We start from the raw sequence: 57,671 nt of genomic DNA on the forward strand, positions 1-57,671 counted from the left end.
GCCTGATCCACAAGACCGGCCCCGCCACCTACGCCCTCGCCTGCTGACCCGACACGCTCGACACCGACCAGAAGATCCTTAACTTCCCGGCCTTGCGGCAAAGATCATCGAGACGCTGCGCCAACTTTGACCTTGATCCGCATCGGCCGGACCGGTCCTGCTCGTGAAGTGTCTCGGGGCGTTTGACGGTTCTGCTCGCGTCTTGTCGGTGACAGGTGGCTTGTTCTTCGAGCTCAGGGCTGTCCGGGTCCTGGGCTCGTCAGTTTCCAGTGCGCGGGCTGGACAGGCAGGCTCGGGCGGAGTTTCTGCGGCGGCCCCGGACCAGCGTGAGCCTACCGGGCGTGCCCTCTCACTCGCATTTTCACAACGTCGGACCGGCGTATGTGCCGTCCGTCAGGCGGCGCACTCGGAGGAATGTCTTGAAAGCAATTTCGATCAAGGAACCCGGTGGGCCGGAAGTCCTGCAGTGGATCGATGTGGAGGACCCCGTCCCCGCGAGGGGTGAAGTGGTCATCGACGTCGTTGCCAGCGCCGTCAATCGGGCCGATGTGGCACAGCGGCTGGGGCTGTACCCGGTTCCGGAGGGAGCGTCACCTTACCCGGGCCTGGAGGTCTCCGGACGGATCAGCGCTCTCGGCGAGGGTGTGACGCGTTGGCAGCCCGGCGACGAGGTGTGCGCACTGCTGACCGGAGGCGGATACGCGCAGAAGGTCGCTGTCCCTGAAGGGCAGCTGCTCACGGTGCCCAAGGGCGTCAGCCTGGTCCAGGCGGCAGCGTTGCCGGAAGCCACCGCAACGGTGTGGTCCAACGTCTTCATGACCGGTGGGCTGAAGCCAGGCGAGACCTTCCTCATGCACGGCGGAGCCGGCGGCATCGGCACGACAGCCATTCAGATCGCCAAGGCCCACGGTGCCCGCGTCGTCACCACCGTCGGCGGGCCCGAGCAGGCTGCCAGGGTCCGAGAACTCGGCGCCGACCTCGCGATCAACTACCGCACCGAGGACTTCGCCGAGCACGGTCCCTACGACGTGATCCTCGACGTCATCGGCGGCGACTACCTTCCGCGCAACATCCACTCCCTGGCCCTCGACGGGCGCTTGGTCGTCATCGGGCTGCAGAACGGCCTGACGGCCGAACTCAACCTCGTCGAACTCCTCGCCAGGCGTGCATCCGTGCACGGCACCACCCTGCGCTCCCGCCAAGCCGGGCAGAGGGCAGCCATCGTGGCCGAAGTCCAGGAACATGTATGGCCATTGATCGAGAACGGAACGGTGCAGGTCGTCATCGACCGGACCCTGCCCATGGACCAAACCGCAGAAGCCCATCGCATCCTGGACGCCCACCACATCGGCAAAATCGTCCTACTCAACCCCGACGCGGCATGACTCCAAGAGTCGGCCGACCGACCCCGAACCGGTGCACGAGGCGATCGCACCGCGCCAAGCGGGAGGTTTGGACGGAGCGGGGACCGGCACACGGGACTGGAACAACAGGGACTCCACTCGAGTGGCGGCGCGACCCCGAGCTTCCCAGGAGGCTCTGTTCTCGTGCCAGCCACCCGGCCGAGATCACCCGACCTGGGCCGTTGTTCGATCCCAATTGTCCTGATGACCGATAGAGATACGGCTTCTTAGTGGGTGTTCAGTGAGCCTTCGCGCGGGTTCACCTTGCCGGTCGGGGCATCGTGAACAGGCCGGGTTCGGTGAGGATGCCGCGGCTCACGAGGCGTTTGAGCTTGGCCCGGGCGCCTTCGACGTGGCGGTTCTCGGTGCCGGTTCCCAGGGCTTCGCAGATGTCCTTGGCTCGTAGGCCGTGCTGGTCGTCCTCGAACAGGGCGAGGATCTGGCGGTAGGCGGACGGCAGCGGTTCCAAGCCGCCGGGGTCGCTGTCCTCGGCGATCTCCAGGACGGTCTCCCGGGTGATTTCCAGCCGCTCCAGCCGGCGCTCCACGGCGGTGAGTTGCTCGCTGAGCTGGGCGATCTGCTCGCGCAGGCGGGCTGCTTCCTCGCGGCCGGCGGCCTGTCGTTCGTCGATCTGGGCCAGGAGCTCACGCATGCGCCGCCTCGCGGGTCGGGGCCCTGGCGCCGATCGGCGGCGGATCGCGCCAGGTCAGCGCGGTGTGGCCGGTGAGCCGGCGGGTCATGACGTCGGTCATCGACCAGCGGATCCACGAGGCCGCACTGGCCGGCAGGGTCTCGTAGTCGCGGGCCAGGCGGCGGTGCAGCAGGAGCGTGCCGAAGGTCTGCTCCACGATCCACCGCTTCGGCGCCGGTGCGAAGCCCTTCGTGTGCGGATCGCGCTGCACCACCTCGATGTCGATGCCCAGGGCGGCGCCGTGGTCGATGACCGCGTTCTTGAACCCGGCGTCCACCCAGCCTTTGGTCACGGACGGGTTGTCCGCGGCGACCTGGTCCAGCAGTGTGATGCCGATGGCGTTGTCGTGCACGCTCGCCGCAACCACGATCACCGCGATGAGCAGGCCCAGGATGTCGGTGGCGATGCCCCGCTTGCGGCCTCGGCTCTTCTTGCCCGGATCCAGCCCCGTCGTGGCCTTGGGCGCGTTGACGGAGGCGTGCACGGTCTGGGTGTCCATCACGATCGCGGACGGGTCCTCACGGCGGCCGCGGCTCTCGCGCACCTGCCAGCGCAGCAGGTCGTGGATCACCTGGTCGGTGCCGTCGTCGCGCCACTTGCCGAAGTAGTAGTACACCGCGGTGTAGGGCGGGAAGTCGTGTGGCAGGTAGCGCCATTGGCAGCCCACCCGGGCCTGGTAGAGGATCGCGTCGACGATCTCCCGCATCTCGTACCGGCCCTCATGACCGCTGACCGAGCGGTGCCGTCCCTTCCAGGACGTGATGACCGGCCGGATCAGCTCCCACGCCTCGTCCGACAGATCACTCGGGTACGGCTGCCGCCCGCCCATGCCTACCAGCAGACCGCAGGCCCGGCCGACCGCAAGCCCTCAAACCGGACAACACCACCGGCGACTCACACAACGCCCACTTAGATTGCTGGGCGCTTGGTTTGTCCGTGACCTCTTTGCCACGGCCCCATCGCGGTGTGCCAGTTCCTATGTTCTTGGTGGTGCCAATCAGAGGCCATCGCGGCTGCCGCGGTGGACTGCTGCGCTGTCCGCGGCCTGCTCGGCTGCGGCCCTATCGCAGGCTGTTGTCGGCACCAGCGGATGTGGCTTGCGGACGGGTTCTCGCCCGCCGGGCCGCGCCTTAGACTCCGACCGCTCCGAAATCTGGCGATCTTTTGGAGGGTGCGCAGGATGAACCAAACTCTCATGACCGCATTGGCGGCAGCAGCGTTGGCCGTGTCCGGGGTCAGCACCACCGCCTCCGCTTCCGATGCCCCGCCGCGCACCACGCACGGTCCTTGCCAGTACACCCAGACCCCGGACGAGCCGGCGGCGCGGCCGGTTCCCCTGCCGCCCGACCCGCGACGCACCCCCAGTCACGGCACGGTCGATATGGCTGTCCCGACCAGCCAGGGCCCGCTCCCGCTGCGTCTTGACCGGGCCAAGGCGCCCTGCACGGTCCAGAGTTTCGTGCACCTGGTGCGGCACCGGTTCTACGACCGTACGGTGTGCCATCGGCTGACGGCGTACCCGACGCTGAAGGTCTTGCAGTGTGGTGACCCGACCGGCACCGGCGAAGGAGGGCCGGGGTACAAGTACAAGGACGAGCTGCCGGTGGACCTGCCGCCGGCACCGAGCGATCCGACCGGCGTCCGTCGCCTTTACGGGCGCGGCTTGCTGGCGATGGCCAACGCCGGTCCGGACACGAACGGTTCGCAGTTCTTCGTCGTCTACGGCGACTCCGCGCTGCGGCCGAACTACACGGTGTTCGGTACGGTCGGTGCCGCCGGCCTGGAGACGCTCGACAAGATCGCTGCTGGCGGTATCGAGTCAACTGCGCAGGACCCGGCGCCTGTCGACGGCACGCCCGTGCTGCGGACCGAGCTGCTCAGCGTCCGGCCGTCCTGCCGGCCCTGACGAACTGCGGTGCTCGATCAGGCGGCATTCGGTCTGGGCGTGCTTGCCGAAGCGCACGTCATCGGGGCGGCTGCCGTCCTCGCACACCAGGGTGGCGACGATGTGAGGTAATCATCGGCCTGGCGTACGGCGGCCCAGCGGCGGCCGGATCGGCCGTCCCCGGGGGCGACGCGGATTGTGGTCACGATCCGGTGGGCGATCTCGAGGGGCCTGCTCACTTTCGGCGCCGCTGGTTCGTGTACCACTTCCGGCGGGGCTGGGAACGGTCGGCCGCGATCCGGGACGTTGGCTACAGTCTGTGAGATCTGCTGGTCGCCCAGACGGCCTCCCTGATGCTGCGCCGATCCCGCGAATGCTGCCCCACCCAGCACCGTTGCGTACCCGTGCTGGTTCCGTGCTGACTTCGAGGCCCCTTAGGTGGCAAAACCGCAGGTCCTAGCCCCGATCGAATGAGTTGTCGTACCACTCGATGGTGGTGCCTATGAGGCTGGCGGCGACGATCCTGGGGAGCTTGGTGGGGGTCGGTGGAGCGGTTGCTGCGGAGGTCATGTGCGCCACTTCCTCGTGTGCGGTGGGGACGGGTACGTGTTCGCACACCGTAGGAACGTGCAGGTCAGGGGCACATGTGGTGGGACGACATAGTTCGGGGCGCGGCTATGCGTCGGACCACCATGACGGCTCATGGAGCGGCGGCTGAAAGCCTTGGCGAGGGGGCGAAAGAAGTGCTGTCCGGGAAGCGTAGTTGGGGCCGATTTGACGGTGCGGTGCTGACTCCCGTGCTGGTTTGGTGCTGACTAAAAGCCCACGTCATCACCCGTCCTCACCTCTCCCGTGCTGACTTGGTGCTGACTACGCTCCGTTGAACTCGGACATCTGGGGTTGATCGGCTCAGTCTCGTTGCGTGGTAGGTGAGCGGACTGAAAGACGGAGCCTGACCTCGCGGCTCAGCCTCCGCGGGCATGAGTAAGGTGCTGCGCCCGAACCGCAGCCAGCCGCTGCGCGGTCGGACGTCCCGTTCCGCTGCCAAGGTCCAGCACCTTCGCCCGCCGTGGCAGACGGGCGATCAACCAGTCCAGAGAGGAGAGGAGTTCGGGGATCCGCCCGTGCGTCTCCTCATAAGTGCCGCCCAGCACATCGAACGTGCGGGCCGCGGCGTCGCCGGCCTCTGCGGGCCCTGCAACCATCGTCACGAAGTTCTCCCATCAGATGACTCGGTGCGGTGCCGCCGGGCGTGGCGGCACCGCACGGAACTGCACGTCGTGAATGTCCGGACAGCCAGGTCCGGTCGAGGCTCTACGCTGCACGGCTGTCCGTGCCGTGATCGGCCCCGGGGCCGTCACGCGTCGCGGAGCACGCAGGCGCGGCCGTGTGCGATCAGCCGTCCAGGCGGTAGAGGTGGAAGTCCATGTTGGCTCCGTACGGCAGTTGAGGCGGCGGCGTCACGGTCGCCAGATGCTCGGCACCGGCGAAGGAATGTGCCAGGGAGTCGTGGGCGATCTGGTCGTTGGTCTTGATCGCGACATGGCAGGAAAGGCCGCCGCGGGAGCGCCGGATGTCCTGGAGGATCTCCGGTACGGGGGGCGACGTACGAGTCAGGTCCAGACCGGAGGCGGTGAAGGCCGGGCCCCAGGGCGGCTCGACGACCGTTCTGCCTCCCTCATTGGTAACACGTTGAATCACCAGGTCGTGATCAAGGAACATACCGGCCATAGGGCATTTGCGCCTTTAGTAAAGGTGCGTCATGCGAGCGCATCAGCAAAGCGTATGAGGGCGACGAAGACGGTGTCATCCGTCACGGCGAGGACACCGCAGAGTTGGCCGAACAGCGCTGAATCGCCCTCCAGGGGCGCCGCTTCCGGGACAACGGCAAGTCGGCCACCCACGGCAAGCACCGCACCCAGTACGAGCTCCTCATGGCTGCCGTACAGCGCGGCGAAGTCGACGTCATCATCGTCTGCATGCTCGGCCAGCTCTGGTGGAACCGGCGCGAACGGGCCGAGGGAATCGAGATCCTCCACAAGCACGAGGTGTCCGTGCTGTGCGTCAAGGGCCCCGAGTTGGCCCTCGCGACGGCCGCTGGCCGCCTCCTCGGCGAGGCCGATACGTTATGACAAGGCTGGCGATCGCCGAGTAGCGCAGTTCGTCCTGCCAGGTGGCGCTGTCGAGGGTGTTGCTGGTGAAGGTGGTGACCACGAGGGAGCCGATGACCGGGCCCATCGTCCAGTACCCCATCGCGGTGGCCCGGCCGAGCTGAGAGGAGAAGTCCCTGATCAGCGCCGGGGTTGCGACCAGCACGATGCCTTCGATGAAGCTGACGAGCGCGAAGAGCACCAGGTAGGTGGTCTTGTCCGCCGCGTTCGGCAGTCCGAAGAGGACCAGCAGCGCGGCGATCAGCAGCCCGTAAACCACCAGATTCGCCCGGCCCCAGCGGTCCGCCAGACCGGCCACGAGCGAGGCGAAGGCCCCGATCGCGTTGCCGATCAACGAGACCCAGACGAAGTAGCGGTACGTCATGTCGAAGTGCGTGATGAGCATCTGCCCGGCCGGAGCTCTGTGCGGGAGTTGTCGCCGTTGCGTTCGGCGACTAGCCAGTGGTCCTCCCCATGGCCACCCTGATCTGCGAGCTTGTCGCGACTCGCTGCGCTAGGAGCGTCCGTCAATGAGCAGTGTGCATCGTGAAAACTGCAGGTCGAGCGGGCTGGTGTGCGCGGGGTCGGGGGTGCTCGGGCTGGTCAGCGGCAGGTGTCCATGGTGAAGATCGTCTGACCGGTCGGCTGGGAGGGTTCTCTGGTTCTGCTGCGCCTGCGTGAGCGGGCCGCCTACGACCCGTCACCATGTCGGTACGCCGGGGATCGTGAGGAGGGTGCGGGGATGTCCGATCTGGAGCGGAACACGGCTCGCCGTAGCGAACTGGACGCGCTCGCCGAGGAATTGGCCAAGAGGCTTCAGGAAGTCGAGGCCGAGCGGGAGGAGCTGGGGATCGTCGAGCGGGTCCTGCGCCACCTGGCCGAACAGGACCGGGCCGATACGGAAACCGCTGAGGCGGGAGCCTGCTGCGGTTGGTGGTCTCCGCCTCGGACCCGATCCGGGTGCCGGGCGTACATGGTCCGCGCCGGTCGAAGGTGGTGCTCGTACTGGAAGGAGACCATGGAGCCGACGCCGCAGGGTGAAGATTTGCACGACATCCGGTCGCTTATGGCCCAGTACAGCCGCGACTCGGCTGCGGCGGGCCGATGCTCGTAGTCGCGCACCAGCCTGCGGTGCGGCATCAAGATCCCGTCCAGCACCACCACTGTGATCACCAGACCGAACGTCAACGGCCATGCCGCGCTTGCGGCCCGGCACCCTTCGTGCCCGTGTACCGCCCGTGGTGTCCGCGGGCACCACGGCGGCGGCGTGCAGGCTCTGGGTGTCGAGCACCACCAGGCTGGGGTCGGCCGTCCGCCCGTCATCTCGCGGACCTGCCATCGCAGCAGGTCGTGGATGGTCTGGTCAGTGCCTTCGTCGCGCCACTTGTAGACGTAGTACTTCACCGTGCCAGCAGGGGGCAGGTCGTGGGGGAGGTAGTCCCGCTGGCAGCCGGTGCGGGGCTGGTAGGACAATGTGCCGCGCGGTGCTGAGCCGGGAGGCGGATGGCCCGGCCCGGCTCACGCTTGCAGGGTTTCCTGCGGGCTGGTTTTCCGGAGGAGGGGCAGCAGTCCGGCCGCCACGAGCGCGGAGGCGAGGCCGAGGGCGCCGACGGCCGTCGTGAGGTGGCCGGTGGCGGACTTGAGGGCGAGCAGGGCGGGCGGGCAGAGGAACTGCCCGAGGAAGAACGACGCGATCCACAGTCCGGTGCCCCGGCCTCGGTTGCGGTGTTCCCGCTTTGACATGGCCCAGGTGAGCAGCGTGGGCAGCAGAAAGCCGGTGCCGATGCAGTTCAGGAAGGTGCCGAAGATCAGAATCGCCACGTTGTGGGCCAGGCTGATCAGCACGAACCCTGCTGCGCACAGGGCGAAGATCGCGGCCAGTCTGCGCTCCGGCCGGCCGATCATCGAGGCGAAGATGACGGAGCCGATGATCGTGGCTGTGCTGGCGATCGCGGTGATCATGCCGATGAGGGCGCTGGACCCTATGCCCAGGCCGTTCATCAGGTAGGCCATTTCGACCGGGACGGCGTAGAAGACGATGCCACCGAACACCGAGAGCAGGCAGATGCCGGCCAGCCGGCCGGCCGAGGAGGGCCGATGCCCGACGGTGAGCGCCTCGTCCACGGGGGCGCTCGGCCCGGGCTTGGACAGGAATGCGGCCATCGCGGGGGCGAGGAGCAGCCCGACGGCGTAGAGCTGGAACGGGGCGCGCCAGTCCGAGGCGCTCATTGCCCCGCCGAGTATGAAGAAGACGGTGGCGGAAATGGTGGCGCACACCGTCTGCAGGGCCAGGTAGCGGTCGCGTGCCCGGCCGGCGTAATAGTCGCCGATCAGCGTCGTGCAGGAGGTCAAGACGAAGGCCTCGGCGACACCGAGGAGGGCACGGCTGGCCACGATGGCACCGAGCGAGTCCAGCCACAGCGGAGCGGTGCCGAACAGCGCGTACAGGACGGTCGCGACAACCAGCGGAATCCTGCGTCCCAGGCGGTCGATCAGGACACCTGCGAGGGGGGAGACCAGAGCGAGCGTGAGCGCGGGAATCGTGAGGATCAACGGGACCAGTACGTCCGCGTCCGGCACCGTGCTGAACAGCTCCTGCAGCTTCGGCAACACGGGAGCGAGTAGCACCGCGCCGAGGACCGGCAGACAACTCCCGCTCATCAGGAGCGTCAAGCGCAGACTGCCCCCGGATTCCGGCACGCGCTCGGTGCTCCGGACGGCGAAATCCTCGGTGGGAACGGATGAGGAGGTGAAACCGGGCACGCAAGGCCTCCACGTGGGCGGTGACAGGGCACGCGGCAAGCTGTCGCGTGGCTGTGCCACACCGCGGAGCGCCAGTGCACCGAAGGGAAACGCCCGGAGGAATTAGGGGGCGTCTGGACTTGCACGACTATCGGGCAAGTTGCTCCCTGTCGCCTACCCCCTACGCCATTCAACTGGTGGATCCCGCCTATCAGTCTTCTGGATGGTTCCCGGTACCGATCTCCCGCCGAAGATCGGTTCAGGGTGTCGGCCGGCGGCAACGCTGCAACACCCACACCCTCCTGCCGCTCGCACCCGTCTCCAGACCGCCCTGGCATGAACCTCCGCGGCAACCCGCACACCCCTGCCCAGGTCCGCTGGCGGGCCAGCATCGACAAACGCCAGCGAGCCCTGACCGCACTCGCCACCCTGGAACAGCAGGGCAAAAAAAGATGGGTGCAGATCTTGTGGGGGTGCCTCGTTGGGGTGATTTCGCGGGGTTTTGCGGTGTGGCTGCCTGGGCTGGCTTCTACCGTCGTCGGCGTTGAGTCCGCCGTGGGCGCGGGCACCGTTGCGGGGTGGTGGTGTGGTGCCGTCGTTGATCGAGGCGCTTGAGGCCAGGGAAGGGGCGGCTCGTGGCCGGGCCGATCGGCTGCGCGAGCGGATCGCCGGGCTTTCCGAGGAGTTGTCGCAGGTGGAGGCGGAGCTGTCGCGACTTTGGATCACGCGGGAGACCGTGGACGAGGTGCTGTCCGACGGCCCGGCGGCGGCCGCGGCCCCGGTGGGGGACGTGGAGGCCGCGGTGGCGCCGTTGACGGATCTGGCGGCGGTGATGCTCGCTGCGGAGGCGTCCGGGGACGCCACGGTGACCTCGCCGGCCTACCGGCGGATCCTGGTGGCGTTCGCCGAGGCTGAGGGGCCGTTGCGGTGCAAGGAGGTGTGCACCGCCGTGGGGTTGGGGAGGCAGGCCAACCACGTCGAAGGCATGCGGTCGAAGCTGAAGCGGCTGGTCGAACGGCGGATCCCGTCGAGGCCGAGTCGGGGCTGTTCGCGCTGGCGTGCCGGTCCGGTGCGCGGTGAGCGGCGGGGGCGGGGCGGATCTGGCCGTGGCCGAGGCCGCGTTCGCGGCCTCCCGTCGCCTGTTCGAGTCCGTCGCCGACGAACTGGGGTCCACCGCCGCGGCCTCCTTGACGCACTCGCAGTTGGAGGACTTGCTGGGCTCGCGGATGCGGGAAGTGACCCGGCAGCTGTTCCAGGACCGCGGCTGCGAGAGCTGACCGAGCAGCGCCTGGCCGAAGTGGTGGACGCGAGCGGTGTGGAGCGCACGAGGATCGAACGGGGCCGTTCCCGGACCCTGGCCACGGTGTTCGGGAAGGTGATGGTGACCCGGATCGCCTACCGCGGCGGCTCGGTGGCCGATCTGCACCCGGCCGACGCGGTGCTGAACCTGCCGGCGGGGATGCACAGCCACGGGCTGGCCAAGCTCGCGGCGATCGAGGCGTCGAGGGGCTCGTTCGCCGAGGCGTACGAGCGGATCAACGGGGTGACCGGCGCCGGGATCGGCCACCGGCAGGTCCAGGAACTCGCGGTGGGCGCCGCCGCCGACATCGACGACTTCTACGACGCCATCGTGCCCGCCCCGTGCACCGACGCGACCACGCTGGTGATCTCGGTCGACGGCAAGGGCGTGGTCATAAGGCCGGAGGCGCTGCGCGAGGCCACCGCCAAAGCCGCCTCCGCCAAGGGCGGCAACACGATGAAGTCCCGCCGACACCGCGCTTGGCGGGCTCGGCATCGTAGACCGCTGCCAGGGTAGCCATGCGCTTGCGGCCGTGCTTCCCGCTGTCCAGCGCACGGGTCGCCCTGGTCGTCGGCGACGTGGTCGGGCACGGCATTCAGGCGGCGGCCACCATGGGACAGCTGCGCACTGCCGTGCGCACTCTTGCCACGTCGACCTGTAGCCGGACGAACTGCTCATCCACTTGGACGATCTGGTCGTCCGGCTGGCGGCAGACGCAGACACGGGCGGCGCGTCGCCGGCCGACCAGGTCACCGAGGCCGCCGGGGGGCTGGGCGCCACCTGTCTGTACGCCGTGTACGACCCGGTCTCACAAGCGTGCACACTGGCCAGCGCCGGTCATCCCATGCCCGCCCCGCTCACCCCCGAAGGCACCGCGGACGTCCTGGACGCGCCCGTCGGCCCCCCGCTGGGTCTGGGGGGCCTGCCGTTCGAGGCCGCCAAGGTCGCGCTTCCTGAGGGGAGCATCCTCGCCCTCTACACCGACGGCTTGATCGGGTCCCGCAACCTGGACATCGACGAGGGGCTGGCGCGGCTACGCACAGCACTCGCCCGGCCCGCCGTCGGCCTGGACAACCTCTGCGACACAGTGATCGGCGCGCTCCCGCCCGAGGTCCGCTCGGACGACATCGCCCTGCTCATCGCCCGCACCCACACCCTCGACGCCCGGCATGTCGCCTCCTGGGACCTGCCCGCCGACCCAGCGATCGTGGCCCAGGCCCGCAAGCTCGTCGCCGCCCAGCTCATGGCCTGGGATCTGAAGGAGGCATCCTTCGTCACCGAATTGATCATCAGCGAACTGGTCACCAACGCCATCCGCCATGCCGCCCCGCCCATCCAGCTACGGCTGATCCACGACCGTCACCTCATATGCGAGGTCTCCGACGCCAGCAACACCGCCCCCCACCTGCGCCGGGCCCACACCTACGACGAGGGCGGCCGTGGTTTGCTGCTGGTGGCCCAGCTGACCCGCGGCTGGGGCCCCCGCTACGCCGACACCGGTAAAACCATCTGGGCAGAACAGGCCCTCGACGCAACCCAGCCCGGCGTGTGAAGTCCCACCGGACCTGCTCAGGAACTCGTTCCGTTACGCCGCCCGTCAGGCCGGGAAGTCGAGCATCGCCAAGGAGCGCCTCCCGATCCTGGACGACACGTACTTCTACGTGCCGGTGGACGCCTTCCACGCCGTGCGGACAACACCACGGGGCCTCGCCCCCGACCAGCTCCAGAGCGTGCTCAAGCACACCTGGATGCGCTTCCACCGGGCAGGCGCGGGGATGGCCGCCAGCGGCAACAACATCGTGATGGACCATGTCCTGAGCGAACAATGGCGTTTGCTCGACGCATCATGTGGGGGGCGTGGCGGCGATTCTGGAACCCGCCGGAAGAGGCTCCTGACCTGCCGTTTTCCGTTTTCCTGTGATCGACTCGACCTTTTGCGCGGCCGGGGATGGATCCCCTGCGGACCAGAACGGGGCGACGGACGGGGATGAGCGGCCGACCAAGGTGCGGCCCGGATGTCGGTGGCCCAGGCTCTGTTCCGCGTAGCTTTTGGGACACCCTCGTGTCACTCGAACTCGCGTGCGCCGGGGACTTCCCGGGCACGGAGCCGGCAGCTGGCTTCGCGGCCTACTTGATGACCACGGCGTTGGGCGGTGAGGCGATGCCGCCCGGCGCGTTGAGGGGTGCGCTGACCAGGAAGCCCTCGTGGACATTGTCGGCCGCGCAGTCGTCGGCCAGCGCGTCCAGCCACCACAACTCGCCCAGTGCCATGCCGAAGGAGCCGATGAGCGTCTGGTGCAGGAAGCCGAAAGGCTCGGCCTGCGTGCTGAAGTCCGCCGGCCAGGCTTCGACCGCGAAGGTGTCCGTGGCCAGCGCCGCCGCATGTGTGTTCCACAGGTAGCGGGCGACCTCCTCGGACTGCTCGACGCCCGGCGCCCGCAGATGCTTGGGCACATCCCGGCGCACCTGCGCCGGCTGATCGGTGTACCAGCCGGCGAAGCCGGTACGCAGCAGCAGCACGTCGCCCGTGGCGAACTCGACTCCGGCGTGCCGACGCGCGGTCTCCAGATCCTCGACGCCGAAGGCGGTGCTGCTGTACGGCTTGTAGGGTCGGCCTGCCGCGGCCAGCGCCCGCTCCATGTCGAGCAGTACCGCCCGCCCGGCGATGCCGTGCCGCGCCCAGTGGTCGATGGTGTTGCGGCGGCCCGAGAGGATGTCTTCGGCGGTGGCGCCGTTGTAATAGACCTTCCGCGAGTACCCGATGTGGGCGAGCGAGTCCCACTGGCTCGACGCCTGCGGATAGAGGTTGTCGTAGACGTCGTCGAAGCCGATGCCGCCGGGCTGGTGGATCACCTGGTGACGCGGGGTGCCCCGGGCGGGGTTGAGCGGCGGCGAGAACACGCCGAGCGGAGCGTCCAGCGGGAACAGGGCACCGCGCCGCACGAGTCGTGCGGCGGCCGCGACCCGCTGCGGAGTGAGCAGGTTGATCAGACCGACGTTGTCGTCCTGTCCGAACATGCCCCAGCCACTGCGTCCGCCGCCGGGCGCGGGCGGAAGATCGTCGTAGTCGGGCAGATCGTGGTGCTGTGGCAGGTCGTTCATTTCGCGCTCGCATAAGTGTCGGTGACCACCAGCAGCGTGGCCGTCCGGGTGCCGTCGTTGCGTATGGAGCGGACCTCGCCCGCCTTCAGATGGACCGAGTCATGCATGCACAGGCACTCGGTTCGCTCCTCCGCCTCCAGGGTGAATTCGCCGTCCAGCACGACGTACACACACGAGGCGGGTACCGGCGCCGGCCCGGCGCCGGCGCCGGGCGGATAGCTGGAAACGGCCACCGCGAACTTTTCGGGTCCGCCGGCCTGCAGACCCTGCAGCCTCCAGGCCGCCACGTCCTGGTGACCGGGTGGTGTGTAGCCGGGCGCTTCGGCCCTGCGGACGATATGCATGGTCTGTCTGTCCTTTGCTGCTGCCGGAGTCACCCGGGCGGTTCAACGGACGGGTGAGGCTGGAAACCGCCTTGCTCGGCCACGGCATCGACCGGATGCGCCGCCGGTTGCATTCCGTCGGCAGCACTTGGCGCACGTGCCGCCGTCGCGGTCTGCCAGGTGCGCCGGTGGGCGTTCACCGTGTCGGGCATGACGATGAGGTAGTCCTCCATCAGGACGTCGGCTCCGCACGGGAATTCGCCCGATCCCATGGTCAGCAGGGTCCCGCCCTGACCGGGAACCGATCCGTGGAGTGCCCTTTCCCGCATGCCAAAATGGGGAAATTGATACTGCTGGTTTGCGACAGAGCTTCCCCGGCGCCGCCTACCATGTCAAGGGCCTAACGGTTAGGATGTTTACATGACCGTTGACAAGCCCGGTACCCGGGCCGAGACGCTGGTCGCGTCCATCGAGGCCCAGATAGAGCAGCAGCACCTTTCTCCTGGCGCATGGCTGGGAACCAAAGAGGACCTGCGAACTCGCAGTGGCTTCGCCCGGGCGACCGTCAATGAGGCCGTACGGCTGCTGGAGAGCCGGGGCCGGGTCGTGATCAAACCGGGTCGCGGAGGTGGTCTGTACGTCGCCGCCACCAGCCCGATCGTGCGGCTTCGCCACACGCTGCTCACGGTCGACGACGCTGCGTCCGTCGCCGATGCCATTGCCATGCGTGACGCTCTCGAGCTGCTGGTGGCCACCGACGCAGCCCGCCACTGCACCCGGCAGGACGTCGCCGACCTGCGTAAGCAACTCACGGTCATGCGGCGGGCGACGGACAGCACCGACGCCTTCATGCGGGCCAACTGGGCACTGCACGAGCGGATCGTGCGCGTCAGTCCCAACCAGATGCTCCAGGGTGTCTACCTCGGCCTCACCCGGTGCATCGCGGAGCGCGCCATCACCGCGGAGAGCGACGATCCCGGCCATCGCGCCGAGCATCTGGCCGACCGGCTCGAAGTCCACATCGCGTTGGTCGACGCCATCGCCTCCGGTGACCTGGCACGCACGAGGGTCGCTGTGGAACGCCACGCGGATGGTACGGCCCAAGCCGGATCCATGAGCTGAGGTGCAGTGCGCAGATGCCGGGCACGGCGCCCCGCTGCGGCGAACCGCCCGCCTGATTCGGGCGGCGCCTTCACTCGTGGGTCCCTGCACTATGAGCGGCCGATGGGGTCGCGTGGTCCGGTGCTGGGGGCACACGCCTTCGGGCTGCGGGGAAGCATCGCGAGGCGCCGGAGAGCCTTTGTAGCGGAGCTACCAGGGCTTTTCGACAGCGCGGCGAGGCGCGGTGCCAGACCGCGTGCCCCGGGCGGGCTTAGGGCAAGGACCCTTGGTGTCCATGCCGAGCTACCTGCGGCGACCTCGTCGTCGCATGCCGCCGTCAGCCGTAACCTGCACCGTTCCAGGTCAAGGCCCATGCGGTGCAGGTCGTCTCGACGAAGGCGGTCCCGCCCGGCAAGCAGCCGGTTCGCGGGGACGACCACGCGACCCGCGGACATGACAGGCCAGGCGAGGCGCGCGCATTTCCGAGCGACGAACCGGGCGAGCCGCTGCGGCCGGTGCGAGCGAGCCGCCGAGGCATACGCACCGTGCAGCCGCTGCGGAGCTCGCTGCGGCGCGACCCCGGCCATGCGTGGGCAGGAACCCAGCGCCCTATAAAAGAGCATAACCGTTGGACTATTGACATGGGTCCGGGGCGGGCGGGAGAGTCCATCTCAACAGGCATAACCGTTTGTGGGTTTCAGTGACCTGCTCCGTCCCGTGCGTGGGGCCTTTCCCTCTCGCGTCACCGAACCACCTGGAAGGGAAGGGCCCTCACCATGGGCGAAGTCGTCACTTTGCCTCCTCACCAGGCAGAGGGTCGCACGGCATCCCCCGCCGCCTCCTGCGGCGGCCCTGCAGGGTGAGGCCAGCCCCCGGGGCCGTCTGAAGGATTCTCCGCGGCGTCGCGACGCCCGGCACGCCCTGTCCCACTGCCCAAGGGAGTGGGGCCCCAGCCGCACGGCGATCGAACGCACCCGACGGCGCTCCTTCTCCCATGTAGATCCATCAGAAGGGTGGCACCACGCCCAATGACCGCACTACCGCCCAGAATCCCCGAGTTCCCTACGGCACTGCAGGTCGTGTCAGCCGGTCACGGCGCTCCCGCCGCTCTCGCCGGCGTTCGCGTCCTCGACCTGTCCCGCATCCTCTCTGGCCCGGTGGCCACCATGGTCCTTGCCGACCTCGGCGCCGAAGTCATCAAGGTGGAGGACACCAAGGACGGCGACGACACCCGGCAGTGGGCGCCGCCGTACCAGGGTGACGAGTCCGCCTACTTCCTCGCCGCCAACCGCAACAAGCGCGGTATCGGTGTCGACCTCAAGTCCGAGCAGGGCCGGGAGTTCGTACTGCGCCTGGCCGACCGGGCCGACGTCGTGGTGGAGAACTTCCGGCCCGGCACGGCCGACCGGCTCGGCCTCGGTTACGGCGACCTGTCCGCCCGCAACCCCGGGCTCGTGTACGCGTCCATCTCCGGGTACGGGCAGACCGGCCCCTGGGCGTCCCGGCCCGGTTACGACGCCATCGCCCAGGCCCAGAGCGGGATGATGAGCATCACAGGCGAGGTCGGCGGCCCGCCGCTGCGGCCCGGCGTTGCCACCGCTGACATCGGCGCCGGCATGTGGGCCACGATCGGCATCCTCGCCGCCCTCTACTCCCGCAAGTCGACCGGCCGGGGCCAGCACGTGGACGTCTCCCTGCTCGACGGGCAACTGGCTTGGCTCACCTATGTGGCCGGCGGATACTTCGCCACCGGGAAGACACCCGGCCCGCACGGCTCCGCCCACCCCACCATCGTCCCCTACCAGGCGCTGCCCACCGCAGACGGTCACCTGATGATCGCCGCCGGCAACGACAAGCTCTTCGGCCGCCTCACCGAGGTCCTCGGCGTGCCGGACCTGGCCGTCGACCCCCGCTTCGCCGGGAACCCCGACCGGGTACGGCATCGCCGAACGCTGATTCCGTTGCTGGAGGCCGCGCTGGCCCGGCACGGCAGCGCGGAGTGGGCGGAGCTCCTGGACGCCGCCGGGGTGCCGTGCGCCCCCATCGCCACCGTCGCGGATGCCCTGAGCAGCCCGCAAGCCGAGGCCCGAGGGATGGTCGTGGAGCTGGACCATCCGACCGTGGGGCAACTGCACGCCGTCGGCTCCCCGCTCAAGCTCAGCCACACGCCGGCCCGCATCCGCAGCGCACCCCCGCTGCTCGGGCAGCACACCGACGAGGTGCTGGCGGAAACGGGCTACGGCCCGGAGGAGATAGCCGAGCTGCACGCGACGGGTGCGGTCAGATGACCGGCCGGCCCGTAGCACATCCCCGTGGCGAACCCCAAAACGGCGCGCGACGGCAGGCCCCGCCCAGCGCCGGGCAGGCCGAGGCGGTCGGGCCGGCCGAGCCGCCGGGTGGCTGCCGCGAGGACACCCACCAGGACGGGGCTGCCCGCGCTCAGCCTGGTGGCGCGGTCAATGTCCGCCGCGACGGCGCGGTGGCCACCGTGCTGGTCGGCAACGGGCGCCGCGCCAACGCCCTCGCCACGCGCGACTGGCTGGCCCTGGCCGCCCTGTGCGACAAGCTGGCCGAGGACCCGTCGCTCGGAGCTGTCGTCCTCGTCGGCCGCGGCTCGGCCACCTTCAGCGCCGGGTCCGACATGCGGGAATGGCTCACCGCCGACCCCGCGGAGGTCGACGCCAGCTTCGCGGCCATGGAAGTTGCGCTCAGCGCGGTGGAACGCATCCCAGTCCCCGTCGTCGCACAGATCCGCGGCTCGGCTGTCGGGGCAGGCTGCCAGCTTGCCTGCGCCTGCGATCTGCGGATCGTCGCCGAGGATGCGCGCATGGGGATGCCCATCGCCCGCTGGGGCATCCTCGTGCCGCCCGCCTTCGCCGCCCGGCTTGCACTGCTCGCGGGCCCGGCGACCGCCCGCGACCTGCTCCTGTCCGGACGGCTGGTCGAGGGAACGGAAGCCGTCCGCCTGGGCCTGGCCACCGCCTGCGTCCCTGCCGAGGACCTCGACACTGCCACCGCCGAGCTGGTCGTCTCGATCACCAGGCACCCTCCTGCAGCGATCCGGGCCGCCAAGCATGCCGTGGACACGGTGCTCGCCCCCATCCGCGACCGCCTTCACCGGGTTCCGGTCGGCCCGGCCGCCGACTACGACAGCATGCGGTCCAGCCTGGGCTCTTTCCTCGCCGGAGTCACCGGCACCGACTGATCGCCCGCCCCGGCGGCGACACCGCGGACGAGGGCGCCGGTCGGACTCGCCTGCCATGCACACGACTCCTGTCCTCCCCAGTTCTGCCATATGCAGAAAGTTGTGAAATTCGCTGCTACCAGACCTTGACGCCGTATCGCAGTGACTATCACGCTTTACCACCCTAATGGTTCATATCTTATGAACCTTTTGCGCCCGCTCGGTCCTGCCGCACAGCGGCCTGACATGGAGGAAACGAATGGCAAAGCGCGTCAGCAGGGCCATCGCCGTTGTGGCTGCCCTGCCCCTGCTCGCACTGGCCGCTTGTGGAAGCGGTAACAGCGGTGCCGGTACTTCGAAGTCAGGCGGAACCGCCGAGACGGCAACTGCCAAGCGGATGATCCAGCCGTACCTGGACAAGCCCAGCGCCTTTCCGATCACCCAGTTGCTGAGGAAGTCGCCCGCCGGGAAGAAGATCGCGTACATGGACTGCGGTACGCCGATCTGCGCGCTCTTCTACCAGATCTCCGAGCCCGCGGCGAAGGCGCTCGGGATGACGCTGACCCGCATCGACACCGGCCAGGCCGCCGACACGGTCGGCTCCGCGTTCGACACGGCCGTCTCCGGCGGCTACGACGGAGTGTTCGTGCCCGCCATACCGCCGTCGCTCTGGCAGCGCGGACTCGACGCCCTGCACGCCAAGGGGATCCCCGTGGTGACCACCGGTGTCACGGGCGCAGACGCCTCCAAGATCGCGGTGAGACAGGTGTCGGAGCAGATCGTGAAGCAGACCGGCGAGCTGCTCGCCGCCTACGTGGTCGCCGAGCACGGCGCCAACGTGGACGCGGTGCTGTACAAGACGCCGGAACTGCCGTTCGTCGAGGTCCTCTCCGAGGCGTTCCAGAAAGAGATGAAGGTGCTGTGCGGAAGCTGCAAGGTGCGGACCGCCGACATCCCCGCGGCTTCCCTGGGCAGCAAGGCGCCGAGCATCGTCGTCGACGACCTGCAGGCCCATCCGGACACCAAGACTGTCGTCTTCGGCGTCGGTGAACAGGCCAACGGCCTCGCCGCGGCCATGAAGGCCGCCGGACTCAACGGCGTCGAGATGATCGCGAACTCCCCGACCCCGGAGACACTGCAGCAGATCAAGGACGGCAGCATCAAGGCCGGCCTCGCCCTCGATCTCGCCGTCATCGGCTGGACCGCTGTCGACTCCCTGGCGCGGCTCACGACAGGCCAGAAGGCCGACCCCGGTGCGGTCGCCGACACCCCGCCGATCCAGTTCCTCACCAAGAGCAACCTTCCCGCGGACGTCAGCCACGGCTGGACCGGCTACCCGGACTTCGCCAAGCGCTTCACCACCCTGTGGAAGTCGGCTTCCTGATCTGCGTAACCCCACTAGAGGGAGGGCGGCCACGCTGGGGCCACCCTCCAGGAGACTCCCATGGCTGAACCCCTCCTGAGTGTCCGAGGCATCAGCAAGTCATTCCCCGGAACGCTCGCCCTCGACAATGTGGACCTCACGCTGTACGGCGGGAAGATCACCGCTGTCGTGGGCCACAACGGTTCGGGCAAATCCACCCTGGTGAAGATCCTTGCAGGTATCCACCGGCCCGACAGCGGTGAGATCACCAGCGCGCTCGCCGACGCCGGCGGCCACGGTCTGCACTTCATCCACCAAGACCTCGGCCTGATCAGCACCCTGACCGCGGTGGAGAACCTGAACCTGGACCGCAACGCCGGCTGGAGGGCGCTGTCCTCGCCGAACCGGACCGCCGAGCGCACGGAGGCGCTCCAGCTCCTCGACCGGTTCGGTGTCGACCTCGACGTCCGCACACCGGTCCAGAACCTCAGCGCCTCGCAACGCACCATGATCGCGATCGCCCGCGCCATGTCCCGCTGGGGCAACGAGCAGCAGATTCTCGTCCTCGACGAACCCACCGCCACCCTGCACGACCGCGAGGCCGAAGTCGTCCTCGACGCCACACGTCGCATCGCCGAACGAGGTGCGGCCGTCCTGTTCATCTCCCACCGCCTCGCCGAAGTCTGCGCGATCGCCGACCAGGTGGTCGTCCTGCGCGACGGCCGCCTCGTCGCCAACCGCACCCGTGGCGAGTTCGACGCGCACGACCTCGTCGAACTCATCGCCGGACACGACGTGGCGGACGAACCGGCGCCGGCCGTACAGCAGGGCGTCGACGACACCCAGGCCCGCCTGGAGATCCGCGATCTGCGCGGGCAGCGGCTGCGCGGGATCGACCTGGACGTCCGGGGCGGTGAGATCGTCGGGGTCAGCGGTGTCATCGGGTCCGGCATCGAAGAGCTGCTCGGCGTCGTCTACGGCACGAGGGACCTCCAGGGCGGCGGTGTCGCCGTCGACGGAAACCCGGTCAGGCCGAACAGCCCCCGTGATGCCATCGCCGCCGGTATGGGCATGGTGCCCGCCGACCGCCACCGACACGCCGCGTTCCTCGGATTCACGGGCCGGGAGAACCTCACCCTGCCGAGCTTCCGGGGCCTACGTCGGCCGTGGGGTGCGATCGGCCGTCGGCGCGAACGCACGGAAGTCGAGAGCTGGTTCGACCGAGCCGCCGTACGCCCCGGCCAGCCTGAACGGCTGTTCGCCCAGTTCAGCGGCGGCAACCAGCAGAAGATCGTCCTGGCGCGCTGGATGCGCACCGACCTGAAAGTACTCCTCCTCGAGGAGCCCACCCAGGGGGTCGACGTCGGCGCGCAGTCCGCCATCTACGACCTGCTCCGCCAGACCGCGGCAACCGGAGCCGCCGTGCTCGTCGCGTCCTCGGACACCAAGGAGCTGGTGACGTTGTGCGACCGCGTCGCCGTCCTCGCCGACGGGATCCTCACCACCGTCCTGGCCGGCGAGCAGCTCACCGAGAAGACCCTCATCCGCCACACCCTCGCCACGGGACCCGCCGATACACGCACGCCGAGAGCGGCCAAGGAGAGCCTCACATGAGCCACACCGTCGAAAAGGCGTCGGCCGACGATAACCGGGTCGCCCCTGCCATCGGTGGCGCCGCCACCGCAAACCGCGTGCTGACCGCGCTGTCGTTCCGCAATGTCAGTGCCGTCTACATCCTCGCCGCACTGCTCCTCATCTTCGCGGTGTGGATTCCCGACACCTTCTACACCGAGACGACCATACGGACCCTGTTCGACAGCCAGGCGATCGTCGGGCTCGTCGCCGTGTCCCTGGTGATCCCGCTGGCCGCCGGGGTGTTCAACCTCGCCGTCGGCTACCAGGTCGGCGCCGCCGGCATCATCGTCGGCTACCTGTTGGTCGACCAGGGCAGGGGAGTGCTGTTCTCGATTCTCGCGGCGCTGCTCGCCGGTGTCCTGATCGGCCTGGTCAGCGGGGTGCTCGTGGTGAAGGCCCGCATCGACTCGTTCATCGCGACCCTCGGCGTCAGCTCGCTGCTGGCCGCACTGGTCACCGCCGTCTCCGACGGCTGGCAGATCTTGAACCTTCCCAAGCCTTTCGCGGACCTCGGCACCAACACGCTCCAGGGCGTCACCTACCCGGTCATCGCCCTCGTCCTCGTCGCGCTGATGGTCTGGTACGTCCTGGAGCGCACTCCGCTTGGACGCCGCATCTACGCGACCGGTGGGAACATCGACGCCGCCCGTCTCGCCGGTGTGAAGACGTCGGCCATCATCGTCGGCTCCCTCATGGCGTGCGGTGCGATAGCCTCCCTGGCCGGCGTCCTGGTCACCGCGCGGCTGGCCAACGCCGACCCGACGGTCGGACCGAGCTATCTGCTGCCCGCGTTCACCGCGGCGTTTCTCGGATCCACCCAGTTTCGGGGCGGGCGGTTCAACGTGTGGGGTGCCGTCCTCGCCGTCTACGTCCTCGCTGTCGGTGTCAAGGGTCTCCAGCTTGCCGGTGCCCCGGTATGGATCCCCGACGCCTTCAACGGCGCCTCGCTGCTGCTGGCCGTCGGAATGGCCGCCTACGCCAGCCCGGCGAGGCGCGGCACCAAGCGCACGTTGCTCAGCGCACTGCTCGAGCGCTTGCGCCCGGGAACAGCCGGGGACACCGGTGCTGCCCAGCCCGATTCACCGCCGCATGTCTGAGCACCCGGCCGAACGTCCCGTCGACGATGTACCGCAGCGTGCCGACACAGGTGGTGCCGAGCGACCGGTTCGGGGTGATCGCGGCAATGCGCTTGTGCGGCGCCCGGTCGCGCGGAGCCGGATGCCGGCGTCACCGCCCGCTCGCGCCGGCTGTCTGACGCCGCGGCGCGGGTCGACGATGTCCGCCGAGGTTCGATACCGGGCCGCTTCGACGCCCACCGGAATGCCGTGGTCGCTGAGAGAGGTACCGCCCCGCTCATGGTCGACCGGGCGAAACACGACCCGGCGCGCATGCCGTCCACCGTGCCGAACAGACCACAGGGTGCGACTCAACTGGTCTCATCCGCTCCTCGATCTCGGCGGTCGGCGCTTCCGCCCGCGTCTGGCGAGCGGCGAGCAATCACGCCGCAAAAGCAGCAGACCCGTCCCTTGACTTTGGGATCACATGCCAGCAGGCTGACGCTAAAAGTAATAACCATTATGGCAGTTTGGAGGAGTCATGGCGCGCACTGTGATCCGCGGGGGCACCGTTCTCACCATGGAGCCCGGAGACGCGCCGCAGGTTGCCGACGTCCTGATCGAGGACGACGAGATCGTCGCCGTCGAGACGGATCTCGGTACCGTCGACGCGAACGCCATCGACGCCACCGGCTCCCTCGTCCTGCCCGGCCTGGTGGACACGCACCGCCACGTCTGGCAGTCCGGCATGCGCGGCGTCACCGGCGACTCGGTACTCAAGGACTACTTCCGCAGCATCCGGTTCCAGGCTTCCCCGGCGTACCGGCCGGAGGACATCGCGGTCGGCAATCTCGCCGGAATGCTCGAAGCGATCGACGCGGGGGTCACCACCGTCCTCGACTTCTGTCACGCCGTCGTCACCCCCGACCACGCTCACGCCGCGATCGACGGCACCACCGAGTCCGGCATCCGCAGCCAGTTCGCTCTCGGCTACTCCGACATGCCGGGCCGTCACCCCGATCTGCTCACCGTCGAGGGACTGCTCGGGCTCACCAGGCAGCTGCGCGAGAACCGCCTGCACGCCGACGACGCCCTGGTGACCCTCGGTGTCGCACTGTCGGACCTGCCCGAGGTCGGCGTCGAGCGCATCACGCGGGAGCTCGCCGGAGTCAGGGAAATGGGGTTGCGCAGCACCACCAACGGCCTCGCCATCCTGTTCCACGACCCGGTCGACGACCTCGCCGTGTTCGAAGAAGCGGGGCTGCACGGCCCCGACATCGTGTGGGTCCACCTCAACTACGCCACCCATGAGCAGCTCAGGCGCCTGTTCGACCTCGGCGGGCATGTCGCGGTGTGCACCGAGGCGGAGATGGCACTGGGCATGGGCCGGCCCGTCACCGAACGGGCTATCGCGGCAGGCGGGCACTGCAGCTTCGGCTGCGACGTGACCACTTCGGTGTCCGGCAGTCTGCTCAGTCAGGCCCGCACCGCCATGCAGGTCGGCCGGCTCTTCGGCGCCGACGAGGGGATGCGGGCCGGCCGTGCGCCGGCGTCGGTCCCCCCGAGCGCGGAGACCATGCTGCGGGCCGCGACCCTGTGGGGGGCCGAGGCGCTCGCCATCGACTCACGGACCGGATCGCTGCGCGCCGGCAAGCAGGCCGACATCATCGTCGTGCGCGGGACCGATGTGAACACCGCTCCGGTCAACAACCCGTACGCCACCGTCATCTCCCAGGCCCACCCCGGCAACATCGACACCGTCATGGTGGCGGGACGCGTCCTCAAGCGCGACGGGCGGCTGGTCGCCGACTGGAGCAGCGTGAGCCGTCGCCTGGAGGAGTCGCGCGACTACGTCACCGGTGTCGTGGAGGCCAACGGCGGGTTCTGGCCGACCCCGGCGATCGAGCTCCCGTGGTGACCCGATGACGAGCCACGCCCTGCCGACCTTCCCGACCGCACCCGACGGGCCATCGTTACCGGGCCGTCGCCAACTCCCTGAAACCCCCCAAAACCGGTTCGTCATACCCCTTGACGGTACCGAACATGACTACTCACACTGCCAAAACATTAGAACGGTTCGGCGCTTTAAGAGGTGCTGGACCCGCTGAAGCCAAGGAGAAGGAAGTGGAACCGGTGGATCTTTACGACATCGTGGTCGTGGGTTTCGGTCCCGCTGGGGAGGTCGCCGCCGCGACGCTCGGCATCGGTGGCCATCGGGTGGCCGTCTTCGAGCGGCAGCGCGAACTGTACCCGCTGCCCCGGATGGTCACATTCGACGGAGAGGCATGCCGGACCGTCCAGGCCACCGGCAAGAGCATCGACGAGGCACTGAGCACCGCCGTCGTCCTGGAGTCCTGCGCGTTCGGTGACGCGGACGCCGACCCCCTGCTCACCCTGGACTGGCGAGGCGTCCAGGGCGGCTTCCAGGCGCACTACTCGATCTTCCAGCCCGACGTGGAGCAGACCCTGCGCGACAGGGTCGCCGAACTGCCCAACGTCGAGGTGAACTTCGGCGTCGAGGTCGTGGGACTCGAACAGCACGAGGACCACGTCGAGCTGTCCGTCCGCCCCAAGGGCTCCACGGACGAGGCCGAGCTCCGTACGGTGCGCACCAAGTACCTCATAGGCGCGGACGGCACCAACTCCACGGTCCGACAGGCGGCCGGCATGGAGATGCACGACTACGACATGCACGAGCGCTGGCTGAACTTCGACATGAACGTGCTGCGGCCGCTGCCCGAGAAGTTCAACAAGCTCATCATGATCATGGACCCGAAGCGGCCTCACATGTACATGCCCCTGGGCACCACTCGACAGCGGTTCGAAATGCGGGTGGACGACAGCGAGACCGACGAGCAGATGCACGACCCCGAGGTCGCGTGGACCTTCCTCAAGGACAACCACGGCCTCGACGAGTCCTTTCTGTCGATCTGCCGACAGGTCGTGTACCACTACTACACACGCGTCGCGGCCGACTGGCGCAAGGGCCGGGTCTTCATCGCCGGAGACGCGGCACACACCATGACCCCCTACATGGGCCAGGGCGGTTGCTCGGCGATCCGCGACGGTCGCAACATCGCGTGGAAGCTCGACCTGGTTCTCAGGGGCGTGGCCGACGACTCCCTCCTCGACGAATACCAGACCGAGCGCGAGCCGCACGTCTCCGCACTGGTCTTCACCAGCCACCACCTCGCCGAGGTCGTCAACATCATCGACGCGGAGAAGGCCGCGGAGCGCAACTACGCGATGCGCAACGGGCTCACGCCTCCGCCGCCGCCGTTCCCCAAGCTCGACCACGGTGTCGTACACCAATCGCCCGGTGAGGGCCAGGCCGAGGTCACCGGGTCGCTGGCCCCCCAGGGGCGACTGCGCCGGCTCGGCACCGAAGGCCGTGGGGACGACGTGATCGGGCACGGATTCCAGCTGGTGGTGCGCCGCCGCCCCGACCTCGACGAGGCCCAGCGCAGTGCGCTGGCGGCAATCGGCTGCGCTCTGCTGGTCCTTGAGGACGCGAGCGACCCCGCCTACGCGGAGGACCTCGACGGCGTCTACACGGGCTTCCTCGACAGGCACGGTGTCGACGGGTATCTCATGCGGCCCGACTGGTACGTGTTCGGCGTCGCCGCGCACGAGCGGATCCCGGGTCTGGTCTCCGAGCTCGCGGCACTGCTGCAGCTCACCGAAACCGCCCGGTCGTCGGTGGCGCCGGCCTGAGGGGTCCTTGCACCATGCCCGCCCGGGTCGCGCGGCCGGCACCGTGCCTCGCCGCGTTGCCGTCGCCGTCGAAACCCCGGACCCCGATCCGATGAGGAGCCCCACGCAGTGAGTTACCGAGTAACCACCACCTCCGACCTGAGCTATGGGGAGCACCCCCTCCACAAGCTCGACCTGTACCGCCCGGACATCCCGGGCGAGGTGCCCGTTGTCCTGTATCTGCACGGCGGCGGCTGGCAGGTCGGGGACAAGACCGCCGACTCCAAGGAGCGCCTGGAGCGGTTGGCGAGTCACGGTGTCGCGGTCGCATCGGCGAATTACCGGCTCGTGCCCGACCATCGTTACCCCGCACAGGTCCATGACGCGAAGCGCGCCGTGGCGTGGCTGCGGGAGCGGGGTTCCGCTCTCGGACTGGCGACCGAGCTGGTCGGCGTCTGGGGAGCATCCGCGGGGGGATACCTCGCGACGATGCTCGGCGTCACCAACGACGACGCCGAACTCGTCGGCGGTGTCGACCCGGCCCGCGCCCGGGTCGACGTCGTCGTCGACTGGTTCGGACAGAGCGATCTTCAGTCCAACTCCCAGCGCAGCTGGCTGGAGAAGGAAGTTCTCGCGCCTCCCTTCGAGAAGCAGTTCCTCGACCTGGAGGATCCGTCCGCCGGTGGCGAACTCGTCGCCGCGGCCAGTCCACGCCGCCGTGTCACCGGCAACGAGCCGCCGTTCCTGATCGTTCACGGCGACCGGGATCGCATCACCCCGATCCATGAGAGCGCCACTCTGCACGAAGCGCTGGTGAGGGCCGGGGCGCAGAGCACATTCGTCACCCTCGGCGGTGCCGGACACGAGTCGCACACGTTCGACCGCCCCGACCACATCGCGATGACCGCGGCCTTTCTGCTGCAGCACCTGACGGCACGCTGACTCAGGTGCCGGTCTCGACCTGAGAGGACAACCATGAAGCTCGTCGGACTGACGACGCCAGAGATCACCACCCCCAGCATCGCTCGCGCCGAAGGGGACACGCTGCATGTCCTCACCACCATCGACGAGTTCTGGACAGCACCGGAGAAGTGGCTGTCGAAGAACGCCCGTGCCTCGGTCGCCGCCGGGAGTGCCACCCTCAGGCCCCCTGTCCCCCAGTCCGCCCGCGTGATCTGCGTCGGGCTGAACTACAAGGCGCATGCCGCTGAGGGCGCCCACTCCGTTCCCGAGTACCCGACTCTGTTCGGCCGCTGGACGCCGTCGCTGTCGGTCGGTGACATACCCGCCCCGGTACCCACGGGCGAGGAGGGCCTGGACTGGGAGGCGGAGGTCGCCGCCTACGTGGCACGCCCCCTGCGGGATGCCAGTCCCGAGGAGGCGCGTGCGGCGGTCCTGGGATATTCGACGTTCAATGACCTCACCGCGCGACGTGCGCAGAAGCTCACCGCGCAGTGGACGCTGGGCAAGAACGGTGACTGCAGCGGCCCCATGGGCCCCATCGTCACCGCGGACGAGGTCGGCGACCTGCGCGACGGCCTGCGGGTCCGCACCCGTGTCAACGGCGTCACCGTCCAGGACGGCAACACCAAGGACATGATCTTCGACGTCGCGGACATCCTCGCCCTGATCAGCAAGACGTTCACGCTTCACCCCGGCGACGTCATCGCGACCGGAACCCCGGAAGGGGTCGGGTACGTCCGGAACCCGCCGTGGCTCCTCACCGACGGTGACGTCGTCGAGGTGGAGGTCGACAAGCTCGGCGTACTGCGGACGCCCATCGTCGGAACCAGGGCCGAGTAGCGCCGTTGCGATCGGTTTCTCCCCCCAGCCCCCCAGCCCCCGCGCATCCAGCATCGTTCGAAAGAGTGAGGAATCGCATGAACAGCGACCCAACCGCAGCCGCGGCCGGCGGCGCGCTGGCGCCGGACCTTGTGCAGCACTGGGTGGACGGCGCACTCCGGGCCGGTGTCGGTGGCCGGACCGCACCGGTGACCAATCCGGCCACAGGCCAAGTGTTGCGGCGGGTCGCGCTCGCGGATCAGGAGGACACCGAGGCGGCGATCAGCGCCGCGGACCGGGCGTTTCCCAAGTGGCGCGACCTCTCGCTGACTCGCCGCACCGAGGTGCTGTTCTCGTTCCGGGAGCTGTTGAACAGTCGCAAGCACGAGCTCGCCGCGATCATCACGAGTGAGCACGGCAAGGTGCTCGACGACGCCCTCGGCGAGGTCGCGCGCGGCCAGGAGGTCGTCGAGTTCGCCTGTGGCCTGGCACATCTGCTCAAGGGAGGCTTCTCCGAGAACGCCTCCACTCGCGTCGACGTGCACTCGGTTCGGCAGCCGCTCGGACCGGTCGCCGTCATCAGCCCGTTCAACTTCCCGGCCATGGTGCCGATGTGGTTCTTCCCCATTGCCATCGCCTGCGGCAACACCGTCGTGCTGAAGCCGAGCGAGAAGGACCCCTCGGCCGCGCTGTGGCTGGCCGGGCTGTGGAAGGAAGCCGGACTGCCCGACGGCGTCTTCAACGTCGTCAACGGTGACAGGATCGCGGTGGACACACTGCTCACCGACCCGCGGATCAAGTCGGTCTCCTTCGTCGGGTCGACACCGGTCGCCCAGTACGTGTACGAGACGGGCAGCGCACACGGCAAGAGGGTCCAGGCGCTCGGCGGCGCGAAGAACCACATGATCGTGCTCCCCGATGCCGACCTCGACCTGGCCGCGGACGCCGCGATCAACGCGGGGTTCGGCTCCGCCGGAGAGCGATGCATGGCCATCTCCGCACTCGTTCCGGTCGGCGGGATCGCCGACGACCTGGTGGCCCGCATCGCCGACCGGGCCGCCAAGATCGTCACCGGCGACGGCACCCTCGGGTGCGACATGGGGCCGCTGGTCACACGCGAGCACCGGGACCGCGTCTCCGACTACGTCGACGCCGGCGAGGCGTCGGGCGCGCGGATCGTCGTCGACGGCAGGCTGATCGATCCGCGGGGTGATGCCGGCGGCTTCTGGCTCGGTCCGACCCTGATCGACCATGTGACCCCCGACATGAGCGTCTACACAGACGAGATCTTCGGTCCCGTCCTGTCGGTGGTCCGTGTCGACACCTACGAGGAAGCCATCGAGTTGGTCAACGGCAACCCCTACGGCAACGGAGTCGCGATCTTCACGAACGACGGAGGAGCGGCCCGGCGCTTCCAGAACGAGATCGAGGTCGGCATGGTCGGCGTGAACGTTCCGATTCCCGTGCCGATGGCGTACTACTCGTTCGGAGGCTGGAAGAACTCGCTGTTCGGCGACGCGCACGCGCATGGCACCGAAGGCATCCAGTTCTTCACCCGGGGCAAGGTGATCACCACCCGCTGGCTGGACCCGAGCCACGCCGGCATCGACCTTGGCTTCCCCCAGAACCGGTGACCCATGACCAGTGAACATCCGGCCGGGTCGATGAGCAGCTCACACGCATCCGGACCCGAACCCGAGAGGGCGGCGGCCCCCCACGGCCCGGTTGCCTTCGACGGCTTCGGAGGTGTCACCGCCGCACGCTCCCGGGCCGACCTGCTCGCGGACCACATCGGTGAACGCGTCATCGCCCAGGGGCTGCAGCCCGGTGACCCGGTGGGCACGCTGGACCACCTGCGCGAGGAGACCGGCTTCGCCCGTGCCACGGTGTCGGAGGCCGTCCGGCTGCTGCGGGACCGGGGCGTGCTCGAAATCCGGCCCGGCCGCGGCGGTGGCCTGTTCGTCGCCGCGAGCACTCCGGTGGTCCGGCTGCGGCGCACCCTGCTGAGCATTCAGGAGCAGCCGACCACGGTCCTGGACGCGATCGAGCTGCGAGAGCATCTGGAGTCGCTCATCGACCTGTCCGCCGCTCGCTGCCGCACCAGACGTGACGTGTCCGCGTTGCGCCGCTGCCTGGCGCGGATGGAGACGGCTGCGTCGTGGCAGGACTTCATGCAGGGCAACTGGACCCTGCACGAACGCATCGCGCAGATCTGCCCGAACGAGATGGCCCGCGCCGTCTACATCGGAACACTCGGTCATCTGACCGCCAGCACGTCCATGGTGGTGGGGGATCGTGGCGTCGAGCACGAGTACCAGCAGGAAAGGTACGAGGTCCACCGCGACCTCGTTGAGGCGATAGCGGCAGCCGATGAGGCAGCTGTGATGGACGCCGTGGCGCGACACCAGGTCAAAGCGTAGCCAGGAGAGGACCCCATGGGCAGTTCGGAATACCGTCAGTACCTGTTCCCCCACGATCATCCGAGACTGTCCGGCATCCGGGGTCTCGACGCCTACGGTTACCGGGAGGCCGCCAAGCAGGACGAGTTCACGGGTGGTCTCATCAACGGCTGGGAACCGCTCTACCTCGCGCCGTTCCGCGGGGTCAGCGAGAACGGCGATGTTCACCCCGAGCTTCATCCACTCGAGACTGCCCGGCCCGACGAACGGGCGCCGGTCGACGAGATGCGGAAGGCGGCACAGCATCTGGTCGACGTCGTCTCCGACGCCGACCGCGAAAGACTGTGCTATCCGGTCGACGCTCCCGAATGGCAAACCTGGGCCAACCCTGAGTTCATGCAGTTCGACACCGGGTTGCGGCTGGAATTCCAGCCGTTGCCGGTCCAGCGGGCCGCACTGGCCCTGGTCGAGGCTTCGCTGAGCCCCGAGGGTTACGCGCTGGTGCGGCAGATGATGCGGATCAACGGCTTCCTCGGCGAGGTCGTGGACCTGCCGAAGATCCTCAACGAGTTCAGCTACAACATCGCTCTCTACGGCACCCCGGACTCCGAACAGCCGTGGGGATGGCAGCTGTACGGGCACCACGCGGCCGTGAACTGTCTGGTCGTCGACGGGAACATGACGATCAGCCCACTGTTCCTGGGCGCCGAACCCGACCAGATCGACGAGGGCGAGTACGCGGGGTCCGGCCGTCCGTTCCAGCGACGCGCCGAACTTGCGCTGGAGCTGATGAACCTGCTGCCGGACGACCAGCGCGCCGCAGCGGTCCTCTTCCACCAGATGGTGGACCCGGCCATGCCCGAAGGCCGGGTCCACCCCGGCGACGAGCGACACCTCGCCGGCGCCTTCCAGGACAACCGGGTCATCCCCTTCGAAGGCACACCCGTGGCGCAGATGCCCGAGCGCGCCCAGGAACTGGTCTTCGAGGTCGTCGAGGAGTTCCTCTCCGTGCTCCCTGAGGGGCCGCGTGCCGCCAGGATGCGGCAGATCCGGAACCATCTCCAGGACACGTGGTGGTGCTGGATCGGTGGCCACCGGCCTGGCGACGTTTTCTACTTCCGCGTCCAGTCACCGGTCATCATCGTCGAGCTCGACCACCACTGCGGGGTCTTCCTGGACTATGACACCCCACGCCCGTTCCACATCCACACGGTGGTGCGCACACCGCACGGAAACGACTACGGACGAGCCTGGGTTACCCAGTGGGCGTCCGGGAACCGCGCGGAGTGACGCACAGGAAGCCGTGCGAGGACGCCACCCGGGGCGGCGACGTCCGCGGCGTGATCATGCACACCGACAGGGGGGCAGCGAATACTGCTCCCGGAAGTTCAAGCGAGCCTGCCGCAAGTTGGGCATCGTGCAGTCGATGGCAGAGTCGGATTGCCAGGCTCCCCTGCGGGAACGCCGCCCAGGGCCACCGCCGCTGTCTGCACCGCGACCTCCGGCAGCCCCTTCGGCCGCATCGACACCCGCATCATCCCCGCGGCCGCACGACAGGACAACAGCCGCACGGACGATCATCCCGCGCCCATCGTCACCCCGCACGGAATTGGGCAGCAGAGTCAGCGCCGAATCCGAAGAGGGTTCGCGGCGGCCAGAGACTTGTGCACGTGTTGGAGGTAGTGCAGGAACGTCTGGTGCGTCATGCCGGATTGCGACGGATGGCGGCGATCAGGGTCGGCATCTTTCGTTTCTCCGGTGCAACGGGTGGAGATCGGCATCGCGGGGATGTCCGCGATGCCGATCTCGACGGGTGTTCGTGGTGGATCGGCGCCGCGCCAGGTCAGCCCGCCATTTGGCGGATCGGTTCCGGGGTGGCTTCCGTCCGGCGGCGCCGGGCGGTGAGGCCGAGTGCGGCGGTGGCGACGGTCCCGGCGAGGGCGAGGACGCCCAGGGCGTTCGCCAGGGTGCCGACGGCTGAGGTGAGTGCGAGGACCACGAGCGGGCAGATGAACTGGCCGAGGAAGAAGGAGCCTGTCCACAGTCCGGTGCCGCGGCCGCGGTCGGCGTAGTCGAGCTTGGACATGGCGAGGGTGAGCAGGCTCGGCAGCATGATGCCGCTGCCCAGGCAGTTGATCACGGCACCGATGGTCAGGACGACCGGGTTGGGGGCGAGCCAGATCACCGCGAAGCCCAGGGCGCACAGGCCGAAGGCGGTGGGCAGCCAGACTTGCGGGCTGCGGCCGGCCTTGGCGAAGACGACGGCGCCGACCACGACCGCGGCACTGGAGCTGGCTGTGGCCAGTCCGATCACGCCGGAGTTGCTCACGCCCATGTCGTCCAGGAGGAACGCCATCTCCACCTGGACGGTGTAGAAGAGGATGGCGCCGAAGACGGTCAGCGCGCACGTGCCTGCCAGCGGACGCCAGGGGAAGGGCCGCTTGAGCGCCTGCTCCGTCGGTTCCGAGGCGGTGGGGGAGGGCTCGTTCGGCCGGTGGGCCGGTCGGGGCTGGGGCAGGAAGGCGGCCATGGCGGGGGCGAGCAGCAGGCTCACGGCGTAGGCCCAGAACGGCATGCGCCAGCCGGCCGATCCGGCGGCGCCGCCCAGGACGAAGAAGGCCGTCGCGGAGATCGAGGCGCACATCGTCTGCATTGCGAGGTAGCGGTCGCGTTGCCGGCCGGAGTAGTAGTCGCCGATCAGCGTGGTGCTGCAGGTCATGATGGCGGCTTCGGCGACACCGACGAGGGCGCGGCTGGCGACGATGGCGCCGAGGGAGTCCAGCCACAGGGGGGCGGTGCCGAGGATCGCGTACACCACGGTCGAGACGACGAGCAGGCGTTTGCGTCCGAGCCGGTCGACGATGACGCCGGCGAAGGGGGCCAGCAGCGCCAGGGAGAGGGCGGGGATGGTCAGGGCCATGGGGACGAGCGCGTTGACGCCCGGCACGTCGGCGAAGTGGGCCTGCATCTGCGGCAGGACCGGGGCGATGAGTACGGCGCCCAGGATGGGCAGGCAGCTTCCAGCCATCAGCAGCGTGAGGCGAAGCCGGTGGCCGGGGCCGGACACTGCCTGCTCGGTCGGGGTGTCCTCGACGGCTGTGGGCGTCGGGGACGGGAGCGGGGGCACGGGTGCAGGCATGCGGGAACTCCACGTGGCGGGTCGGGAGGGGAACGGGGGGTGCGGCCGTCGTGGTCGGGCCGCCCGGTACCGGTGGCAGGTTCGGAGCGGGGCGCCGATGACTGCCGGGCGTCGCGGCGGGCAGGCGCGCCGGGCGCCTGCGCGGTCCCGGCCAGCGGGTGATGGTGCGGCTCCGGCGCCGGGTTGAGACGACTATGGGCCAAGGGGCAGGTCCTGCCTAGCCCTCATCCGATCGATATCGAAGATGTGGATCATCCGGGGTCTGGATGCCGGGCACCTGTAGGAGCCCGCTATCTCGGTGCGACCGTGGCGATACGGCCGGGCTCGGAAGCGGCCAGCTCCGCTCCCACGCGGGCCGCGGTCTCGCGCAGCCAGATGTGGGCCGCGTCGTGGGTGTGCACCGGGTGCCACCACAGTGCCTCCTGCAGAGGGACTGCCCCGTAGGGCGGTTCCATGAGGCGTACGGCGGCCACGCCGCGCAGCAGCTCGGCCAGGCGCTGCTGTACCAGGGCGATCCGGCGGGTGCCTGCAACCAGGAAGGGCAGCGCCTGGAAGCTGTCGACGGAGATCTCCACGCGGGGATCGACGCCGAGCATGCTCAGCTGCCGGGCGGCCGGAGCGTCGTAGGCGCGCTGGTAGACGACCCAGGGCAGCCGTGCCAGGTCGTCCATGGTCAGCTGGTCGCCGACCTCGTCGTTCGTCTCGGCCACCAGGAAGGCCCAGCGGTCGGTGAACAGGTCGACGGCGGGGAAACCGCTGATGATGCCGTGCGGCATCAGAAGCCCGTCGGCCGTGCTGAGCAGCGGTGCGGTGTCCTCCGTGACGTCGATGGGCGTCCGCTGGAAGCGCAGCCGTACCCCCGGGGCCTCGGCGTGCACGATCCGGGCGAGCTCGGCGCCGAACACGGCGAGGGCGTAGTCGGAGGTGAGCAGGGTGAACTCGTGCTCCTCGCTGCCCGGGGCGAAGTCGGCCCTGCTGCTGAAGACCCGTTCCAGCAGGTCGCAGGCGGTCGAGGTGCGGTCCAGCAGGGCGCGGCCGAGGGCGGTCAGTTCGTACTGCTTGCCGACGCGTGCGAGCAGGTCGTCGTCGAAGTGGCGGCGCAGGCGGGCCAGGGCCGCGCTCATCGCCGGCTGGCTGAGCCCCACGCGCTGCCCGGCGCGGGTGACGTTGCGTTCCTCCAGCAGGGCCCGCAGGGACAGGACGAGATTGAGATCGAGGCCGGAGAGGGACACGGACACGACGCCTCCAGAGCGAGGCTGCTTGCGGCAGCAACATTTGCACGACAGATGATCAACATCTAAAGAATCTATTTCCCAGATTACGCGGTGGGGGTCACATTGGTCGCACCGCAATCTGGAGGACATTCCCGTGAAACCCGCAGCCGCTTCCACGTCCTTCTCCGGACCCTTCGCTCTTGGCGTCTTCTCCGCCCCTGACCAGGCGTCTTTCTCCGGTCTCGTGATCCCTGGGGGGCGCGTGCTGGATCTTCCCACGGCCCTCGGAGAGCCGGCCCTGACGACCCGGGGGATCCTCGAGCGCTGGGACGAGATGCTTCCCCGCCTGCACGAGCTCGCGGCCGACGAGACGGCCGACTGGCGAACGTTGGAGCACCTGCGGGCGCACGCGCCGGTTGAGCCCCGTCAGGTCTTCCAGTCCGGCGCCAACTACCGGCAGCATGTGATCGACCTGGAAGTCGCCCACCGCTCCCCCGACGACCCCCGCACCGTGGAGGAGGCGCGCGCCGAGATCGCCGCGGTCATGGACCGGCGGGCGGCCGAGGACCTGCCGTACGTGTTCACCGGCCTGCCGAGCGCGATCACCGGCCCCTTCGACGACGTCGTACTCCCTGACTGGGCCGAACAGCCCGACTGGGAGCTGGAGCTGGCGGCCGTCATCGCCAAGCCCGCCCACCGGGTGACGGTCGAGGAGGCCCTGGGGCACGTCGCCGGCTACACCATCGCCAACGACCTCACCGACCGCGCCACCGTCTTCCGCCGGGACATGAAGGCCATCGGCACCGACTGGCTGCGCTGCAAGAACGCCCCCGGCTTCACCCCGCTCGGCCCCTGGATCGTGCCCGCCGAGTCGATCACGGATCCGGGTGACCTGCGGGTCACGCTGAAGCTCAACGGCGAGACCATGCAGGACGAGTCCACCAAGGACATGCTCTTCGGTGTCGCGCGGTTGGTGTCGTACATCTCCCAGGCCTCCCGGCTCCTGCCCGGCGACCTGGTGCTCACCGGCAGCCCGGCCGGCAACGGCATGCACTGGGGACGGCTGCTGCGCGACGGCGATGTCATGGAGGGCTCCATCACGGGTCTGGGCGCGCAGCGCACCCGCTGCGTCGCCGAGAGGACCGCGTCGTGACGGCCCCGCTCGACCCCACGGACGCCGAGGGCGCGATCAACGAAGCCGCCAAGCGGCACTCCAACTGGGGGCGTTGGGGCGAGGACGACGTGCTCGGCACGCTGAACTTCCTCGACGAGGCCAAGCGCCGCGAGGGCGCGGCACTGGTCCGCCGGGGCGTGAGCTTCTCGCTGTCGCAGCCGTTCGACATGAACGGGCCGCAGAAGGGCTGGCGCCGCCGCACCAACCCCGTCCACACCATGCTGGACACGGGCACCGACGCGGCGCTGGGCAACCAGGGCTTTCCACACGGCATCGGCGGCGCCGACGACGTGATCGCGATGCCCCTGCAGTGCTCCACCCAGTGGGACGGGCTCGGGCACATCTTCGACCACGGCAAGGCGTGGAACGGACGCGACGCCGCGAAGACCGTCACCTCGGACGGCGATCTGGTCACCGGCATCGAGCACATGGCCCCGCACGTCGCCGGGCGCGGAGTCCTCCTCGACGTCGGCCGGGTGATCGGCGACGAACGCGGAGAACTGCCCGACGGTTTCGCGATCACCGAGGAACACCTGACCGCGACGGCCGAGGCGCACGGCGTGGCCGTCGGCCGCGGGGACATCGTCGTCGTCCGGACCGGGCGGCTGGCGCGCGCCCGCCGCGAGGGCTGGGGCGACTACGCGGGCGGCGACTCTCCCGGGCTGTCCTTCACCACTGCCGGCTGGCTGCACGCGAGCGAGATCGCCGCGATCGCCACCGACACGTGGGGCTTCGAGGTACGGCCGAACGAGTTCGACGGCGCCTTCCAGCCGCTGCACCAGGTCGTCATTCCCAATATGGGCCTGCTGATCGGCGAGATGTGGGACCCCGACGCTCTCGCGGCCGACTGCGCCTCCGACGGCGTGTACGAGTTCTGGCTCACCGCCGCGCCCCTGCCCATCACCGGAGGCGTCGGCTCCCCCGTCAATCCGGTCGCCGTCAAGTGACCTGCCCAACAAAGGAGTTGGCCATGGAAGGAAAGAGAGTCCTGGTCATCGGAGGGGGCACCTCCGGCAACGTCATGACCGTGCTGCTGCGGCGGGCCGGCATCGACGTCGACCTCGTCGAGGTCAGACCGGACTGGAACGTACGCGGCTCCGGCATCACCCTTCAGGGCAACGCCCTGCGCGTGCTGCGCGAGATCGGCGTCTGGGACGAGGTGCGCGAGCACGGCTTCGGCTTCGACGCCCTGGGGCTGACGACGCCCGACGGAACCGTGCTGCACGTCGGCGACGTCCTGCGCACCGGCGGAGACGACCTCCCCGCCACCCTGGGCATGCAGCGCCCGGTGCTCCAGCGCATCCTCGTCGACGCCGTCCGGGCATCCGGCGCGAACGTCCGGCTCGGCACCACCGCCGAGATCCTCACCGAGGACGACACGTCAGTGACCGTCCGGTTCAGTGACGGCACCGAGGGCAGCTACGACCTCGTCGTGGCCGCCGACGGCCTGCACTCCGCGACCCGCGCCGCCATCGGCATCGACGTCAAACCCGAGCCGACCGGCATGGCCATCTGGCGTGTCCCGGCGCCCCGCCCGGCCGGAGTGGAGCGCAGCGACCTCTCCCACGGCGGGCCCTGCTACATCGCCGGCTACACGCCCACCAGCGAGGACACGATCTACGCCTATCTGGTGGAGCCCAGCCGCGACCGCGCCACGATCCCGCCCGAGTCCTACGCACAGGAGATGCGCCGCCTCGCCGAGGGCTACGGCGGTGCCTGGGACGAGATCCGCGACTCGATCACCGACCCGGCGCAGGTGAACTACACCTGGTTCGACCGGATGCTGGTCGAGGGTTCCTGGCACCGGGGCCGGGTCGTCCTCCTCGGCGACGCCGCGCACTGCTGCCCGCCCACGATGGCCCAGGGCGCGGCGATTGCCATGGAGGACGCCTGGGTGCTGTCCCAGCTGCTGACCGACGGATCCGTGTGGGACGAGGAACTGCTCACGCGCTACTACGAGCGGCGGATCGAACGGGTCCGGATGGTCGTCGAAGCGTCGGTGCAGATCGGACAGTGGCAGCTCGACGGCGTACACGGTGACGTGCCGGGGCTGCTGGACGCCACCATGCCGGTGCTCAGGGAGCTGCCGTGACGGCCCACCCTGCCCCGGCTACCGCTGGGAGACGCCCCCAGCCCGATCCCCGCCCCTCGCCGAGCGTTGACGCGCACACCGTTCGGACGGTGGACGTGCACGCGCACCTCCTCCTGCCCGAGGTCGAGGCCCTGGTGGCCGACCTGCCGGGCCTGGCGGAGGCCAGGGCCCTCGACGCCCGCCGCAACGGGCCCGCGGCCCAGGCCGTCAGCGGCCCCATGGTCCGCGAACGCGTCCCGATCCTCACCGACGTGCGCCTACGTCTTGCCGCGATGGACGCGCAGGGCGTGGACGTCCAGCTGGTCAGCCCGTCCCCCTCGCACTACCACTACTGGGTGGACGAGGAGACGGCCGAGAAGCTCTACCGGCTCGCGGGCGAGGCGACGGCCGCGCACTGTGCACAGGCGCCCGACCGGCTGCGGGGGCTCGGTCTCGTCCCCCTCCAGCATCCGGAGCAGGCCGTGCGGGCCCTCGAACACGCCCTGGACCAGGGCCTTTTGGGTGTCGAGATCTCCAGTCACGCACCGGGCCGCGAGCTGTCCGACCCTGCGTACGAACCCTTCTGGAAGCGGGCCGAGGAGACGGGCGCGATCCTCTTCCTGCACCCCTTCGGCTGCACGCTCGACGAGCGCCTCGACCAGTGGTACCTGTCCAACACCGTCGGCCAGCCCACCGAGAACGCCGTCGCCCTCTCGCACCTGATCTTCTCCGGGGTGCTGGACCGGCACCCGGAGCTGAAGCTGATCGCCGCGCATGGCGGCGGCTATCTGCCCACCCACATCGGCCGCTCCGACCACGCCTGGTCGGCCCGCTCCGACGCGGGCGCGGGCTGCGCCCACCTCCCCGGCAGCTACCTCAAGCGCCTGTACTTCGACTCCCTCGTCCACGACCCGCACGTCCTGCGGGCGCTGATCGGCGCGGCTGGCGCGGACCGTGTGCTGCTCGGCTCCGATTTCCCCTTCGACATGGGCACCGAGGACCCCGTCGGCGCACTGCGCGCCGCACGCCTGCCCGACGACGACTTCCACGCCGTGCGCGGTGGCAACGCGACAACGCTGCTGCGCCTGACCTGACCCCCGCACAGGAGGAAAGCCCGCTATGAGCGCACGCCTGCTCACCCATCTGCGACACGTCGACCTCGCCGTGCCCGACTACCACAAGCAGCTCGACTTCTACGCCGGCGTCTGGGGCCTGACCGAGGTCGCCGAGGACTCCGGGATCTCCTTCCTCGCCGCCGAGGGCAGCCCCGAACAGTACGTGGTACGGCTGCGCAAGGCCGAGGAGAAGCGCCTCGACCTCGTCTCGTACGGCGCCGGCTCCGCCGAGGACGTGGACGCCCTCGCCGAGCAACTTCTCGCGGGAGGCGTGCAGTTGATTTCCCAGCCAGGCAAGATCGACACACCCGGAGGCGGCTATGGCTTCCGCTTCTTCGACGTCGACGGCCGCACCATCGAAGTGTCCGCCGATGTGGACGTACGGCAGCACCGCAAGATCGAAGAGAAGGAGTCGATCCCGGTCAAGCTGTCGCACGTCGTGCTGAACTCGCCGGACCTCGACAGGACCCGCGAGTGGTACGAGACCCACCTCGGCTTCCGTCACTCGGACACGCTCAGCTCGCCGCACATGGGCGAGGTCATGCACTTCATGAGGATCTCCAACCAGCACCACTCGATGGCCATCGCGAAGGGCCCGCACACTTCCCTGCACCACGTCTCCTTCGAGATGCGCGGCCTGGACGAGTACATGCGCGGCTCGGGCCGCGTGATCCGCGCAGGCTTCCGCAAGATCTGGGGCCCCGGCCGGCACCTGGCGGGTGACAACACGTTCACGTACTTCCTGGACCCGCACGGCAACACCGTCGAGTACACGACGGAACTGGAGCTGCTGGACGAGGACACCTGGCACCCCCACGTCTACGATTTCTCCCAGCCCGAGGTCACCGACCAGTGGGGCACCGCCAACCCCATGAACGAACTGGTCGCCAAGGAGTCCTTCAACGACGTCGACCGCGGCTGCTTCGTCGCCCCACCGGTCTGACCCCCCCTCGAACCCCGGGGACGCGGTGGCCCTGTCAACCGCCCTGACGCCCTTGCCGCGTCCCCGGTTCCCACCGCTGTCGAAGACCGCCGGAGCCTGGAGCCGTGCATGCGTTTCGCCACCTATGAACATCGACACCAGCGCCGGGTCGCCGTCGTGGAGGAGGACGGCATCCTCCACCCGGTTCCTGGGGCGCGCTCGCTCATGGAGCTGATCCGCTCCGGCGGACTCGGCGGGCTCCTGCACGCCGGCGCCGCCACGCTCGACGTCCCGCCGGGCCCTCACGTCTCCGAGGTGCGACTGCTGCCGCCGCTTGAGCCGCCCACCGTGCGGGACTTCGTCACCTTCGAGGAGCACGTCGAAGGGGTACGGCGGTCCGTGGACGGCGTCGGCGGGGTGCCCGAAGCCTGGTACGACGCCCCCACGTTCTACTTCACCAACCCGTACGCCGTCATCGGCGCCCACGACGACGTCCCGGTGCCGCCGGGCAGCGAAGTCCTCGACTTCGAGCTGGAAGTCGCCGCCGTCATCGGCCAGGAGGGGCGGGACCTGACACCAGAGCGGGCACGGGACCACATCATCGGCTACACGATCTTCAACGACTGGTCGGCCCGCGACCTGCAGTCCCGCGAGATGCAGGTCCGCCTCGGCCCGTGCAAGGGCAAGGACACCGCCGCCACCCTCGGCCCGTACCTCGTCACCGCCGACGAACTGGAGCCGTACCGCGACACCGACGGCTTTCTGCGCCTGGCGCTGACCGCCTCGGTGAACGGCGAGGTCGTCGGTAAGGACCTGCTGTCCAACATGAGCTGGACCTTCGAGGAGATGGTCGCCTACGCCTCGCGGGGCACCGTCGTCCGCCCCGGCGACGTGCTCGGCTCCGGCACCTGCGGCAACGGCGGCTGCCTCGCCGAGCTGTGGGGCGTCCGGGGTGAGCAGTCCCCGCCCCCGCTGAAGCCGGGCGACACCGTCACCCTCACCGTGGAGGGCATCGGCACCGTCTCCAACACCGTGGTAGCGGGCAGGGATCCGCAGCCGCTGCCGACCGCCCGCCGCCGCACCAGGGAGCGGCCGTGAACGACCTGCACCCCAAGAGGCTGCTCGGCAAGGTCGTCGTCGTCACCGGCGCCGCGCGCGGCCAAGGCGCCGCCGAGGCCGAGGCCCTGACCCGCGAGGGCGCCCGCGTCATCGCCACCGACGTGGCTCGGGCCCCCGGCTGCCGCCGTCTCGACGTCACCGACGAGGAGCACTGGGCGGAGCTGGCCGCCGAACTGCGGGAGTCGTACGGCCAGGTGCACGGCCTGGTCAACAACGCGGGCATCACCTGGCGTGCCCGCCTCGGCGATGTGACCCCCGACGACTTCGCCCGCGTCCACGCCGTCAACGTCACCGGCCCGCTGCTGGGCATCCAGCACCTGACGCCGCTGATGCCGCCCGGCTCGTCCATCGTCAACGTCGGCTCCACCGCCGCGCTCAGTGGCCATTACCCGGTCGCCTACACAACCAGCAAATGGGCACTGCGCGGCCTGTCGAAGACCGCCGCCATGGAGCTGGGCCCGCGCGGCATCCGCGTCAACACGATCCACCCCGGCTTCATCGAGACTGAGATGACCACCTCCGCCGCGCCCGCCTTCCGTGAGGCGAACATCCGCGAGACACCTCTCGGCCGCACCGGCACGGTGGACGAGGTCGCCCCGCTCGTGGTCTTCCTCCTGTCCGACGAGTCCTCCTTCATCACCGGCGCCGAGATCCCGGTCGACGGCGGACTCACCGCGCACGGCGGCGTCAAGTCCATCTCGGACGCTCTGGGTTCGGCTGCTGTGGGTTCGGCTGCTTCGAGTCCGGAGGGGAATTGAAACGCTGGAAGGGAAGGTGGCCCTGATGTCGGGCACGACCCGCGGCCAGGGACGCGCGGCCACGCTGCGGTTCGCGGCCGAGGGCGCAATCGTCGTCGGCGGCGACCTGCGGCACGAGTCCGCGCTCAAGACCCAGCGTCTCGTCGCGCAGGCGGGCGGCACGGCCCTCACCCCCGGCCCGCTCGACGTCACCGACGACGACCATCCCATGCGGACCATCGCCCGAAACATCCCCCTCCGCCGCGTCGGACTTCCCCAGGAGGTCGTCAGGCGGCCGTCTTCCTCGCCTCCGACGAGGCGTCCTGCACCACCGGCGCCACCCCCGTCGACGGCGGCCGGTCGTCCGTACTCCCCGGCTGAAAAGGACCACTTCCGTGAACAAAGTGAGCGCGAACGCCGACGAGGCGGTCGCCGACATTCCCGACGGCGCGTCACTGGCCGTCGGCGGCTTCGGTCTCAGCGGCATCCCGGAAGTGGTGATCCGGGCCCTGCACGAGCAGGGCGCCACCGGCCTGCAGGTCGTGTCGAACAACTGCGGCGTGGACGGCCGCGGGCTGGGCGTGCTGCTCGCCGCCGGCCGGATCGCCCGCGTGACAGGCAGTTACGTCGGCGAGAACAAGGAGTTCGCCCGCCAGTACCTGTCGGGCGAACTGGAGGTGGAGCTGGTGCCGCAGGGGACACTGGCCGAGCGGTTGCGCGCCGGCGGTGCGGGCATCCCCGCCTTCTACACCCCGGCCGGTGTGGGTACCCAGGTCGCGAAGGGCGGTCTGCCGTGGAGGTATGCGGCGGACGGTTCGGTCGCCGTGGCCTCCCCGCCCAAGGAGACCCGCGACTTCCACGGCCGACCGCACGTCTTGGAGCACGCCATCACCACCGACTTCGCCCTCGTCCGGGCCTGGCGGGGGGACCGGCACGGCAATCTGGTCTTCCGCCGCGCCGCGGCCAACTTCAACCCGCTCGCGGCGATGGCCGGCCGGATCACGATCGCCGAGGTCGAAGAGCTCGTGGAACCGGGCGAGCTGAGCCCCGACGACGTCCACCTCCCCGGCGTCTTCGTCCAGCGGATCGTGGAGCTCACCCCCGCTCAGGCCGCTGACAAACAGATCGAGAAGAGGACGGTACGAGCATGAGCACGACGACGGACACGCCCCGGGGGTGGACCCGCGACCAGATGGCCGCCCGCGCCGCCGCCGAACTCACCGACGGCTCCTACGTCAACCTGGGCATCGGCCTGCCCACCCTCATCCCAGGCCATCTCCCGCCCGGCGTGCAGGTGGTGCTGCACTCCGAGAACGGGATCTTGGGCACCGGCCGTTACCCGACCGCCGACGAGGTCGACCCGGATCTCATCAACGCGGGCAAGGAGACGGTCACCGTCCTGCCCGGCGCGTCCTTCTTCGACTCGGCCCTGTCCTTCGGCATGATCCGCGGAGGTCACATCGACACCGCGGTGCTGGGCGCCATGCCCGCAGCTCCTCATCAGTGGTCGAGTCGTCGTGCGGCCCCGGGCGGCCAGGTGTCACAGGAACCATCGAAGGCAACCACCCCCAAGCCATACCCGGGGCCACTGGATCCTCCGGACCGTACGACAGCCCATCCGACCCATCAACAACGTAGGACCACCCCCCCAGGCCATGCGATCGACAGGGGGAGAAAGTCATGCCAGCTCCAGAGGCCGGGAGCCCCATTGCGGGGCCACGAAGAAGGTAATGGGGGGCGGTGGACCATCCGCCGGACTTCGGAAGGTGTCCCCCCGGTCGGCCAACTGCCCCCCCTCCGATCGGCGGGGTCGGTCTCGGCCGTACACGAACGACTGTGGTCGCCGACCTGATCGCCGGGACGCCGCGGGTCAGCGGGCTCACCACGCCCCGCGTTCTTCGGCACCGCCGCATCGGGACAGAGGTCTGTGAACATACCCGTGCTCTCGTCCCTACTTGCCTTCGTTCCGGGCGCTGTTGCCGGATCTGCCATCGCAACGGCCACTCCGCATCAGTCCGGCAGGCGATGCCCGCTGGTCGGTGCGAAGCGCCGCGGGCCGTCTCAATATAGAACTGCCGATCATCGTTGACACCTGGGTCTCCGACCACTACGGAGATCCACATGTCGACGTCCAACCCCACCCCGCCGCTTGACCGTGAGGCCAAGCAGCGCCTGGCGGTGATACGCCATGTCGAACAGGTCAGTGGCAACGTCGCGATGTCCTGCCGGTACTCATGCCGCGGCACTCCATGGCGCAGATTGCCGAAAGTGACCCTTGACTTTCCCCGGGGTTCGGGGGCGGGCAGTCTGCGCGGCCTCGGTGTCTGCCTGCGTGAACAGGGCGGTGAGATTCCGTTTTCCGGGCGCCGTCGAACGCTCCCACCCGCAACCACCGCCGGGTGCTCACCGACGAAGTCTCGCCGGACAGACCCCCTCTGCGCTCGGCAGCACAGGTCACAAGGCACGTCCTGCGTCGCCGTGGCACCCACAGGCGGTCACCGATTCATTGGAGCCATCTTCAAATCTCGGGCACAAATTCCACACGTTCCTCTCTCCAGACGGGTTCCGATGGTCTAGATTGACCTTGCTTCGCATGCTGGGACACGAGGCGACAAATGGTGATCCATGGGTCGGCGATGCAGACGGCCAGTAGCCGCGTCTGTGGTGCCGACGTGGGGGTGATCAATTCTTGGGGCCCGAGAGGGGCTTCGGGTGCGGGGAGCATCCGAGGTTTCGAGGGGCTTTCGTGCAACTCGAGAATCTGGCCGGGCACGTGAGTCCGCTGCGGCCGGGGCGAGTTGTTCAGGTGGGGTTGCAGTAGCCGTGATGTCGTGCGCGGGAGGCGGGGGCCTCTCTCGGGAAGGGACAGCGCATCGCGGGGGCGGGGACCTCCCAAGGGGAGGAAACGTGCGGGAGGCGGGGGCCTCTCGTGGGGGAGGGGCAGTCGTGTTGGACGAACACGTCGTATCACTGGGGACCGGGGGGTTTCTGTGCGGCAGGGGGGAATAGTCGACCCTTTTTCGTCGGCGCGCGGGCGCCTGGCGAAAGAGGCGATCAGCCAGCCCGCGAACGACTGGGAACAGCGGTACCGCCGTACCGTGATCACCAGCGACACCGTGGCCACCGCCTTGGTGGTGGAGGCGATAGGCAACTTCTTCGGGGCCCGGGACGCGGCCAACTGGCACGAGAAGTGGGGGATACTCGCCTTCGGCACCTGGCTGCTGGTGCTGGCGGCGCTTGCGGTCGGCCGGGCGTGGGCTCCGGCCGTGCTCGGCCAGGGCGCCGAGGAATTCCGAAGACTCGGACGCTCACTGTTCGCGGCCACCGTCGTACTGGCGCTCGGCGGGATAGCCCTCACCTCGCGCAACATCAAGCTCTGGATCTTCGTCGCCGTCCCCGCGATCGCGCTGGTCACCATGACCGCGCGCTATGTGCTCCGCCTGTGGCTGCACAAGCAGCGAAAGGAAGGCCGGTGCCTGAGACCGGTGCTCGCCGCCGGAAGCCCGGCCACCGTGCGCGACCTGATCACCCGGACCCGCAAGTTCCCGCACATCGGCTGGCGCGTTGAGGCCGTGTGCACGCCGGACGGTCGCGGGCGCGACGGCGACCAGCTGGACGGGGTGCCGGTCGTCGGCCGGCTGACGGACGTCGCCAAGCACGTCCACCACGACGGCTACCGCGTCGTCGCCGTCACACCCGACCCGCACTGGACACCGGACCGGCTGCAGCGGCTGGCCTGGAACCTCGAAGGCAGCGACGCCGAAATGGTCGTGGCGCCGGTGCTGATGGAGGTGGCCGGCCCGCGGCTGCACGTCGACGCGGTGCTCGGCATCCCGCTGCTGCGGGTCAGCATGCCGGCCTTCACCGGAGGCCGCCGGGCCATCAAGGCGGTCGTCGACCGGGTCGGCTCGGCGGTGCTGCTGATGCTGTTCGCGCCGCTGATGGTGTTCGTCGCGCTGCTCGTGCTGGCGGACAGCCGGGGCGGGGCCTTCTACCGCCAGCGCAGGGTCGGCAAGGACGGCCGCGAGTTCACCATCCTCAAATTCCGCACCATGGTCGTCGACGCCCACCGGGCACGTGCCGAACTCGCCGACCAGAACGAGGGCGCAGGGCTGCTGTTCAAGGTCCGTCACGATCCGAGGGTGACCCGGGTGGGGGGAGTGCTGCGCCGGTACTCGATAGACGAACTCCCGCAGCTGTTCAACGTACTGACGGGATCGATGTCGCTCGTCGGTCCACGACCGCCCCTGCCGGAGGAGTGCGCCGCCTACGACCCGGACATCCGGCGGCGGTTGCTGGTCAAGCCCGGGCTCACCGGCCTGTGGCAGATCAGCGGGCGCAGCGACCTGCCGTGGGAGGAGGCGGTCCGCCTCGACCTCAGGTACGTGGAGGACTGGTCGCTCGCCCTCGACACGGTGATCTTGTGGAAGACGATGCGAGCGGTGCTTCACGGGCAGGGGGCCTACTGATGCGCGGGGGGCGTCGTCCGGCCGACATGTGGACAGCAGGCCACAAGGGCCTTGCTGGGGGGACCGCAGGCCACAAGGGCCTGCGTGGGGGGAGGAACGGGTCATGAGAGTCAGCGTTTTCGGGCTCGGCTACGTGGGCTGTGTATCGGCCGCTTGCCTGGCCAGCATGGGACACGAGGTCATCGGCGTGGACGTCAACCAGGTGAAGGTCGACCTGGTCAACGACGGCAAGGCCCCGGTGGTCGAGGAGCGCATCGGCGAGCTCATCGCCGACGTCGTGCGGACCGGAGCCCTGCGCGCCACCGCCGACGTCCGCGAGGCCATCATGGACAGCGAGATCTCGCTGGTCTGTGTGGGCACGCCGTCGGAGCCCAACGGCAGCCTGTGCACCACGTACTTGGAGCGGGTCACCGAGGAGATCGGCGCCGCGCTCGCCGAGCGGGGCGGGCGGCACACCGTCGTGTTCCGCAGCACCATGCTCCCGGGCACCTGCCTGAACCTGCTGGTGCCGATCCTGGAGAAGAACCTCGGCGGCACGGTCGGAGTGGACGTCGGGGTCGCGGTCAACCCGGAGTTCCTGCGCGAGGGCACGAGCGTGCGGGACTTCTTCGACCCGCCCAAGACCGTCGTCGGCGAGCTCGACCCGGCCAGCGGCGACGCGGTGATGGCGCTGTACGAAGGCCTGCCCGGCGAGGTGTTCCGGGTGCCGGTCCCGACGGCCGAGGCGATCAAGTACGCGGACAACGCGTTCCACGGACTGAAGATCGGCTTCGCGAACGAGCTGGGCGCGGTGTGCCAGGCGCTCGGAGTGGACTCGCACCAGGTGATGGACGTGTTCCTGGCCGACCGCAAGCTGAACATCAGCCCCGCCTATCTGCGGCCCGGCTTCGCCTTCGGCGGCTCCTGCCTGCCCAAGGACCTGCGCAGCCTGGTCCACGCGGCGCAGCGGGCGGACGTCTCGGTGCCCATTCTCTCCCACGTGCTGCCGTCCAACGCCGACCATCTGCAGCGCGCGGTGGACCTGGTCGAGCGCACCGGCAAGCGCCGGGTGGGAATGTTCGGGCTGTCCTTCAAACCCGGCACCGACGACCTCCGCGAGAGCCCGCTCGTCGAGCTGGCGGAGCGCCTCTTCGGCAAGGGGTACGAACTCAAGATCTACGACGCCAATGTGAGCCTGTCCCGGCTGCTCGGTGCGAACCGCGAGTACATCGAGAACCGGCTGCCGCATATCGCGCAGCTGCTCGCGGAGTCCGTCGAGGAGGTGCTCGACCATGCCGAGGTGTGCCTGGTCGGGACCAGGGACCCGGCTGTGCTGTCGGTGCTGCCCCATGGGAACACCCCGGTGATCGTCGACCTCATCCACCTTCCCGACGCCGATGAGCGCCGGGCCGAACCGGGGTACGTGGGCCTTGCTTGGTAATGCAATCAGTGGTGAGGGGTCGGGGCGACGCGCCCTGATCCTGGTGGAGAACCTGTCGGTGCCCTTCGACCGGCGGGTGTGGCAGGAGTGCACGACGCTGCGCGATGCGGGCTGGACGGTGGACGTCATCTGTCCGCAGGGCACCAAACGCGACACCGAGCCGGAGGCCGTGATCGACGGGGTGCGGATCCACCGCTACCCGCTGCGCGCGGCCACCGGAGGGCCGGCCGGCTATCTGAAGGAGTACGGATCGGCGCTGTGGCACACGGCCCGGCTGGCCCGCAAGGTCGGCCCGGTCGACGTGGTCCACGCCTGCAACCCGCCCGACCTGCTGTTCCTGCCGGCCCTGTGGCTCAAGCGGCGCGGCGCGCGGTTCGTCTTCGACCAGCACGACCTGGTGCCCGAGCTGTACCTGTCCCGGTTCGACCGCGGCAAGGACCTGCTCTACCGCGGCGTGTGCGCGCTGGAACGGCGGACCTACCGGGCCGCGGACGTCGTCCTCGCCACGAACGAGAGCTACCGGGACGTCGCGGTGCGCCGCGGCGGTAAGCGCCCGGAGGACGTGTTCGTGGTGCGCAGCGCGCCCCAGATCGAGCGGTTCCAACCGGTGCCGGCCGAGCCGGAGCTGAAGCGCGGCAAGCCTCATCTGCTGTGCTACCTCGGCGTGATGGGCCCTCAGGACGGCGTCGACTACGCCCTGCGGGCCCTGGCGAAGCTGCGCGACGAGCTCGGGCGTACCGACTGGCATGCGGTGTTCGTCGGCTCCGGCGACGCCTTCGACGCGATGGTGGAGCTGTCCAAGAAGCTCGGTCTCACCGAGCAGGTGCAGTTCACCGGGCGCATTCCGGACGCCGACCTGGTGCGCTACCTGTCCACCGCGGACGTGTGCCTTTCCCCCGACCCGCGCAACCCGCTCAACGACGTGTCGACCATGAACAAGGTCCTCGAGTACATGGCGATGGGCCGGCCGATCGTCTCCTTCGAGCTGAAGGAGGCGCGCGTCTCCGCCGGTGACGCCGCCGTCTACGCACCCGCCAACGACGAGGCCCGGTTCGCCGAACTCGTCGCCGAGTTGATGGACGATCCGGACAAGCGCGCCCGGATGGGCAAGATCGGCCAGGAGCGGATCAGCGGGCCGCTCTCCTGGCAGAACTCACAAGCGTCGCTGCTCGCCGCCTATGCCGCCGCCTGCCGTGACCACACCCCGGTGTCGGCGGTCGAGCCGGTCCGGACAGGGAAGAGGCAGCGCAGTTGAGCGAGGACACGATACGCCTGGTCACCATCGGGCGGATATTCAGCCGGCGCTGGCGGCTGCTCGCCGTCCTCGCCGTCTTGGGCGCGCTGGTCGGCTTCGGCGCCTCGGTCGTGGTGTTCCCACCGCGTTACACGGCATCGGCACCGGTACTGCTGCCGGGACTGTGGGAGGAGCGCGAGCTGCTCACCCAGGTGGACCTCGCGACCAGTTCGGCGGTGGTCGACCGCGCGGCCGACGCTCTGCACTGGTCCGGCGTGAGCACCACCGACCTGCGGACCCAGGTCAGCGCCAAGGCCGCGGACGGGAACATCATCACGATCGCGGGTACGGCCGACACCCCGAAGCGCGCGCAGCAGCTCGCCGACCAGGTGGCCCAGCAGTTCGTGCAGTACACCGCGCAGATCGCGGGCAGCGGCACGGACTCCGCAACAACCACGGCGAACGACACGCTGCGCAAGCAGGTCGAGGAGACCAACCGCCGCATCAGCGACCTGGCCAAGGCGGCCAACCCCGGTCAGACCGTGGAGAGCGTGCAGGCCCGCACCGCGCTCGAGAACCTGCGCACCTCGCTGGAGGGGGCCATGAAGAAGGTGGACGAGGCCAACCCGGCGACCAACAAGGCAGGCATGGTCGTCATGGGGCCCGCCGCCCCGCCGACCGGGGAGGCGGCGCCGACGAGGATGCAGCTCATCGTCGGTGGAGCGCTGCTGTTCTTCCTCCTCGCGGTCATCGGCCACCTCGTCGCCGCACGCATGAACCGCCGGCTCCGCACCGAACCGGAGATCGCCGCGGCGCTGGGTTCGACGCTCCTCGGCACCGTCGACGTGGCCGGTGAACGGCGCGCGAACCGGCCGGAGGGCGGCGGATCACGAGCGCAGATCCGCCGGCTTCTCGGCGTCGACACCCCGTGGGACCTGCCGGCCCCGCAGAAGTCCGGCGACGAGGCCGGCCGACGGCTCCGCTACCGGCGGGTGTGTACCCGGCTGAAAGAGCGACTGCCCGCTGCCCAGCGGCTGTTGGTCGTTGTACCGGAGGGCGACGAGATCGCCCGCCGGGCCGCAGGACAGCTCGTCGCCGAGGCCAGGAGCGGTCCAACGCTGCGGATGGTGGAGGTGTCGGTGGACCGCCCGGTGGTCCCGGACCGCGAGAACGAGTCCGGCGCCGTGGTGGTCCTCAGCGCGGACAGCTGGACCGCCGAGGAACTCGTCGGCATAGCGGAGGCGTGCGCGGACGGCAGGCACGAGGTCGTCGGCATCGTCGTCGCCGATCTGGTCCAGGCCCGCCCCACGAGGTCTGCCGGACCGCTTCCGGACGACGCCACGCTGGCGCTCGCGGTGCGCGGCCACGCAACGGGAGGTTCAGCGTGACGACAAGCACGACTACGGATTCGTCGGCCGCCACCCCGCTCATCGACCTGCAGGCGCTGGTGGTGGCGGTGCGCAGGCGCCGCCGCCTGTGGACGGCCATGGCGCTCATCGGCCTGCTGGCCGGTGCCGCGGTGGCGGTCGCGATGCCGCCGGCGCCGACCGCGGTGACCAAGGTGCTGGTCACGCACGCGGAGGACCAGCCGAACGACACCGGAACGCTGATCCGCACCGACGTCCAGCTGCTGCAGACCACCCAGATCGCCGACAAGGCCCTGCAGTCCCTGAACTCCTCGGAAAAAGCCGAGGACTTCATGAAGGACTACCAGGGCGCCGGTCTGACCAACAACCTGCTGCAGATCACCGTGACAGGCGACAGCGACGCACAAGCGGTGGCCCGCGCCAAGGCACTGGCCGACTCGTTCGTCGCCGACCATGTACGGCGGATGAAGGACACCGCGCAGGCCGAGGCCAAGGCCCTGCTCGACCAGCGTGACCGCATGCGGGTCGAACTCGCGCAGGTCAACAAGCAGATAGGAAACCGGTCGCCGGACAGCGACCCGAAGGCGTCCGCGGGCATCGAGTCGCTCTTCGCCCGCCGGGCCGAACTCAACTCGCGCATCTCCGACTTCGACCAGCGCGCCGCGGACGCCCGCACCGGCACGCCTCAGGTCATCGCCGGCACACAGATCGTGGACGCACCGCGCGCGGTGCCCCACTCCCTGCCCAAGGCCCTGGTCACCGACGCCGCGGTCGGGCTCGTCCTCGGGCTCGTCATCGGGCTCGCGCTGGCCGCGGTCGGCACAGTGGTGGCCGACCGCCCCGTGCTGCGCCGGGACATCGCCGCCAACCTGGGCGCCTCGGTCATCGCGGAGCTGCCCCGCCGCTCGGGCAAGCCGTGGCGGCGCCGACGCACCCGCGTGACCCGCGAACGGCTCACCATGACCCTGGCCCGCACCACGGGTGACTCCGCGGAACCGGTGTCGCTGCTGGAACTGGGCTGCGCGCGCAGCACGAGCGTGATCGCCATGGACCTCGCCAGGGCCCTGGCGGCACAGGGCCCGGTGACCGTCGTCGACGATCTGCCCGGCGGGCAGCTCGAAGGCCGTAAAAAGCCGGGAGATCCGCCCGTGGTCAGCGGCGAGCGTGCCGCGACACTGTCGCCTTCGGAGCGCCGCATCGGCGTCGGCTCCGTGGCGCCCGGCACGGCGTGGACCGACCTGCGCCACCTCGGCACCCAGACCGTGCTCGTCGTACGGGCCGGACACGGCAGCGCCGCCTGGCTGCACACCGTGGCACGGCAGCTCGCGGACCAGCGCATCCCGGTGATCGGTGTGGTGCTGATCGACCCCGATCCGCGCGATCGTACCGACGGCACCCTGTGGGACGGGCTGCACACCGCGCTGCGCGGCCGTGCCGAGCGGCCGGCCCGGCAGAACGGCACCAACCAGCCGCGGACGGAGCGGCAGCCGATCTGGGCCGCACACATCCCGGGCAACGACCAGGACGGGCGGTAGCACATGTGTGGCATCGCAGGCACGTACCGCTGGCCGGACGGAAAGGTCGTGGCCGACCGGCTCACCGAGACCCTCGCCCACCGCGGCCCGGACGGGGCGGGCCGCTACGGCCACCCCGTCGGTGACGGCGAGGTGCACCTCGGGCACCGCCGCCTCTCCATCATCGACCTGACCGAGACCGGCGCCCAGCCGATGATCTCGGACGGCCTCGCCCTCACGTACAACGGCGAGCTGTACAACGCCCCCGAGCTGCGCGCCGAGCTGGAGGCGGCCGGGGTGCGCTTCCGCGGCACCTCCGACACCGAGGTGCTCCTCGAGGCATGGCGGCGCTGGGGCACGGACTGCCTGCCCCGGCTGCGCGGCATGTTCGCGTTCGGGATCTTCGACGAGCGCACCGGTGAACTGGTCCTGGTCCGCGACCAGTTGGGCATCAAGCCGCTGTTCCTGCTACGGCGCGGCGAGGGTCTCGTGTTCGCCTCGGAGCTGAAGGCACTCGCCGCCGCCACCGGCAAGCTGGAGGTGGACCACGCGGCACTGGTGGCCTCCCTCCTCTACTACTGGGTGCCGGACTCGCGGTGTGCGTTCCGCGAGGCGGAGAAGCTGCCGCCGGGCAGCTGGCTGCGGTGCCGGCCCGACGGCCGGGTGGAGCGCGGCCGGTTCTGGGACCTGAAGGAGGTCGCCGCCGAGGGCCGGGAGCGGGCCCGGGCCGGCGAGCAGCCCGACCTTGCCGCCGTGGTCGAGGAGTCGACCCGGCGTCACCTGCTCTCCGACGTGCCCGTGGCCACCTTCCTCTCCGGCGGCCTCGACTCCAGTTACCTGACCGCGCTGGCGGCCCGGCACCAACCGGGCATCTCCGCCTACACGATCGGGTTCCGCGCCGAGGACGCCAAGTTCGAGGCGATGCCGGACGACCTGCGCTACGCCCGGCAGGTCGCCGCGCGGTTCGGCGTCGACCTGCACGAGATCGAGATCGCCCCGAACGTGCTCGACCTCCTCCCGCAGATGACGTACAGCCTGGACGAGCCGATCGGCGACCCCGCCGCGATCAACACGTTCCTGATCTGTACGGCAGCACGTGAGGCCGGGGTCAAGGTGATGCTCTCCGGAATGGGCGCCGACGAGCTGTTCGCCGGGTACCGCAAGCACCTGGCCAACCTGATCGCGCTGCGCTACCAGCGTGTCCCGCGGCCCCTGCGGCGCGGGGTGTCCGCGGCCGTGGACCGGCTGCCGGTCGCCACCTCGCGCCGGGGGTTCAGGTCGGTGCGCTTCGCGAAGCGGTTCCTGTCCTTCGCCGATCTGCCGGAGGAGACCGCGTTCCGGCGCAGCTACACCATGTACGACCAGGACGAACTGCTCGCCCTGCTCGACCCGGACCTGGCCGGGACGGTCGACGACGTACTGACCGAACATCAGGACGTCTACCAGGACAACGAGCTCGACGACTTCGTCAACCGCATGTGCCTGACCGACGCCCGGATGTTCCTGCCGGGCCTGAACCTCACCTACACGGACCGCTCCAGCATGGCCGCGTCGACCGAGGTGCGGACGCCGTACGTGGACGTCGAGGTGGTCAAGGCGGCGTTCGCCATTCCCGGCGACCGCAAGATCGCCGGACGGCAGGGCAAGGCGGTCCTGAAGGAGGCGGCCACCTCGGTCCTGCCCCGGGAGATCGTCTACCGGCCCAAGGGCCTGTTCAGTGCCCCGCTGCGGGCCTGGATGAGCCGGGATCTGGCACCGCTGGTGCGCGAGGTGGTCAACGACGGCGAGCTCGTCCGGTCCGGGATCCTGCGCCGCGACGCACTGAAGCGGATGGTCGCCGAGGACGCGGCCGGGCAGCAGGACTTCTCCAAGCATCTGTGGCACGTACTGACGCTCGAGTACTGGTATCGCGACGCGACCTCTGGGTCCGGCCAGAGCACTCGTTTGACGGCTTAGGAATTTCAGAGGAGTTCGGGTGAAGCAGGTTGTGCAGAACTACAAGAGCGGCGAGCTGGCGGTGCTCGACGTTCCGGTGCCGGGGTGCAAGCCGGGCGGGGTGCTGGTCCGCAGCGCCTACTCGCTGATCTCCACCGGCACCGAGCTGATGAAGGTGTCCGAGGCCGGCATGTCGATGCTGGGCAAGGCCCGCTCCCGCCCGGACCAGGTGGCCAAGGTCATGCAGAGCGTGGCCACCAACGGGGTGCCCGCCACCTACCGCAAGGTGATGGGCAAGCTGGACTCCTACACACCGCTGGGCTACTCGCTGTGCGGGGTGGTCGAGCAGGTCGGCGCCGGCATCGACGACGTGAAGGTCGGCGACCTGGTGGCCTGCGCAGGCAACGAGCACGCGCTGCACGCCGAGCTCAACTGGGTGCCGAAGAACCTCTACGTCCCGGTGCCGGACGGCCTCGCGCCGCAGCACGCGGCCTTCGGCACTGTCGGGTCGATCGCCATGCAGGGCGTACGCCAGGGCGAGCCGCAGCTCGGCGAAGTGGCCCTGGTCATCGGCCTCGGACTGATCGGGCAGCTGGTCGTGCAGCTCCTGGCCGCCTCGGGAGTCCGTGTCGTCGGCGCCGACCCCGACCCGGCGCGCTGCGAGCTCGCCGAGCGCCTGGGTGCCGCGGCCTGCGGCGACCCCGCCTCCGCCGCCGTGGAGAACGCCGTCGCGGAACTCACCGACGGTCACGGCGTGGACCAGGTGTACCTGGCCGCCGGCGGCGGCAGCAACCAGCCCGTGGAGCTCGCCGCCAAGCTGGCCCGGGACCGCGGCCGGGTCGTCGACATCGGCAAGTGCCGCCTGGACCTGCCGTGGAACGCGTACTACGAGAAGGAACTCGACGTCCGCTTCTCCCGCTCGTACGGCCCCGGGCGCTACGACCCGGAGTACGAGCTGGAGGGCCGCGACTACCCGATCGGCTACGTCCGCTGGACCGAGCGGCGCAACCTGGCCTGCTTCCTCGACCTCGCCGCCCGCGGCAAGGTCGACGTGGATCCCCTGATCTCCCACGTCGCCGACTTCGACGACGCCGTCGAGACCTACCAGCGCCTGAAGGACGGCGAGCTGAAGGCCGTCACCGCGCTGTTCCGGTACCCCGAACAGACGGGTGAAACGGAGGAAGCGAAGGCCCCCGCGGTGGCCGTGCCCGCGGTGACCGTGAAGCCGAGTCCGGCCCGCGCCGCCAGGACGCCGGTGAAGCTGGCGTTCGTCGGAGCCGGTAACTACGCGACGTCGATGCTGCTGCCGCACCTCGCGCAGCGCGACGGCGTCGAGTTGTCGACCGTCGTCACCACGACCGCACTGTCCGCGGCCAACGCGCAGCGGAAGTTCGGCTTCACCGAAGCGACCACCGACCTCGACGCCGTGCTCGGCGACAAGTCCGTCGACGCGGTGTTCGTGGTCACCCGGCACAGCTCGCACGCGGACCTGACCCGCAAGGCACTGCTGGCCGGCAAGACGGTGTTCGTGGAGAAGCCGCTGGCCCTCACCGAGGACGAGCTGGCCGGTGTGCTCGCCGCGGTGGAGGAGTCCGGCAACGACCGGCTGCAGGTCGGCTTCAACCGCCGCTTCGCGCCCCTGCTGCAGGAGGCCAGGAAGCAGTTCGGCCCCCGGACCGGCCCGGCGAGCCTGCGCTACCTGGTCAACGCGGGCCGGCTGCAGCACGGCAGCTGGTACCTCCAGCAGGGCACCGAGGGTTCACGGTTCGCCGGCGAGGGCGGGCACTTCATCGACACGGCGAGCTGGCTGCTCGACGCCGACCCGGTCTCCGTCTACGCGGTCGCCCCGTCCGGCAACGAGGACCTGCAGGTCGTGCTCCGCTACCCGGACGGCTCCTCCGCCACCATCAGCTACGTCACCACCGGCGCGGCCGGCTTCCCCAAGGAGACGCTGGATCTGGTGGCCGACGGCAAGGTGCTGCGGCTCGACGACTTCGTCCGCGCCTCGGTCTACGGCCGCAAGAAGTGGGTCAGCTCGCGGCTGCCCAAGGCACGGGACAAGGGCCAGAACGCCGAACTGGCCGCGTTCATCAAGGCCGTTCGGACCGGCGGGCCGATGCCGGTGCCGCTTCAGTCGCTGGTCGCCACCACCGCGGCCACCCTCGCCGTGCAGGCCGGCCTGGCCGGCGGCGCGCCGGTGACGTTGGAGAACGCACGATGACGATGAGCGCGGGCTGGTACCTGCGACGGCTGTCCCGGATGGGACCGCAGGAGGTCGCAGGCCGGGTGGGCGACACGGTGCGCCGTCGACGGTGGCGGTCCGCGCCGCCGGCCTGCCCGAGCGTGACCGGTGCCCGGTTCACCGCGGTACTGCCCGCCGAGGCGATCGCCGCGATGCCGTCGGACGCCGCGAAACGCCTCGTCGCCGAGGCGGACCGGCTGATGGAGGGGCACGTCGAGTACTTCGGGGTGGCCCGCGACGACCTCGTCGACCCGGACTGGTGGTACGACCCGAAGACCGGGCGCCGCGCCCCGTCGGGCTACGCCTTCGACGTGCCGTACCGCAGCGAGGACGCGGTCGGGGACATCAAGCAGATCTGGGAGCTGTCCCGGCACCACCACCTCACCCGGCTCGCCGCCGCCTACGCGGTCACCGGGGACGAGCGGTACGCGGAGCGCGTGGCAGCTCACCTGCGGTCGTGGTGGGAGGCCAACCCGCCGCTGCGCGGGGTCCATTGGGTCAGCGGCATCGAGCTGGGCATCCGGCTGCTGTCGTGGGTGTGGGTGCGCCGGCTGCTGGAGGGCTGGCCGGGCGCGGCCGGGCTGTTCGAGGACAACCCGGTGGCGCTGAACCAGATCTGGCACCACCAGCGCTGGCTGGCCGCCTTCCCAAGCCGCGGGTCCTCGGCGAACAACCACGTCATCGCCGAGGCCGCCGGGCAGTTCGCCGCGGCCTGCGCGTTCGGCTGGTTCCCCGCCTCGGAGCGCTGGCGGGCCGACGCCCTGCGGTCGCTCGACCGGCATCTGCGCAGCAACACCTTCCTCTCCGGCCTCAACCGTGAACTGGCCTCCGAATACCACGGCCTGGTGCTGGAGCTCGGCCTGGCCGCGCTGGCCGAGGCGGACGCCGCGGGCGTGCAGGTCCCCGCGACCGTCCGTCTGGTGCTGCTGCGGATGACGGATGCGCTCGCGGCCGTCGTGGACAACCGGCTGCGGCCGCCGCGCCAGGGCGACGCGGACGACGGGCACGGTCTGGTCCTGGACGGTGAGGGCACCGACCGCTGGGGCTCGCTGCTTGCCACCGGGGAGGCGGTGTTCGGCCGGCTCGACTGGTGGCCGGCCGTGACCGGCACCGATGTGCGCACCCCACTGCTGGCCGCGCTCGTCCGGCCGTACGCGAAAAGCGGAACCGGACCGGCCGTGTCCCGCCCGGCAAGCAGGCCGGGTCACTTCGCCGACGCGGGCATGACGATCCTGCGCGGCCCGGAGGAGATCTGGTGCCGCTGCGACGGCGGCCCGCACGGCTTCCTGTCCATCGCCGCGCACGCCCACGCGGACGCGCTGTCCGTGGAGGTCCGCCACGACGGCGTCGACGTGCTCGCCGACCCGGGGACGTACTGCTACCACGGACAGCCCGAGTGGCGGCAGTACTTCCGCTCGACCCTCGGCCACAACACCCTCGAACTGGGCGGCGCCGACCAGTCCGTCTCCGGCGGCCCGTTCCTGTGGACCCGGCATGCCAACAGCCGCGTACTGGTCGCGGAACCGTCCGGCGAGGGGGCGGCCCGCTGGAGCGCGGAGCACGACGGCTACCAGGGGTCGGTGCACCGCCGCCAGGTGGAACTCACCGCCGAAAGCCTTGAGTTGAGGGTGGTCGACGAGGTGCGCGGCCCTGGCGGGGCCGTGCGGCTGGCCTTCCACCTCGGCCCGGCGATCACCGCGGACCTGGTGGAGCACCGGGCCGAACTCACCTGGACCCGGGACGGCGAAGACCGCTCCGCGGTGCTCGACCTGCCCGGGCAGCTGTCCTGGCAGGTGCATCGCGGCGAGACCGATCCGCCGCTGGGCTGGTACTCCGCAGGATTCGGGCGCAAGGAACCCGCCACCACCCTGGTCGGCACCGGCTTCACCGACGGCACGGAGGGCTTCACCACCGTGCTCAGGTTCCGCGGCCAGGAGGGCGCGTGGCGATGAAGAGGTGGCACTGGGCGTGGGCGGCGGCACCGCTGACGCTGGCCCTGCTGGCGCTCACCGGCTGCGACAGCACACAGCCCGCCGAGGCGAAGGCGACGACCGCGGCGCCCACCATGTCCGGGGCGCGGTCCACGGCCGTGGCCCGGGTGTGCGCCAAGCCCGAGGCCGGGCCGGCGAAGGCGCCGGCGGGCGCGGTGACGGTCGACCCCGCCAAGGTCGGTGACCTGGCGGAGAAGACC

The 57,671-nt window shown here is 69.7% G+C and carries 48 protein-coding genes and 3 pseudogenes (1 of these 51 running past the window's edge); 39 read left to right on the plus strand and 12 right to left on the minus strand.

From position 1 onward, the window contains the following. Positions 1-419 precede the first annotated feature (419 nt). Complete coding sequence (locus AB0N07_RS12315; protein ID WP_365834169.1) at positions 420-1,385, plus strand: NAD(P)H-quinone oxidoreductase; 966 nt, start codon at positions 420-422, stop codon at positions 1,383-1,385. Between the two features lie 277 nt (positions 1,386-1,662). Here AB0N07_RS12315 and AB0N07_RS12320 read toward each other — a convergent pair whose 3' ends face one another. Next, positions 1,663-2,055 (minus strand): DUF5320 domain-containing protein, encoded by a 393-nt coding sequence (locus AB0N07_RS12320; protein WP_365834170.1) that lies wholly within the window; start codon positions 2,053-2,055, stop codon positions 1,663-1,665. Next, the gene (locus AB0N07_RS12325; protein ID WP_365834171.1) at positions 2,048-2,923 is read right to left on the minus strand and encodes an IS5 family transposase; all 876 of its coding nucleotides are present in this window, start codon (positions 2,921-2,923) and stop codon (positions 2,048-2,050) included. The genes AB0N07_RS12320 and AB0N07_RS12325 overlap by 8 nt, the downstream gene beginning before the upstream one ends. A gap of 351 nt (positions 2,924-3,274) precedes the next feature. Here AB0N07_RS12325 and AB0N07_RS12330 point away from each other — a divergent pair, with 351 nt between their 5' ends. Further along, positions 3,275-4,000 (plus strand): peptidylprolyl isomerase, encoded by a 726-nt coding sequence (locus AB0N07_RS12330; RefSeq protein WP_365834172.1) that lies wholly within the window; start codon positions 3,275-3,277, stop codon positions 3,998-4,000. Positions 4,001-4,012: 12 nt separating this feature from the next. Here the strand turns inward: AB0N07_RS12330 and AB0N07_RS12335 are convergent. The 3 genes and pseudogenes from AB0N07_RS12335 to AB0N07_RS12345 form a co-directional block, all read right to left on the minus strand. Then, positions 4,013-4,203, minus strand: a pseudogene (locus AB0N07_RS12335) (mobilization protein); the annotation flags it as partial. Positions 4,204-4,944: 741 nt separating this feature from the next. Further along, positions 4,945-5,190 (minus strand): hypothetical protein, encoded by a 246-nt coding sequence (locus AB0N07_RS12340; protein WP_365834173.1) that lies wholly within the window; start codon positions 5,188-5,190, stop codon positions 4,945-4,947. Positions 5,191-5,374: 184 nt separating this feature from the next. Continuing rightward, positions 5,375-5,680, minus strand: coding sequence for a hypothetical protein (locus AB0N07_RS12345; RefSeq protein ID WP_365834174.1), 306 nt, complete (start codon positions 5,678-5,680; stop codon positions 5,375-5,377). A gap of 152 nt (positions 5,681-5,832) precedes the next feature. Between AB0N07_RS12345 and AB0N07_RS12350 the strand changes: the two genes are divergently transcribed. Continuing rightward, a complete protein-coding gene (locus AB0N07_RS12350; protein ID WP_365834278.1) occupies positions 5,833-6,111 on the plus strand; it encodes a recombinase family protein in 279 nt (92 codons plus the stop codon). On the opposite strand, the gene AB0N07_RS12355 is transcribed toward AB0N07_RS12350, so the two are convergent. Further along, the gene (locus AB0N07_RS12355) at positions 6,044-6,535 is read right to left on the minus strand and encodes an MFS transporter (protein WP_365834175.1); all 492 of its coding nucleotides are present in this window, start codon (positions 6,533-6,535) and stop codon (positions 6,044-6,046) included. The genes AB0N07_RS12350 and AB0N07_RS12355 overlap by 68 nt on opposite strands. A 336-nt stretch (positions 6,536-6,871) precedes the next feature. On the opposite strand from AB0N07_RS12355, the gene AB0N07_RS12360 reads away from it, so the two are divergent. Continuing rightward, on the plus strand, positions 6,872-7,243 hold the full coding sequence (locus AB0N07_RS12360) for a hypothetical protein (RefSeq protein ID WP_365834176.1): 372 nt from the start codon (positions 6,872-6,874) through the stop codon (positions 7,241-7,243). A gap of 404 nt (positions 7,244-7,647) precedes the next feature. Here the strand turns inward: AB0N07_RS12360 and AB0N07_RS12365 are convergent, their stop codons facing one another. Then, a complete protein-coding gene (locus AB0N07_RS12365; protein ID WP_365834177.1) occupies positions 7,648-8,802 on the minus strand; it encodes an MFS transporter in 1,155 nt (384 codons plus the stop codon). Positions 8,803-9,947: 1,145 nt separating this feature from the next. Between AB0N07_RS12365 and AB0N07_RS12370 the strand changes: the two genes are divergently transcribed. The 4 genes and pseudogenes from AB0N07_RS12370 to AB0N07_RS12385 form a co-directional block, all read left to right on the plus strand. Continuing rightward, positions 9,948-10,148, plus strand: a complete 201-nt coding sequence (locus tag AB0N07_RS12370) for a hypothetical protein (RefSeq protein WP_365834178.1) — start codon at positions 9,948-9,950, stop codon at positions 10,146-10,148. Positions 10,149-10,234: 86 nt separating this feature from the next. Further along, the gene (locus AB0N07_RS12375) at positions 10,235-10,687 is read left to right on the plus strand and encodes a hypothetical protein (RefSeq protein WP_365834179.1); all 453 of its coding nucleotides are present in this window, start codon (positions 10,235-10,237) and stop codon (positions 10,685-10,687) included. A 23-nt stretch (positions 10,688-10,710) separates the two neighbouring features. Then, a pseudogene (locus tag AB0N07_RS12380) lies at positions 10,711-11,723 on the plus strand (ATP-binding SpoIIE family protein phosphatase); the annotation flags it as partial. Positions 11,724-11,736: 13 nt separating this feature from the next. Then, positions 11,737-12,012 (plus strand): annotated as a pseudogene (locus tag AB0N07_RS12385) (chloramphenicol phosphotransferase); the annotation flags it as partial. A 286-nt stretch (positions 12,013-12,298) separates the two neighbouring features. On the opposite strand, the gene AB0N07_RS12390 reads toward AB0N07_RS12385, so the two are convergent. From AB0N07_RS12390 to AB0N07_RS12400, 3 genes are read right to left on the minus strand one after another with little or no spacing between them, the layout of a single operon-like run. Continuing rightward, complete coding sequence (locus tag AB0N07_RS12390) at positions 12,299-13,273, minus strand: cyclase family protein (RefSeq protein WP_365834180.1); 975 nt, start codon at positions 13,271-13,273, stop codon at positions 12,299-12,301. Then, positions 13,270-13,617 carry a hypothetical protein gene (locus tag AB0N07_RS12395; protein WP_365834181.1) on the minus strand — a complete coding sequence of 116 codons (348 nt, stop codon included), beginning with the start codon at positions 13,615-13,617 and terminating at the stop codon, positions 13,270-13,272. Before AB0N07_RS12395 ends, AB0N07_RS12390 begins: the two co-directional genes overlap by 4 nt. A 29-nt stretch (positions 13,618-13,646) precedes the next feature. Next, a complete protein-coding gene (locus AB0N07_RS12400) occupies positions 13,647-13,829 on the minus strand; it encodes a hypothetical protein (RefSeq protein WP_365834182.1) in 183 nt (60 codons plus the stop codon). Positions 13,830-14,016: 187 nt separating this feature from the next. Between AB0N07_RS12400 and AB0N07_RS12405 the strand changes: the two genes are divergently transcribed. The 13 genes from AB0N07_RS12405 to AB0N07_RS12465 all read left to right on the plus strand — a co-directional run bounded on the left by AB0N07_RS12405 (position 14,017) and on the right by AB0N07_RS12465 (position 31,098). Continuing rightward, the gene (locus AB0N07_RS12405) at positions 14,017-14,718 is read left to right on the plus strand and encodes an FCD domain-containing protein (protein WP_365834183.1); all 702 of its coding nucleotides are present in this window, start codon (positions 14,017-14,019) and stop codon (positions 14,716-14,718) included. A gap of 1,058 nt (positions 14,719-15,776) precedes the next feature. Further along, positions 15,777-16,985, plus strand: a complete 1,209-nt coding sequence (locus tag AB0N07_RS12410) for a CaiB/BaiF CoA-transferase family protein (protein WP_365834184.1) — start codon at positions 15,777-15,779, stop codon at positions 16,983-16,985. After that, positions 16,982-17,902, plus strand: coding sequence for an enoyl-CoA hydratase/isomerase family protein (locus AB0N07_RS12415; RefSeq protein WP_365834185.1), 921 nt, complete (start codon positions 16,982-16,984; stop codon positions 17,900-17,902). The genes AB0N07_RS12410 and AB0N07_RS12415 overlap by 4 nt, the downstream gene beginning before the upstream one ends. A gap of 238 nt (positions 17,903-18,140) precedes the next feature. Beyond that, positions 18,141-19,265: a substrate-binding domain-containing protein gene (locus AB0N07_RS12420; protein WP_365834186.1), complete on the plus strand. Its 1,125-nt coding sequence runs from the start codon at positions 18,141-18,143 to the stop codon at positions 19,263-19,265. 60 nt (positions 19,266-19,325) lie between these two features. Continuing rightward, positions 19,326-20,858, plus strand: coding sequence for a sugar ABC transporter ATP-binding protein (locus AB0N07_RS12425; RefSeq protein WP_365834187.1), 1,533 nt, complete (start codon positions 19,326-19,328; stop codon positions 20,856-20,858). After that, complete coding sequence (locus tag AB0N07_RS12430; protein WP_365834188.1) at positions 20,855-21,976, plus strand: ABC transporter permease; 1,122 nt, start codon at positions 20,855-20,857, stop codon at positions 21,974-21,976. The genes AB0N07_RS12425 and AB0N07_RS12430 overlap by 4 nt, the downstream gene beginning before the upstream one ends. Before the next feature lie 499 nt (positions 21,977-22,475). Beyond that, positions 22,476-23,852, plus strand: coding sequence for an amidohydrolase family protein (locus AB0N07_RS12435; protein WP_365834189.1), 1,377 nt, complete (start codon positions 22,476-22,478; stop codon positions 23,850-23,852). Positions 23,853-24,067: 215 nt separating this feature from the next. After that, the gene (locus tag AB0N07_RS12440) at positions 24,068-25,648 is read left to right on the plus strand and encodes a bifunctional 3-(3-hydroxy-phenyl)propionate/3-hydroxycinnamic acid hydroxylase (RefSeq protein ID WP_365834190.1); all 1,581 of its coding nucleotides are present in this window, start codon (positions 24,068-24,070) and stop codon (positions 25,646-25,648) included. Positions 25,649-25,756: 108 nt separating this feature from the next. Beyond that, positions 25,757-26,569, plus strand: a complete 813-nt coding sequence (locus AB0N07_RS12445; RefSeq protein WP_365834191.1) for an alpha/beta hydrolase — start codon at positions 25,757-25,759, stop codon at positions 26,567-26,569. Between the two features lie 33 nt (positions 26,570-26,602). Beyond that, complete coding sequence (locus AB0N07_RS12450; protein WP_365834192.1) at positions 26,603-27,430, plus strand: fumarylacetoacetate hydrolase family protein; 828 nt, start codon at positions 26,603-26,605, stop codon at positions 27,428-27,430. A 77-nt stretch (positions 27,431-27,507) separates the two neighbouring features. After that, a complete protein-coding gene (locus tag AB0N07_RS12455) occupies positions 27,508-29,043 on the plus strand; it encodes a CoA-acylating methylmalonate-semialdehyde dehydrogenase (RefSeq protein ID WP_365834193.1) in 1,536 nt (511 codons plus the stop codon). A gap of 30 nt (positions 29,044-29,073) precedes the next feature. Next, positions 29,074-29,829 carry an FCD domain-containing protein gene (locus AB0N07_RS12460; protein ID WP_365834194.1) on the plus strand — a complete coding sequence of 252 codons (756 nt, stop codon included), beginning with the start codon at positions 29,074-29,076 and terminating at the stop codon, positions 29,827-29,829. A gap of 15 nt (positions 29,830-29,844) precedes the next feature. Beyond that, entirely contained in the window at positions 29,845-31,098 is a 1,254-nt protein-coding gene (locus AB0N07_RS12465; protein WP_365834195.1) for a DUF3500 domain-containing protein, read from the plus strand. Positions 31,099-31,651: 553 nt separating this feature from the next. Here AB0N07_RS12465 and AB0N07_RS12470 read toward each other — a convergent pair. Further along, positions 31,652-32,947, minus strand: coding sequence for an MFS transporter (locus AB0N07_RS12470; protein WP_365834196.1), 1,296 nt, complete (start codon positions 32,945-32,947; stop codon positions 31,652-31,654). A gap of 290 nt (positions 32,948-33,237) precedes the next feature. Then, positions 33,238-34,179, minus strand: coding sequence for a LysR family transcriptional regulator (locus AB0N07_RS12475; RefSeq protein WP_365834279.1), 942 nt, complete (start codon positions 34,177-34,179; stop codon positions 33,238-33,240). 136 nt (positions 34,180-34,315) lie between these two features. On the opposite strand from AB0N07_RS12475, the gene AB0N07_RS12480 reads away from it, so the two are divergent. From AB0N07_RS12480 to AB0N07_RS12565, 18 genes are all read left to right on the plus strand, one after another. Beyond that, on the plus strand, positions 34,316-35,314 hold the full coding sequence (locus tag AB0N07_RS12480; protein ID WP_365834197.1) for a fumarylacetoacetate hydrolase family protein: 999 nt from the start codon (positions 34,316-34,318) through the stop codon (positions 35,312-35,314). Next, on the plus strand, positions 35,311-36,282 hold the full coding sequence (locus tag AB0N07_RS12485) for a cyclase family protein (protein WP_365834198.1): 972 nt from the start codon (positions 35,311-35,313) through the stop codon (positions 36,280-36,282). Before AB0N07_RS12480 ends, AB0N07_RS12485 begins: the two co-directional genes overlap by 4 nt. 23 nt (positions 36,283-36,305) lie before the next feature. Next, positions 36,306-37,427, plus strand: coding sequence for an FAD-dependent oxidoreductase (locus tag AB0N07_RS12490; RefSeq protein ID WP_365834199.1), 1,122 nt, complete (start codon positions 36,306-36,308; stop codon positions 37,425-37,427). An 89-nt stretch (positions 37,428-37,516) separates the two neighbouring features. Continuing rightward, positions 37,517-38,500, plus strand: a complete 984-nt coding sequence (locus AB0N07_RS12495; RefSeq protein ID WP_365834200.1) for an amidohydrolase family protein — start codon at positions 37,517-37,519, stop codon at positions 38,498-38,500. A 25-nt stretch (positions 38,501-38,525) separates the two neighbouring features. Beyond that, complete coding sequence (locus AB0N07_RS12500) at positions 38,526-39,464, plus strand: VOC family protein (protein WP_365834201.1); 939 nt, start codon at positions 38,526-38,528, stop codon at positions 39,462-39,464. Between the two features lie 108 nt (positions 39,465-39,572). Continuing rightward, positions 39,573-40,541, plus strand: coding sequence for a fumarylacetoacetate hydrolase family protein (locus AB0N07_RS12505; protein ID WP_365834202.1), 969 nt, complete (start codon positions 39,573-39,575; stop codon positions 40,539-40,541). Then, the gene (locus tag AB0N07_RS12510) at positions 40,538-41,320 is read left to right on the plus strand and encodes an SDR family oxidoreductase (RefSeq protein WP_365834203.1); all 783 of its coding nucleotides are present in this window, start codon (positions 40,538-40,540) and stop codon (positions 41,318-41,320) included. Before AB0N07_RS12505 ends, AB0N07_RS12510 begins: the two co-directional genes overlap by 4 nt. 374 nt (positions 41,321-41,694) lie before the next feature. Further along, complete coding sequence (locus tag AB0N07_RS12515; RefSeq protein ID WP_365834204.1) at positions 41,695-42,450, plus strand: CoA transferase subunit A; 756 nt, start codon at positions 41,695-41,697, stop codon at positions 42,448-42,450. Beyond that, positions 42,447-43,151, plus strand: a complete 705-nt coding sequence (locus AB0N07_RS12520) for a CoA-transferase (protein ID WP_365834205.1) — start codon at positions 42,447-42,449, stop codon at positions 43,149-43,151. Before AB0N07_RS12515 ends, AB0N07_RS12520 begins: the two co-directional genes overlap by 4 nt. 1,138 nt (positions 43,152-44,289) lie before the next feature. Further along, the gene (locus AB0N07_RS12525) at positions 44,290-45,768 is read left to right on the plus strand and encodes a sugar transferase (protein ID WP_365834206.1); all 1,479 of its coding nucleotides are present in this window, start codon (positions 44,290-44,292) and stop codon (positions 45,766-45,768) included. Positions 45,769-45,871: 103 nt separating this feature from the next. Then, positions 45,872-47,188 (plus strand): nucleotide sugar dehydrogenase, encoded by a 1,317-nt coding sequence (locus AB0N07_RS12530; protein ID WP_365834207.1) that lies wholly within the window; start codon positions 45,872-45,874, stop codon positions 47,186-47,188. Next, entirely contained in the window at positions 47,145-48,443 is a 1,299-nt protein-coding gene (locus tag AB0N07_RS12535) for a glycosyltransferase family 4 protein (RefSeq protein ID WP_365834208.1), read from the plus strand. Before AB0N07_RS12530 ends, AB0N07_RS12535 begins: the two co-directional genes overlap by 44 nt. Beyond that, positions 48,440-49,810 (plus strand): polysaccharide biosynthesis protein, encoded by a 1,371-nt coding sequence (locus tag AB0N07_RS12540; protein WP_365834209.1) that lies wholly within the window; start codon positions 48,440-48,442, stop codon positions 49,808-49,810. Before AB0N07_RS12535 ends, AB0N07_RS12540 begins: the two co-directional genes overlap by 4 nt. Beyond that, positions 49,807-51,324 (plus strand): Wzz/FepE/Etk N-terminal domain-containing protein, encoded by a 1,518-nt coding sequence (locus AB0N07_RS12545; protein ID WP_365834210.1) that lies wholly within the window; start codon positions 49,807-49,809, stop codon positions 51,322-51,324. Before AB0N07_RS12540 ends, AB0N07_RS12545 begins: the two co-directional genes overlap by 4 nt. Before the next feature lie 3 nt (positions 51,325-51,327). Then, on the plus strand, positions 51,328-53,259 hold the full coding sequence (asnB, locus tag AB0N07_RS12550; protein WP_365834211.1) for an asparagine synthase (glutamine-hydrolyzing): 1,932 nt from the start codon (positions 51,328-51,330) through the stop codon (positions 53,257-53,259). Between the two features lie 19 nt (positions 53,260-53,278). After that, positions 53,279-55,459, plus strand: a complete 2,181-nt coding sequence (locus tag AB0N07_RS12555) for a bi-domain-containing oxidoreductase (protein WP_365834212.1) — start codon at positions 53,279-53,281, stop codon at positions 55,457-55,459. Further along, complete coding sequence (locus tag AB0N07_RS12560; protein WP_365834213.1) at positions 55,456-57,432, plus strand: alginate lyase family protein; 1,977 nt, start codon at positions 55,456-55,458, stop codon at positions 57,430-57,432. The genes AB0N07_RS12555 and AB0N07_RS12560 overlap by 4 nt, the downstream gene beginning before the upstream one ends. Then, a protein-coding gene (locus AB0N07_RS12565) for a right-handed parallel beta-helix repeat-containing protein (RefSeq protein ID WP_365834214.1) crosses the window boundary here: on the plus strand, positions 57,423-57,671 show its 5' portion. Its footprint extends 1,293 nt past the window's final position; 249 of the gene's 1,542 nt are visible here — the first part of the coding sequence; its start codon is at positions 57,423-57,425; its stop codon lies beyond the right edge, outside the window. The genes AB0N07_RS12560 and AB0N07_RS12565 overlap by 10 nt, the downstream gene beginning before the upstream one ends.

The sequence above is a fragment of the Streptomyces sp. NPDC051172 genome (assembly GCF_040682555.1).
Taxonomy (GTDB): domain Bacteria; phylum Actinomycetota; class Actinomycetes; order Streptomycetales; family Streptomycetaceae; genus Streptomyces.

Bases quoted from the DNA above. Each gene is read 5' to 3' on its own strand.
- AB0N07_RS12320 (WP_365834170.1), bottom strand. From the start codon at position 2,055: ATGCGTGAGCTCCTGGCCCAGATCGACGAACGACAGGCCGCCGGCCGC.
- AB0N07_RS12325 (WP_365834171.1), bottom strand. From the start codon at position 2,923: ATGGGCGGGCGGCAGCCGTACCCGAGTGATCTGTCGGACGAGGCGTGG.
- AB0N07_RS12330 (WP_365834172.1), top strand. From the start codon at position 3,275: ATGAACCAAACTCTCATGACCGCATTGGCGGCAGCAGCGTTGGCCGTG.
- AB0N07_RS12355 (WP_365834175.1), bottom strand. From the start codon at position 6,535: ATGCTCATCACGCACTTCGACATGACGTACCGCTACTTCGTCTGGGTC.
- AB0N07_RS12360 (WP_365834176.1), top strand. From the start codon at position 6,872: ATGTCCGATCTGGAGCGGAACACGGCTCGCCGTAGCGAACTGGACGCG.
- AB0N07_RS12390 (WP_365834180.1), bottom strand. From the start codon at position 13,273: ATGAACGACCTGCCACAGCACCACGATCTGCCCGACTACGACGATCTT.
- AB0N07_RS12395 (WP_365834181.1), bottom strand. From the start codon at position 13,617: ATGCATATCGTCCGCAGGGCCGAAGCGCCCGGCTACACACCACCCGGT.
- AB0N07_RS12400 (WP_365834182.1), bottom strand. From the start codon at position 13,829: ATGGAGGACTACCTCATCGTCATGCCCGACACGGTGAACGCCCACCGG.
- AB0N07_RS12405 (WP_365834183.1), top strand. From the start codon at position 14,017: ATGACCGTTGACAAGCCCGGTACCCGGGCCGAGACGCTGGTCGCGTCC.
- AB0N07_RS12415 (WP_365834185.1), top strand. From the start codon at position 16,982: ATGACCGGCCGGCCCGTAGCACATCCCCGTGGCGAACCCCAAAACGGC.
- AB0N07_RS12420 (WP_365834186.1), top strand. From the start codon at position 18,141: ATGGCAAAGCGCGTCAGCAGGGCCATCGCCGTTGTGGCTGCCCTGCCC.
- AB0N07_RS12425 (WP_365834187.1), top strand. From the start codon at position 19,326: ATGGCTGAACCCCTCCTGAGTGTCCGAGGCATCAGCAAGTCATTCCCC.
- AB0N07_RS12430 (WP_365834188.1), top strand. From the start codon at position 20,855: ATGAGCCACACCGTCGAAAAGGCGTCGGCCGACGATAACCGGGTCGCC.
- AB0N07_RS12435 (WP_365834189.1), top strand. From the start codon at position 22,476: ATGGCGCGCACTGTGATCCGCGGGGGCACCGTTCTCACCATGGAGCCC.
- AB0N07_RS12450 (WP_365834192.1), top strand. From the start codon at position 26,603: ATGAAGCTCGTCGGACTGACGACGCCAGAGATCACCACCCCCAGCATC.
- AB0N07_RS12455 (WP_365834193.1), top strand. From the start codon at position 27,508: ATGAACAGCGACCCAACCGCAGCCGCGGCCGGCGGCGCGCTGGCGCCG.
- AB0N07_RS12460 (WP_365834194.1), top strand. From the start codon at position 29,074: ATGAGCAGCTCACACGCATCCGGACCCGAACCCGAGAGGGCGGCGGCC.
- AB0N07_RS12465 (WP_365834195.1), top strand. From the start codon at position 29,845: ATGGGCAGTTCGGAATACCGTCAGTACCTGTTCCCCCACGATCATCCG.
- AB0N07_RS12470 (WP_365834196.1), bottom strand. From the start codon at position 32,947: ATGCCTGCACCCGTGCCCCCGCTCCCGTCCCCGACGCCCACAGCCGTC.
- AB0N07_RS12490 (WP_365834199.1), top strand. From the start codon at position 36,306: ATGGAAGGAAAGAGAGTCCTGGTCATCGGAGGGGGCACCTCCGGCAAC.
- AB0N07_RS12500 (WP_365834201.1), top strand. From the start codon at position 38,526: ATGAGCGCACGCCTGCTCACCCATCTGCGACACGTCGACCTCGCCGTG.
- AB0N07_RS12505 (WP_365834202.1), top strand. From the start codon at position 39,573: ATGCGTTTCGCCACCTATGAACATCGACACCAGCGCCGGGTCGCCGTC.
- AB0N07_RS12520 (WP_365834205.1), top strand. From the start codon at position 42,447: ATGAGCACGACGACGGACACGCCCCGGGGGTGGACCCGCGACCAGATG.
- AB0N07_RS12530 (WP_365834207.1), top strand. From the start codon at position 45,872: ATGAGAGTCAGCGTTTTCGGGCTCGGCTACGTGGGCTGTGTATCGGCC.
- AB0N07_RS12535 (WP_365834208.1), top strand. From the start codon at position 47,145: ATGAGCGCCGGGCCGAACCGGGGTACGTGGGCCTTGCTTGGTAATGCA.
- asnB (WP_365834211.1), top strand. From the start codon at position 51,328: ATGTGTGGCATCGCAGGCACGTACCGCTGGCCGGACGGAAAGGTCGTG.
- AB0N07_RS12560 (WP_365834213.1), top strand. From the start codon at position 55,456: ATGACGATGAGCGCGGGCTGGTACCTGCGACGGCTGTCCCGGATGGGA.